This is a genomic window from Xanthomonas bonasiae (genome assembly GCF_017163705.1).
Classification (GTDB): domain Bacteria; phylum Pseudomonadota; class Gammaproteobacteria; order Xanthomonadales; family Xanthomonadaceae; genus Xanthomonas_A; species Xanthomonas_A bonasiae.
Window position 1 is genome coordinate 1 of sequence record NZ_JAFIWB010000005.1, and the last position, 56,283, is coordinate 56,283.

At 69.8% G+C, this 56,283-nt stretch carries 52 protein-coding genes (1 of these 52 only partly in view); 36 read left to right on the forward strand and 16 right to left on the reverse strand.

Features of this window, described 5'->3' with window-relative positions; all coding sequences use genetic code 11:
- Positions 1 to 313: 313 nt before the first annotated feature.
- Both JR064_RS06925 and JR064_RS06930 read right to left on the reverse strand, forming a co-directional pair.
- On the reverse strand, positions 314 to 1,429 hold the full coding sequence (locus JR064_RS06925; RefSeq protein ID WP_338123874.1) for a ribonuclease H-like domain-containing protein: 1,116 nt from the start codon (positions 1,427 to 1,429) through the stop codon (positions 314 to 316).
- 326 nt (positions 1,430 to 1,755) lie between these two features.
- The gene (locus JR064_RS06930) at positions 1,756 to 4,254 is read right to left on the reverse strand and encodes a DEAD/DEAH box helicase (RefSeq protein ID WP_206229235.1); all 2,499 of its coding nucleotides are present in this window, start codon (positions 4,252 to 4,254) and stop codon (positions 1,756 to 1,758) included.
- Positions 4,255 to 4,424: 170 nt separating this feature from the next.
- Between JR064_RS06930 and JR064_RS06935 the strand changes: the two genes are divergently transcribed.
- From JR064_RS06935 to JR064_RS06950, 4 genes are all read left to right on the forward strand, one after another.
- Complete coding sequence (locus JR064_RS06935; protein WP_191826639.1) at positions 4,425 to 4,706, forward strand: type II toxin-antitoxin system RelE/ParE family toxin; 282 nt, start codon at positions 4,425 to 4,427, stop codon at positions 4,704 to 4,706.
- A gap of 14 nt (positions 4,707 to 4,720) precedes the next feature.
- Positions 4,721 to 5,011, forward strand: a complete 291-nt coding sequence (locus JR064_RS06940) for a HigA family addiction module antitoxin (RefSeq protein ID WP_206229236.1) — start codon at positions 4,721 to 4,723, stop codon at positions 5,009 to 5,011.
- Between the two features lie 148 nt (positions 5,012 to 5,159).
- Positions 5,160 to 5,822, forward strand: coding sequence for a PAQR family membrane homeostasis protein TrhA (gene trhA / locus JR064_RS06945; protein WP_206229237.1), 663 nt, complete (start codon positions 5,160 to 5,162; stop codon positions 5,820 to 5,822).
- Between the two features lie 126 nt (positions 5,823 to 5,948).
- A complete protein-coding gene (locus JR064_RS06950; RefSeq protein WP_179571179.1) occupies positions 5,949 to 6,401 on the forward strand; it encodes a hypothetical protein in 453 nt (150 codons plus the stop codon).
- 186 nt (positions 6,402 to 6,587) lie between these two features.
- Here JR064_RS06950 and JR064_RS06955 read toward each other — a convergent pair whose 3' ends face one another.
- The 5 genes from JR064_RS06955 to JR064_RS23030 all read right to left on the reverse strand — a co-directional run bounded on the left by JR064_RS06955 (position 6,588) and on the right by JR064_RS23030 (position 9,817).
- Positions 6,588 to 7,007, reverse strand: coding sequence for a BA14K family protein (locus JR064_RS06955; RefSeq protein ID WP_206229238.1), 420 nt, complete (start codon positions 7,005 to 7,007; stop codon positions 6,588 to 6,590).
- A gap of 223 nt (positions 7,008 to 7,230) precedes the next feature.
- Positions 7,231 to 7,524: a DUF2388 domain-containing protein gene (locus JR064_RS06960; protein ID WP_206229239.1), complete on the reverse strand. Its 294-nt coding sequence runs from the start codon at positions 7,522 to 7,524 to the stop codon at positions 7,231 to 7,233.
- 226 nt (positions 7,525 to 7,750) lie between these two features.
- Positions 7,751 to 7,942: a hypothetical protein gene (locus tag JR064_RS06965; RefSeq protein ID WP_206229240.1), complete on the reverse strand. Its 192-nt coding sequence runs from the start codon at positions 7,940 to 7,942 to the stop codon at positions 7,751 to 7,753.
- A 323-nt stretch (positions 7,943 to 8,265) separates the two neighbouring features.
- Complete coding sequence (locus tag JR064_RS06970; RefSeq protein ID WP_206229241.1) at positions 8,266 to 9,177, reverse strand: hypothetical protein; 912 nt, start codon at positions 9,175 to 9,177, stop codon at positions 8,266 to 8,268.
- Positions 9,178 to 9,319: 142 nt separating this feature from the next.
- Positions 9,320 to 9,817 carry a lysozyme inhibitor LprI family protein gene (locus tag JR064_RS23030; RefSeq protein WP_241092904.1) on the reverse strand — a complete coding sequence of 166 codons (498 nt, stop codon included), beginning with the start codon at positions 9,815 to 9,817 and terminating at the stop codon, positions 9,320 to 9,322.
- A gap of 87 nt (positions 9,818 to 9,904) precedes the next feature.
- On the opposite strand from JR064_RS23030, the gene JR064_RS06980 reads away from it, so the two are divergent.
- The gene (locus JR064_RS06980; protein ID WP_206229242.1) at positions 9,905 to 10,777 is read left to right on the forward strand and encodes a hypothetical protein; all 873 of its coding nucleotides are present in this window, start codon (positions 9,905 to 9,907) and stop codon (positions 10,775 to 10,777) included.
- Between the two features lie 118 nt (positions 10,778 to 10,895).
- On the opposite strand, the gene JR064_RS06985 is transcribed toward JR064_RS06980, so the two are convergent.
- Positions 10,896 to 12,650, reverse strand: coding sequence for a peptidoglycan-binding domain-containing protein (locus JR064_RS06985; protein WP_206229243.1), 1,755 nt, complete (start codon positions 12,648 to 12,650; stop codon positions 10,896 to 10,898).
- A 31-nt stretch (positions 12,651 to 12,681) separates the two neighbouring features.
- Entirely contained in the window at positions 12,682 to 13,122 is a 441-nt protein-coding gene (locus JR064_RS06990) for a lysozyme inhibitor LprI family protein (RefSeq protein ID WP_338123875.1), read from the reverse strand.
- A 143-nt stretch (positions 13,123 to 13,265) separates the two neighbouring features.
- Here JR064_RS06990 and JR064_RS06995 point away from each other — a divergent pair, with 143 nt between their 5' ends.
- The 3 genes from JR064_RS06995 to JR064_RS07005 all read left to right on the forward strand — a co-directional run bounded on the left by JR064_RS06995 (position 13,266) and on the right by JR064_RS07005 (position 16,649).
- A complete protein-coding gene (locus JR064_RS06995; RefSeq protein ID WP_206229244.1) occupies positions 13,266 to 14,168 on the forward strand; it encodes a DUF4424 family protein in 903 nt (300 codons plus the stop codon).
- A 166-nt stretch (positions 14,169 to 14,334) separates the two neighbouring features.
- Positions 14,335 to 15,741, forward strand: coding sequence for an MFS transporter (locus JR064_RS07000; protein ID WP_206229245.1), 1,407 nt, complete (start codon positions 14,335 to 14,337; stop codon positions 15,739 to 15,741).
- Between the two features lie 92 nt (positions 15,742 to 15,833).
- On the forward strand, positions 15,834 to 16,649 hold the full coding sequence (locus JR064_RS07005; RefSeq protein ID WP_225210126.1) for an EcsC family protein: 816 nt from the start codon (positions 15,834 to 15,836) through the stop codon (positions 16,647 to 16,649).
- 88 nt (positions 16,650 to 16,737) lie between these two features.
- On the opposite strand, the gene JR064_RS07010 is transcribed toward JR064_RS07005, so the two are convergent.
- The gene (locus tag JR064_RS07010) at positions 16,738 to 17,631 is read right to left on the reverse strand and encodes a LysR family transcriptional regulator (protein WP_191826631.1); all 894 of its coding nucleotides are present in this window, start codon (positions 17,629 to 17,631) and stop codon (positions 16,738 to 16,740) included.
- Positions 17,632 to 17,741: 110 nt separating this feature from the next.
- On the opposite strand from JR064_RS07010, the gene JR064_RS07015 reads away from it, so the two are divergent.
- The 8 genes from JR064_RS07015 (at position 17,742) to JR064_RS07050 (ending at position 25,617) form a co-directional block, all read left to right on the forward strand.
- Positions 17,742 to 18,572: an SDR family oxidoreductase gene (locus JR064_RS07015; protein ID WP_206229246.1), complete on the forward strand. Its 831-nt coding sequence runs from the start codon at positions 17,742 to 17,744 to the stop codon at positions 18,570 to 18,572.
- 161 nt (positions 18,573 to 18,733) lie between these two features.
- Positions 18,734 to 19,831: an alpha/beta hydrolase gene (locus JR064_RS07020; protein ID WP_206229369.1), complete on the forward strand. Its 1,098-nt coding sequence runs from the start codon at positions 18,734 to 18,736 to the stop codon at positions 19,829 to 19,831.
- A 244-nt stretch (positions 19,832 to 20,075) separates the two neighbouring features.
- Positions 20,076 to 20,945 (forward strand): NYN domain-containing protein, encoded by an 870-nt coding sequence (locus JR064_RS07025; RefSeq protein WP_206229247.1) that lies wholly within the window; start codon positions 20,076 to 20,078, stop codon positions 20,943 to 20,945.
- A 59-nt stretch (positions 20,946 to 21,004) separates the two neighbouring features.
- Positions 21,005 to 21,607, forward strand: coding sequence for a DUF938 domain-containing protein (locus JR064_RS07030; RefSeq protein ID WP_206229248.1), 603 nt, complete (start codon positions 21,005 to 21,007; stop codon positions 21,605 to 21,607).
- Between the two features lie 156 nt (positions 21,608 to 21,763).
- Positions 21,764 to 22,780, forward strand: a complete 1,017-nt coding sequence (locus JR064_RS07035; RefSeq protein WP_206229249.1) for a glycosyltransferase family 2 protein — start codon at positions 21,764 to 21,766, stop codon at positions 22,778 to 22,780.
- A 10-nt stretch (positions 22,781 to 22,790) separates the two neighbouring features.
- Positions 22,791 to 23,528, forward strand: a complete 738-nt coding sequence (locus JR064_RS07040) for a hypothetical protein (RefSeq protein ID WP_206229250.1) — start codon at positions 22,791 to 22,793, stop codon at positions 23,526 to 23,528.
- On the forward strand, positions 23,519 to 24,706 hold the full coding sequence (locus tag JR064_RS07045; protein WP_338123876.1) for a hypothetical protein: 1,188 nt from the start codon (positions 23,519 to 23,521) through the stop codon (positions 24,704 to 24,706). Before JR064_RS07040 ends, JR064_RS07045 begins: the two co-directional genes overlap by 10 nt.
- Positions 24,703 to 25,617: a fatty acid desaturase family protein gene (locus JR064_RS07050; protein WP_206229251.1), complete on the forward strand. Its 915-nt coding sequence runs from the start codon at positions 24,703 to 24,705 to the stop codon at positions 25,615 to 25,617. The genes JR064_RS07045 and JR064_RS07050 overlap by 4 nt, the downstream gene beginning before the upstream one ends.
- Positions 25,618 to 25,674: 57 nt before the next feature.
- Here the strand turns inward: JR064_RS07050 and JR064_RS07055 are convergent, their stop codons facing one another.
- Complete coding sequence (locus JR064_RS07055) at positions 25,675 to 26,019, reverse strand: hypothetical protein (protein WP_206229252.1); 345 nt, start codon at positions 26,017 to 26,019, stop codon at positions 25,675 to 25,677.
- Positions 26,020 to 26,398: 379 nt separating this feature from the next.
- On the opposite strand from JR064_RS07055, the gene JR064_RS07060 reads away from it, so the two are divergent.
- Entirely contained in the window at positions 26,399 to 27,178 is a 780-nt protein-coding gene (locus JR064_RS07060; protein ID WP_179571158.1) for a hypothetical protein, read from the forward strand.
- A 446-nt stretch (positions 27,179 to 27,624) separates the two neighbouring features.
- Here JR064_RS07060 and JR064_RS07065 read toward each other — a convergent pair whose 3' ends face one another.
- Positions 27,625 to 31,332, reverse strand: a complete 3,708-nt coding sequence (locus tag JR064_RS07065) for an indolepyruvate ferredoxin oxidoreductase family protein (protein ID WP_206229253.1) — start codon at positions 31,330 to 31,332, stop codon at positions 27,625 to 27,627.
- 190 nt (positions 31,333 to 31,522) lie between these two features.
- Between JR064_RS07065 and JR064_RS07070 the strand changes: the two genes are divergently transcribed.
- Together JR064_RS07070 and JR064_RS07075 are read left to right on the forward strand one after the other, a co-directional pair.
- Positions 31,523 to 32,131, forward strand: coding sequence for a tetratricopeptide repeat protein (locus JR064_RS07070; protein ID WP_179571221.1), 609 nt, complete (start codon positions 31,523 to 31,525; stop codon positions 32,129 to 32,131).
- 484 nt (positions 32,132 to 32,615) lie between these two features.
- Complete coding sequence (locus tag JR064_RS07075; protein ID WP_191826621.1) at positions 32,616 to 33,530, forward strand: AEC family transporter; 915 nt, start codon at positions 32,616 to 32,618, stop codon at positions 33,528 to 33,530.
- Positions 33,531 to 33,651: 121 nt separating this feature from the next.
- Here JR064_RS07075 and JR064_RS07080 read toward each other — a convergent pair whose 3' ends face one another.
- Positions 33,652 to 35,145, reverse strand: coding sequence for an AAA family ATPase (locus JR064_RS07080; protein WP_206229254.1), 1,494 nt, complete (start codon positions 35,143 to 35,145; stop codon positions 33,652 to 33,654).
- Positions 35,146 to 35,268: 123 nt separating this feature from the next.
- Here JR064_RS07080 and JR064_RS07085 point away from each other — a divergent pair, with 123 nt between their 5' ends.
- From JR064_RS07085 to JR064_RS07125, 9 genes are all read left to right on the forward strand, one after another.
- Positions 35,269 to 35,901 carry a ParA family protein gene (locus tag JR064_RS07085; protein WP_206229255.1) on the forward strand — a complete coding sequence of 211 codons (633 nt, stop codon included), beginning with the start codon at positions 35,269 to 35,271 and terminating at the stop codon, positions 35,899 to 35,901.
- A 15-nt stretch (positions 35,902 to 35,916) separates the two neighbouring features.
- Positions 35,917 to 36,393, forward strand: a complete 477-nt coding sequence (locus JR064_RS07090) for a SixA phosphatase family protein (RefSeq protein WP_179571220.1) — start codon at positions 35,917 to 35,919, stop codon at positions 36,391 to 36,393.
- A gap of 50 nt (positions 36,394 to 36,443) precedes the next feature.
- Positions 36,444 to 36,998, forward strand: a complete 555-nt coding sequence (locus JR064_RS07095) for a YceI family protein (RefSeq protein ID WP_241092918.1) — start codon at positions 36,444 to 36,446, stop codon at positions 36,996 to 36,998.
- Positions 36,995 to 38,977 (forward strand): phospholipase D-like domain-containing protein, encoded by a 1,983-nt coding sequence (locus JR064_RS07100; RefSeq protein WP_206229256.1) that lies wholly within the window; start codon positions 36,995 to 36,997, stop codon positions 38,975 to 38,977. The genes JR064_RS07095 and JR064_RS07100 overlap by 4 nt, the downstream gene beginning before the upstream one ends.
- A 107-nt stretch (positions 38,978 to 39,084) precedes the next feature.
- Positions 39,085 to 39,504: a hotdog fold thioesterase gene (locus JR064_RS07105; RefSeq protein WP_179571152.1), complete on the forward strand. Its 420-nt coding sequence runs from the start codon at positions 39,085 to 39,087 to the stop codon at positions 39,502 to 39,504.
- 76 nt (positions 39,505 to 39,580) lie between these two features.
- Positions 39,581 to 40,375, forward strand: coding sequence for a lysophospholipid acyltransferase family protein (locus JR064_RS07110; protein WP_206229257.1), 795 nt, complete (start codon positions 39,581 to 39,583; stop codon positions 40,373 to 40,375).
- Positions 40,376 to 40,446: 71 nt separating this feature from the next.
- Entirely contained in the window at positions 40,447 to 41,439 is a 993-nt protein-coding gene (locus JR064_RS07115) for a YheT family hydrolase (RefSeq protein ID WP_206229370.1), read from the forward strand.
- 244 nt (positions 41,440 to 41,683) lie between these two features.
- Positions 41,684 to 43,756, forward strand: coding sequence for a tetratricopeptide repeat protein (locus JR064_RS07120; protein WP_179571150.1), 2,073 nt, complete (start codon positions 41,684 to 41,686; stop codon positions 43,754 to 43,756).
- A 22-nt stretch (positions 43,757 to 43,778) separates the two neighbouring features.
- Positions 43,779 to 44,390, forward strand: a complete 612-nt coding sequence (locus JR064_RS07125) for a YbhB/YbcL family Raf kinase inhibitor-like protein (protein WP_179571149.1) — start codon at positions 43,779 to 43,781, stop codon at positions 44,388 to 44,390.
- A gap of 484 nt (positions 44,391 to 44,874) precedes the next feature.
- On the opposite strand, the gene JR064_RS07130 is transcribed toward JR064_RS07125, so the two are convergent.
- Positions 44,875 to 45,666: an undecaprenyl-diphosphate phosphatase gene (locus tag JR064_RS07130; protein WP_179571148.1), complete on the reverse strand. Its 792-nt coding sequence runs from the start codon at positions 45,664 to 45,666 to the stop codon at positions 44,875 to 44,877.
- 221 nt (positions 45,667 to 45,887) lie between these two features.
- Here JR064_RS07130 and glnA point away from each other — a divergent pair, with 221 nt between their 5' ends.
- The 7 genes from glnA (at position 45,888) to JR064_RS07165 (ending at position 53,789) form a co-directional block, all read left to right on the forward strand.
- Entirely contained in the window at positions 45,888 to 47,297 is a 1,410-nt protein-coding gene (gene glnA, locus JR064_RS07135; protein ID WP_003480122.1) for a type I glutamate--ammonia ligase, read from the forward strand.
- Positions 47,298 to 47,624: 327 nt separating this feature from the next.
- Entirely contained in the window at positions 47,625 to 47,963 is a 339-nt protein-coding gene (locus JR064_RS07140) for a P-II family nitrogen regulator (protein ID WP_039009092.1), read from the forward strand.
- Positions 47,964 to 47,982: 19 nt separating this feature from the next.
- Positions 47,983 to 49,422, forward strand: coding sequence for an ammonium transporter (gene amt / locus JR064_RS07145; protein WP_179571147.1), 1,440 nt, complete (start codon positions 47,983 to 47,985; stop codon positions 49,420 to 49,422).
- 340 nt (positions 49,423 to 49,762) lie between these two features.
- Positions 49,763 to 50,800: a two-component system sensor histidine kinase NtrB gene (locus tag JR064_RS07150; protein WP_179571146.1), complete on the forward strand. Its 1,038-nt coding sequence runs from the start codon at positions 49,763 to 49,765 to the stop codon at positions 50,798 to 50,800.
- A gap of 10 nt (positions 50,801 to 50,810) precedes the next feature.
- Entirely contained in the window at positions 50,811 to 52,235 is a 1,425-nt protein-coding gene (gene ntrC, locus JR064_RS07155) for a nitrogen regulation protein NR(I) (protein ID WP_206229258.1), read from the forward strand.
- Between the two features lie 267 nt (positions 52,236 to 52,502).
- Positions 52,503 to 53,084 carry a superoxide dismutase family protein gene (locus JR064_RS07160; RefSeq protein ID WP_179571144.1) on the forward strand — a complete coding sequence of 194 codons (582 nt, stop codon included), beginning with the start codon at positions 52,503 to 52,505 and terminating at the stop codon, positions 53,082 to 53,084.
- Positions 53,085 to 53,153: 69 nt separating this feature from the next.
- A complete protein-coding gene (locus JR064_RS07165; protein ID WP_206229259.1) occupies positions 53,154 to 53,789 on the forward strand; it encodes a superoxide dismutase family protein in 636 nt (211 codons plus the stop codon).
- 105 nt (positions 53,790 to 53,894) lie between these two features.
- Here JR064_RS07165 and JR064_RS07170 read toward each other — a convergent pair whose 3' ends face one another.
- Together JR064_RS07170 and JR064_RS07175 are read right to left on the reverse strand one after the other, a co-directional pair.
- A complete protein-coding gene (locus JR064_RS07170; protein ID WP_191826615.1) occupies positions 53,895 to 54,917 on the reverse strand; it encodes an energy transducer TonB in 1,023 nt (340 codons plus the stop codon).
- Positions 54,918 to 55,022: 105 nt separating this feature from the next.
- Positions 55,023 to 55,910, reverse strand: a complete 888-nt coding sequence (locus JR064_RS07175) for a hypothetical protein (RefSeq protein WP_206229260.1) — start codon at positions 55,908 to 55,910, stop codon at positions 55,023 to 55,025.
- Positions 55,911 to 56,012: 102 nt separating this feature from the next.
- On the opposite strand from JR064_RS07175, the gene JR064_RS07180 reads away from it, so the two are divergent.
- Positions 56,013 to 56,283, forward strand: the 5' end (the start) of a protein-coding gene (locus JR064_RS07180) for an acetyl-CoA C-acetyltransferase (protein ID WP_179571141.1). Its footprint extends 1,010 nt past the window's final position; 271 of the gene's 1,281 nt are visible here — the first part of the coding sequence; its start codon is at positions 56,013 to 56,015; the stop codon falls past the right edge of the window.

Genomic DNA, 56,283 nt, shown 5'->3' on the forward strand with positions numbered 1-56,283 from the left:
AGGGGCTAAAGCGCTGCAGCTGTTTCCTTCTCCCATCGGGAGAAGGTGCCCCGCAGGGGCGGATGAGGGTACGGGCGTAGCCTCGTGCATCCAATCGAGCACCTCGCCTGGGGCCGTACCCTCACCCCAACCCCTCTCCCGGGGGGAGAGGGGCTAAAGCGCTGCAGCTGTTTCTTCTCCCATCGGGAGAAGGTGCCCCGCAGGGGCGGATGAGGGTACGGGCACAGCCTCGTGCATCCAATCGAGCGCCGCGCCTGGCGCCGCACCCTCGCCCCAACCCCTCTCCCGGGGAGAGAGGGGCTCAAGCGCGGTGCTACGGCGCTTCCACGAACGGCACGACCTCGCGCTCTTCGGCTTCGGCGTCGACCAGGCGCTGCAGCAGCAGCGCCAGCGTCACCACGTCCTGGTGGTTGTGCGCGGCGACGCGGCGCAGGTTGCGCGCGCTGCCGCCGCGCAGGTAGCTCAGCCATGCCGCCGGCGCTTCGGAGCCGGGCAGGTCGTCCTCGCGCACGATGCGCAGCAACTGGCGTTCGATCGTGGCCAGCTTGCAGTTCTCCCAGGTGCCGCGGTAACGGCGGCGGGTGGGATGCAGCAGGTCCACGTGGTCCAGCGCCGACAGCGGGTCGGCGCAGCGCGCCAACCGGTAGCGGGTCTTCAGCAGCGGCGCGTCGTAGCAGCGGCCGTTGTAGCTGGACAGCACCGTGGTCGGTGCCAGCCAGGCGCGGAACGCTTCGAGCATGGCCTTTTCCGCGCCCATCGTGGCCATCATCAGCTGGCGGATGCGCAGGCCGGGACCTTCGACGGGATGCAGGTACCAGTCGGCCGCGCCGATCATGAAGGCGCGGGTGCCGGTGCCGCCGGCCAGGCCGGTGGTCTCGGTGTCGAAGAACAGCAGGTCCGACGGCTGCACCGCGTCCTCGCGGCGGGCGAAGGCAAGCGACAGCGCGGCGGCGGGGATCGGCTGCGGCAGGAACGCTTCGATCAGGTGCAGGCCGGGTGCGATCTCCACGCCGGGCAGGTGGCGGTCGGCCGCCTGCGGCTTGCGCGGCGCCGCGGCCGGCGCCACCGCGCGCTCGCGCATGCCGAGCAGGCGCCGCAGCGAGGCGACGTCGGCACCGCGCCGGTCGAATGGTTCGATCGCGATCGGCGGCGCCACGGCGACGGCGGTATCCCCACCGCGCGCGGGCATCGGCGTGCGCGGCGCAGGCGGAGGGGGCGCCGCATCGGTGTCGCGCGGTGGCTTGCGCAGCAACGCGGCCCGGCCTGCGGGCGATGCCGCCCGTGCCGGCGCGGTCGCCGACGCGGGAGCGCCTGCAGCCACCGCATTGCCTGCCTGTCGCGCGCCCGATGCCGGTGCACGCGGCGTATCCACGTTTGGATCGCCGGCCTGTTTGCGCAGCGCGCGCAGGCGCTCGAGGCTGATGCTCATGCGCGCTGCTCCGGCAACGCGCCGGGATCGGTGCGGATCGCGGTCGATTCGTTGCCCAGCAACGCGCTTCCCGGCGGCAAGTGCAATGCGCGCAGGCGTTCTGGCTTGATGCTCATGCGCTCCGTTCCGGCAACGCGTCGGGATCGATGTGGATCGCGGTCGATCTGTTGCCCAGCAAGCGCAGCGCGTACAGGTGCTTGAGGTCGTTACTCATGCACTCCACTCCGGCAACGCGTCGGAATCTGTGTCGATCGTGGTCGATGCGACGTCCAGCATCGCATGCTGCAGAAACGCGCACGTCATGCGCAGGCACGCGTGACCGATCCTCATGCGCTCCACTCCGGCAGCGCATCCAGCTCGCTGTCGATCGCGGTGGTTTCCTCGTCCAGTGCCGCGCCACCTTCCAGCAACAGGCGCAGCACCTGCTGCGCCAGCGCCTTCGGCGTGGTCGCGCTGTCCTCCTGCGCGGCCAGCACCGGGCCGACGCAGGCCGGGCAGCCGGCCACGCAGTCGCAGCGCTGCACCAGTTCGCGCGCGCGCTGCACCAGCTCGGCCTGGCGCTGCCACAGCGGTTCGCTCAGGCCCACGCCGCCGGGGAAGTTGTCGTACAGGTACACGGTGGGCACGAATTGCTGCAGTTCCACGCCGACCGGTTCGCCGTTGTCGCCGCCGCGCAGCTGGCCGCGGCCCTTGGCATCGGCCATCGCGAACCAGGCGCCGTCGCCGTCGCCCACCGCTTTCTGCAGGTCGCGCGCATCGGCCATCACCGCCACCGTCGCCACCACGTGCAGCGCGTAGGCCGCGCCGAGGAAGCCGTCCAGCGCGTCCTGCTTGGCCGCGAACGCCTTCAGCAGCGTGGCCTGCGGCAACTGCCACCACACCGCGGTGGTATGCAGCTCCTGGTCGGGCAGGGTGACCGGGCCGTAGCCGATGTTCTCGTGGGTGTAGTAGCGGATCTTCTTGTAGCCGGCCACGCGCCGCACCACGTGCACCTCGCCGTGGTGGCTGTCGCCGCGCCCGGCCGCGCCGCCGTCGAAGCGGTCCAGCACCTTGAGCTTGGTGAAGTCGATGCTGTCGGTGTAGTAGTCCACGTGGGTACGGGTGACGTAGGCCTTGCGCCCCTCCCAGTCCAGCTTCTCCACCTGGTACGGCGTGCTCTGCACCATGTGGATCGCGCCTTCGTACAGGGTGAGCGCGGCGGCGGAATAATCCACCTCGGCGATGATCTGCTGCTTGCCGTCGGTCTTGTCCACCACCACGAAATTGCCGTCGGCCACCGAGCGCAGGCTCACCGCGTTGGCCGGATAGCTGTCGGCGATCCACTCCCAGCGGTCGCCCTCCTGATGCACGACCTCGCTTTCGGCCAGCGCTTCCAGGAACACCGCCGGATCGACCGGGCCGAACGCCTCGCCGGCGACGAAGGTCAGCTCGAACGCGGCGCAGCGGATGTGGTCGAACAGGATCAGCGGCTGGTCCGGGGCGATGCGCGCGTGTTCGGGCGAGGCATCGGCGAAGAAGTCCGGATGCCGCACCACGTACTGGTCCAGCGGCTGCGAACTGGCCACCAGCACGCCCAGCGACGGCTGCTGGCGGCGCCCGGCGCGGCCGAAGCGCTGCCAGGTCGCGGCCACGCTGCCGGGGTAGCCGTTGAGCACCACCACGTCCAGCGAGCCGATGTCCACGCCCAGCTCCAGCGCCGAGGTGGAGACGATGCCGTCGATGCTGCCGGCGCGCATCGCGCGTTCGGCCTCGCGGCGCTCGGTCGGCAGGTAGCCGCCGCGGTAGGCGCGGATGCGCGGCGGCTTGCGCGGGTCGTGGTCGAAGATGTCCTTCAGGTACTTGGTCAGCACTTCCACCATCAGCCGGGTCTGCGCGAACACCAGCGTTTTGAGCCCGGACTTGATCGCGATGCGCGCGATGCGGTTGCTCTGCGAGCGCGCCGACGCGCGCAGCCCCAGGTCGGCGTTGACCACCGGCGGGTTCCACAGCAACACGTGCTTGTCGCCGGACGGCGCGCCGGACTCGGTGATCGCATGCACGCGCTGCTCGATCAGCGCTTCGGCGTGCGCGCGCGGATTGCCGATGGTGGCCGAGCACAGGATGAATTGCGGATTCACCCCGTAGAACGCGCAGATGCGCTTGAGCCGGCGCAGCACGTTGGTGACATGGCTGCCGAACACGCCACGGTAGGTATGGATCTCGTCGATCACCACGTAGCGCAGGTTCTCGAAGAACTGCGCCCACTTGGTGTGATGCGGCAGGATCGCCTGGTGCAGCATGTCCGGGTTGCTGACCACGATGTCGCCGTGCAGGCGGATCGCCTGGCGCGCATCGCCCGGGGTGTCGCCGTCGAAGGTGAAGGCCTTCACTCCCAGCTCGCCGGCGCGGTTGAGTTCCAGCAGCTCGGCCACCTGGTCCTGCGCCAGCGCCTTGGTCGGGAACAGGTACAGCGCCTTGGCCTGCGCGGTCATCGCCGCGGCCACCACCGGCAGCGTGTAGCACAGCGACTTGCCCGAGGCGGTGGGCGTGACGATGGCCACGTGCTCGCCGCGCTGCGCCGCGTCCCAGGCCTCGGCCTGATGGCTGTACAACTGCTCGATGCCCCGCGCCTTCAGCGCCGCGACCAGCGCCGCCGGCACGTCGTCCGGGATCGGCGCATAGCGGCCCGCGCGGCCGGGGATCATGAAGCTGCCGGTGATGCGGTCGTGGTAGCGCCGCTCCAGCCGCTCGGTCAGCAGCGCGCCATCGCGCGAAGGCTCGCCGCCGGTGGTGGACAGGGCGCGCTCGGCGTCCTCGGTGCGGCGGGCTAGGGCGTGGGCGGGCATGGGGACGGCTCTCAAAGCGGGACAGGGAAGCGGAAACGCGTCTCAGGGTATGAGACAGCGGCCGACCGGGCGAGGGCAGCTGGCTGAGCGGATTCAGTCAGCGCGGTGGAACATGCCCGTGACCCCTATAACGGATTGCGTTATATAGCGGATGGCATTATGGTTGCTGCGTGATCCGGAACTTCGTCGACAAGGAAGCCGATAAGATCTGGCAGGGCACGCCTTCCCGGCGATTGCCGGCCGATATCCAGGCCGTGGCTCGGCGCAAGCTGCGTATGCTCAACAGCGCGGCCACGCTGGACGACTTGCGTGTTCCGCCGGCTAATCGCCTGGAAGCGTTGAAGGGGAACCGCAAGGGCCAATACAGCATCCGGATCAACGATCAATGGCGCGTGTGCTTCCAATGGAAGGACGGCGATGCGCTGGACGTGGAAATCGTCGACTACCACTGACCCATCGAGCCGTCATGAAGACCCTGCCCAACATCCACCCCGGCGAAGTCCTGCTGGAGGAATTCCTGATCCCGCTGGGCATCAGCCAGAACGCACTGGCGCGTGCCGCCGGCGTGCCGCCGCGCCGCATCAACGAAATCGTGCTCGGCAAGCGCAGCGTCAGCGCCGATAGCGCGATCCGGCTGGCCGCCGCGCTCGGCACCAGCGAGCGCTTCTGGCTCGACCTGCAGGCCGACTACGACCTGGAACAGGCGCGGCGCGCGCTGGGCGCGCAGGCCCGGAAGATCGAGCGCATCGCGGTGTAGACCGCGCAGGTGCGTCGCCGCCGTCGCGATGCCGGCCGGCGACGGCGCGCGCGGGCCGACAACGCTGACCTGATCGTCGCGGCCAGCGCGTATCCTGTGCTCCCCCCTCGCGCAGCGGCGCCGTCCCCCGACGCGTCGAAGACTCGCCTTGTCCGTGCCCGCTCTCGCTCCTGCCGCACATTACAAAACCGCCGGTGCCCGCCGCGCCGACCTGATCGTGCACGCCGCCGGCCTGCTGCTGTCCATCGTCGGCGGCGCCATGCTGATCTGGCGCCCCCACGCCAACCACGCGCTGCTCCTGGCCACCTGCGTTTACGCGCTGGGAATGCTGGTGATGTTCGCCTGCTCGGCGGCCTACAACTTCGCCCCGCCACAGCGCCAGCCGATCCTGCGCAAGCTCGACCACGCCGGCATCTTCGTGATGATCGCCGGCTCCTACACGCCGCTGTTCGTATTGGCGCTGTCCGGCGCCTGGGTGTGGTCGATGACCCTGGCGGTGTGGGGTGTGGCGCTGTTCGGCGTGTTCGCCAAACTGTTCCTGCCCGGCATCAGCAAGGCCTTCTGGGTGGCGATCTACCTGCTGCTGGGCTGGGCCGGCATCGCCGCGATCAAGCCGCTGATGGCCAGCCTGGACAGCGCCGTGCTGTGGTTCATCGCCGCCGGCGGCATGTTCTATACCGTGGGCGTGGGCTTCTACGTGCGCAAGTCGATGGTCTACAACCGCGCCATCTGGCACGCGCACGTGCTGGGCGGCGCGCTGTCGCACTGGTGCGCCATCTGGTTGTGCCTGCAGCCGTTGCAGACGGCCTGAGGGCCTGGCAGAAGCGAGCGTTGCCAGAGCGGCGTGCGCTGGTCATGCCGCCGCGGTGGTGACGTTCAGCCGCCGACCGTAAGCTCGGCACCTGCCATGGCGATGCATGGAAAAGGACCGATCCCGATGTGCAATGCCGCGCGTTTCGTCGTTGCCGCCGCGCTGCTTGGCGCGGCCGCGCAGGCGCATGCCCAGCAGGCCGAGCCCGCGCCCGCCGCGCCCAGCCCGCCGCAACAGGACATCCAGACCCTCGACGAAGTGCGCGCGTTGCCGCCGGACGTGGAGCAGCCGCTGGACCTGTACCGCTTCAAGAACCCGGTCAGCGCCCAACCCAACCGCTTCGACAAGGATTGGCGGCCACCACCCTCGGTGGAACAGGTCAGCCAGGGCGGCGGCTACATCGCGCTCGGCGTCTATTACGTTGCCGGCAAGGTCGCCAAGGGCCTGCACACCCTCACCGGCGCACCGGACCAGATCCAGGCGGCGGTCGCCCGCCCGCCGCCGTTGAGCGATGCGCAGATCCGCCGCGCCGCGGAACTGTGCGACGCGCAGAACGCGGACTGCGCTGGGCAGCAGTGAGCGTGTCCGGGCTGATGCAGCCACTGGTCCGAGCCGCTCGCCGGGCGAGGCCGCTGATCCCGTAGAAGATTGCGCTGCTGCACTTCTGTATTCGTCCAGGCTCGCGCGCTTCGCGCTCACCCGGCATCGAGAAGCCTGCTCCGCCTTCTGCGCGGCTTGCGCAGAACGCGGGCAGGCGCTTGCCGCCTACAGCGAGCAGCGCAGGCGGCGGCCGCGGTGGACGAAGGTGTCGGTGCGCGCGTCGTAGCTGCGGTAGCGCTGTTGGCAGGCGCGCACGTGGCGATACCAATCGTCGTGCCGCGCGCGGTGCGCGGGCGGGTTGCCCGGACGCGGGCCCCACTTGGGATCCCAGCGGCCATAGCGCTTGTCGTCCGGGCGGTCGTCCCTGCGGTGGTCGTCGCGGTGGTCGCCGGGCCGATCGTCGCGGCGGTTGTCGTGCCGGGCTTCGTCGTGGCGGGCGGGAGCGAGTTGGCCAGGCCGCGGCGGGTCGTCGTGACGCCGGTCGTCGTCGTGACGGTCCTGGGGCGGAACCTGGTCCGCGCCTGCAACGGCGGGAAGGCCGGCGGCCAGGGCGCAAGCGATCACAACTCCAAGCATCTTGTTCATTCGATTCTCCATGGGCGGGCAACGCACTGCGTGCGATCCGGCGCTGACGCTACGCGCACCGGTACGGTGACGCCGTGATGCCGGCCCTCCGCACAGGCGGCCGGCCGCCTCGAGACCTTGGGCGATCAGCGAATGCAGCGTGGCTGGCGGGTAGCCATGGCCGAATGGCGGCCGGGATGCCGGAAGGGGTCGCCGCCGGGTGACGGCGGTCGCCGGCCAGCTGTCAGCGCGCGAGGATGGCCTGGGCCAGTTGCATGTCGCTGGCCTGGCGCGCGCCCGGGTCGCGTTCGCGCAGCGAGCGCAGCGCCGATTCCAGTTGCGCGCCGCGGATGCGGCCGTCGCTGGCGACGAAGCTCGCGGCATCGTCGCGCGCCTGCAGCACCACTTTGTCGTCGCCGGAACTACTGCTTCCGGCCGAGGACGCGCCGGCGGAGGTGCCGGCGAAGCTGGAGGCCTGGGCCAGCATCGGCAGGGAAAGGCTCACCAGCAACGCGCCGGCCAAGGTGATCTTGTTCATGGATATCGCTCCAGGGTGGGTGCAGCGTCTTCCCGGCGCTCGGCGCCGGACGTTCCGCCATCGCCGCAGCAGATTGCCGCAGCGATCGCATCATCGCGTCGAATGGCGCTGCGCGCTGCAGCGATCCGATGCGCACCGCACTGCCGGCACTGGCCCGCGCTGCCGATGCGGTGGCAGCGTCGCTCGCGTGTGCGGACGATGCGCCGCGCTACCGGCGCATGCGCGTTCAATCGCGCCGGCCGCAGCGGCCCGAGCCACTGCGCGACAGCAGCGCAGCGATCGTGTGCAGGCGCCGGCTCATCCAGCCGGCTGCCGGGCGCGCACGCGCCGACGGGATCTCCGGGAGGTCGAACAGCGCCTGCTCACCCGGACGCAATGCGGGCGAGGAAGCGGAAGGTGTGGGATGGTGCGGCTTCATGGGGAGGCCTGGCGGGGGTGGCAGAGCATTGGGGGACGAACGGCACGACACGATGCGGCATTGTTGCTACGCGACAGCGACGGGTTGGCGCTGCCGTCGCTGTCTGTCCGGAACGCCATTTCGGAACGTGTTGTATAAAAACCAAACTGTACGGTTCTATTATTGAGCGGCCGTCCATTGCTGTCAACACGAAACCCAGCAAGCAGTTCAGCTCGCAGCGACCATTCGATGCCCTCGTGTCTTCCCGCTATGCCGAAGCGGCCGGGCTTGTTGGATCGCCTTGCTGCCTTCGTCGCGGATGACGTTTCCCCGTATTGCCGACCTCAGCCGCAGGCCCAGTCGAACCGCATGTCCTTGAAGTCCAGTTGCGCATTGCCGCCGCCGAAGTTGTAGCCGCCGAAGTCCTCCTCGAACCCGATGTAGTACGGGCTGAATTCCGGCACGTTCTGCACCGGGCGCATGGTGCCGCCGAGGTGGTTGGCGGCGTGGCCGGCAGCCCAGTCGTGTTCGCGGTAGTTCTCCGTCGCGATCTCGCCGTCCAGCCAGTAGTGGAACGGCTGGTAGTCGCCATCGCCGGGCGTATCGCCGAAGTATTCCCGCGGCGGCTTGCCGGCGTTGGGATCGTTGGCGCGCGCGCTCAGCTTGAACGGGCGATGGACGGTGTGCGGGTCGCGCGCTTCCGGCAGCGGTATCTCCCGCCGCTCCCACGCAGCGAAGCCGGCCGCCGCCCCGGCGCCGAACCACTGCGGCACGGCCAACACGTGCTGCAGCGGACTGTCCACCAGCGGCGGCGGTGGGCAAGGTGGGCCATCGACTTCGTCCTGGCTCAGCAGGATCACCGCGTAGGCGCAGCCCAGGATGTCGCGCATCCGCGACAGCCGCGGATGCGCCTGCCGCGCGCGTTCCCAGAAGGGCAGCAGCGCCGCGTCGTCCGGCGGCAGCGGGCTTGGCGCATCGACCACGTCTTCCATGCCATCCGGCCCGCCGATCGGCCCGCCGTCGTTGTGATCCAGCGAAGTGGCGAAGAACGACAGCGCCACCACGTCGGCACCATGCACGCGATAGTCCGCCGGTAGCCGCAGGGTGAAGCCGTGCAGCATCGGATAGCCGCTGTGCGGATCCAGCGGCCACTGCGCCAGGCGAATCCCGGGCGGCAGCCCGAAGCACCAGCCATCGCTGTCGTGCGCCGGTGGGCCGCTTTGCCAGTCGCCCAGGGTGATGTCGTAGGCCTGCATGGGGTGCTCCCGAGGGGTTGTCGGAATTGCGCGCAGCAGCTCGCGTGCACTCACCATGCCGGGATGCGCCGCGCCGTGTACTGGCCACAGAGTCCATGCTGCAGCGCCCACCGGATCGGGCGCTGCGCGTGTGTTCTCTGCCTCAGGGATTTGTACGCGTGTACTTCTCCAGCTCGTCGGCGCGCGAGCTGACCCGCTCCAGCGCGGCTTCCGCGCTCTGCAAGGCCGCCGCCTGTCCGTGGCCACCGAGTGCCTTGTCCAGATCCCTCGCCTGCGCGTCGGACTGCAGCCAGGTGTATTGCGCATCCATCAGCGTGGCCCGGTCGCGACCACCCAGCCGATAGCGCAGGGTGTCGTAAGCCTTGGTCATGCGCTGTTCCTGCAGCCTGCGTTCGCGCTCGATGCAGCGCTGTTGATCGTAGACGCCGCTGGCCTGCTTGCGGCAGTCCAGGTAGGCCGCGGACAAGCCCTTGGATGCCCCTGCGTTCTCCGACTGCTGCTGTTCTTGCATCTGTTGCTGCTGCAGTTGCATCTGTTGCTGTTCCTGGTCCTGCTGCGCGCTCGCTTCGGCGCTGGCGGCCGCAGTGGCCAGCAACACTACCCACAACAGCCAGCTGCGCTTGTTTTCCCTGGTACCCATGCGTCCTTCCCCTTGTCTCGTATCCATGTGCGGAGACAGCTTTACAAGCCCGCGGTTAATGTTTTGCTAAGGATACGGCGCGCAGCCATGGACTTGGAGATGAGGCGCACGGATCGCCGATGTAGCGCGGCTATACTTCGAGCGCTTTTTCGTCTCGCGACGCTCGATCTGCCCAGGACCATGGATCGGTTCGCGCGCTCTCACTGGACGCGTCCCTGGAGTGCCATGACTTCCAAGCTCTTGCCATTCGTGCTGGCCACCGCGCTGCTGGCCGCTTGCCAGCCCGAACAAGGCTCCGTGGCGGCATCTGCGGCGGCCGCGCCTGCCGCCGCCATCGCCGACCCGATGCCCGCAACGCCGGCAAGCGCAGCGGTGGCGCCTGCGTCGGGCGATGCCACGCCTGCCCCGGCATCCTCGCTGCGCGCGGCGCTGACGGTCCTTGCCGCCGCGCAGCCGCCTTCCTGGGCGCAGGTGAAGGCGGTTCCCGGTCTGGGCGAACTGGCGCCGGCAGACGGGGTACGAATCTACCCGGTGGCTGTCCGCGGCAAGACCACCCTGGCGGGATTCGGCGAAGCGCCGCTGCCGGACGGCAAGGTGGGAGCGGATGCCGGAACACGCATGGGCAACGCCGGCGAGGCCAGCGTGACCTTCGCCGGCGATGCGGCGACGGCGTTGCTGTTGGTAGTGCGCAAGTTCTATCCGGGCACGGACTACGCCAAGGTCTTGCGTGCGCAATTGCGCGCCGGCGACCGGGTGGTGCGCCGCGATGGCGTCTGCGACGACAGCATCCCTTCGCCTGCGCCGGCCGCCATGGAGTATTGGGTGGCGCTGGAGGGCGCCGAGCGGCCGCTGGCGGTCACCGCTTCGACGGTGGACGGCGGCAACAACGGGCCGGGCTATACCGATTTCGAATTCAGGCGCGGCGGCGCCAATGTCGCGCTGGCGCAGTGTGCCCAGTAGCATTCATGGTTTCGCATATCTCCTGGATTGCCTGCTCGTAGGCGCGCTGCAAGGCGTTGCATCGTAAGAACTCCATGCAAGTCACACTGACCCGCACGGAGTCCAACGGCATATCGGTTCAGACTGCCATGGTACGTGCGCCATTCGCCTGAGTTTGTTGCTGCGAACGCTCCAGTTCACGAGCGTGTTCGGCGAACAGCGCCTCCCGTGCCCGCTCGCTGCTGTCCTGCAGCGTTTGATTTATCGCTTGCGCGGTACTTATCGGGTCGGTTGTGCGGTTCAGTGACGCCTCATCACGCACGCCGCTCACCTGCACTGCGCGAGCCATGGAGCCATCACCGTTCAACTCGACGCGGTCGACACTGGTTAGGCCGTTGTGGATTGCCTGCGCCGAGAGAGCGCCCGCCAGGCATTCGCTATGGATCCCCGGTTGGATGCCACGCGCGGCTTCGATACCGTGCACCTTTTCCAGCATTTGCTGGAAAAGGGTGTGGCGGCTGTGGTTCGGATCAGACAACAGCGGAGCATTGTGTATGGGCGCTGCTCCGGGCTGCTGCAGTTGCGATGCTTTTTGCGCCACAGCTTGCGACGTGCTGGGATCGGCGATCCCCGTTGGCGTCAATCCGTTTGCTTCCTGAAACGACTGGACTGCTTGCCGCGTGCCGTCACCGAGATAACCGTCCACACTAAAGGGTTTGCCGGTCGCATCGGTGAAACCTAGCTTGGCCAAGTTCGCTTGCAGGTCTCGTGCTTGTTGATCGATGAGGCCCAAGGTTGCCGGTCCGGCCTTGCCGTCCACCGGCGTCAGGCCATTGGACCGTTGGAACGTCTCCACGGCATGCTTGGTTGATGCGTCAAACTGTTGGTCCACCTGCAAGGCATTGCCATTGACATCGGTATATCCAAGCACGCTCAAGTTGGATTCCAGTTTGCGCACCTCTTTGCCAATCGAACCCTCCTTGAGTAGCCCGGAGGTCTGTCGAGTGGGCGACGCGTTCACCAACTCCAGCGCCTTCTGTACGTCCGGATCGCTACGTTCGGTGGAAGGATCGAAATCTTTGCCGCTGACCTTGGCATGCGCTCGATCCAGCGCTTCTCGATTGTTTGCGTAACCGTTCTCGTACTTTTCAGCCACGTTGGCTGCTTTAGGGCCATCGTAGTAGCGGTAGGTTTCGCGTATCTCGTCAGCCTTGGCGCGCAGGGCGTCGTAATCGCCGCCATCCTTCAATACCTTTTCAAGTTTTGGCAATTGGCTCGGCAACTGGTTCGCGGTCTTCGCCAACAGGCTTATCGCTTCGAAGCGGCGGTCCTCGCTTATGTTGCTGCCACTAGCATCCAGGATCGACATCGCGGTCTGCGTAGCGTTTCTGACCTGGGGATAGTCGATATTGCTATGGATCCACTGCTTGCCCTCGGCAGAGCCGGCCCATGCATTGATACTGTCGCGGGTTCCTGTATCGATAAAATTCAGAGATGTCCGCCCGTTAAGGCCGTTGCCATGACTCAGCAAATCGCTGCGCAGCGCGGACTGATCTTCAGTGAAAGGGAGGTTGTGCGCCTTTGCATAAGCGGATGCCTGCTGGATCACGGCATCGACGTACGTCTGCTCGCCGGGTTGTAAGGTTCGGTTATCTATCGAACCCAGAGGCCAGGTGCCGCGCTGACCGAAATCGACCTGGATGGCGCCGAGGCTATAGCCGCTGTTCTGCGCGACCTTTCCGACCTGGCCCCAGTTCGGTTCGGATGTGCCGACGGTGACGCCGGCAATCGCGAGATGATAAGACGCCGCGCCACCTTCGGTGCCGCGTCCTACGGAAAAGTACACTGCGCCCGAGACCGTATCGAGGTTTCGGGTGTCGATGTTGTCAGCCATAAGATATCCTTTTCTTATATGGAACGTCGATTCAATTGATCAGGCGAAGATACTTCTCGAGCTGATCGGCACGGACGCAGAGCCGGAACAATGCAGCTTCGCCTCCGTCCAGGTTTTCCGCTTGGGTATTGCCATAAATAGCCGCTTCGAGGTTGCCATCCTTGGTCCTGGATTGCAGCCAAGCGCGTTGGGCATCGACCAATTTGGCCTTGCCATCGGCATTGAGAGCCGCCATCAGTTGCTTGTACACCTTGTTCAGGCGCTTGTCCTGCACGCTTTGTTCCTGCGAAATGCAGGCCGCTTGCTCGACTGCGCCCCGTGCTTGCTGTTGGCAAGCGAGGTAGGCGGCGGACAGGCCCTTAGGAGAAGCGGGGCCACTGTGCGTTTGATCTGTAGCGCTGGCCCATGCGGAGAAACCGATGGACAACATCGCCAGCGTCAGCAGACGGCTCTTGATTCCCTTGCTTGCCACGTGTCGCTCCTTGTGATTTGGCCTGACCTACCCAGACAGCGAGCTTCGCAAAGCCTCGGTTAATATATCGTTGACGGATGCAGGTCTGGCCATTTGGTTGCCTGGCTGGTGTGTGTGTCTCCTCTCCCCAACAACGCCCGCTCATGTTTCCCAACACCTTGCTGGTCCGCACCCTGTTCGCCCTGGCGCCGCTGTTCGCGGGCACCGCCCATGCCAACGACACCAGCTTCGGCGATGCCAATGGCACCATCCAGCTGATCCAGCAGCCGGATATCCGCATGAGCAAGGAGGCCTTGTTCATCAGCGAGGACCTGGTGCGGGTGGACTACGTGTTCACCAACACCAGTACGCGCGATCTGGTGGTGCCGATCGCATTCCCGATGCCGCCGATGTACTTCGGCATGGCCGACCACAGCGAACTGACCGAGTTCAAGCTGTGGGTGGACGGCAAGCCGGTCCGCACCGAGCGCAAGCTGGTGGCGCAGCTGGAGAATGGTGCCGACGTCTCGCGGCAGTGGGCCGCCAGCGGCTGGAGCAGCGACGACCTGGCCAGCTACGTCGAATCCGGCGAGACGCCGAAGGGCCGCAAGCCGCTGCCCAAGGGCTGGTTCGACCCGGATGGGCAGCCGCTTTTCACGCTCAGCGAGTATTTCACCTGGCAGCAGCCTTTTGCCGCGGGCAAGGCGGTGTCGATCCGCCACAGCTATGTGCCGAGCCTGGCGACCGGCGTGCCGCAGCCGGCCAGCGAGCTGATCCGCGACTATGCCAAGGACACCTGCATGGACGCCGGCGCGCAGCAGAGCGCACGCCGCCGCGAGGGCGAGCACGGCCTGCGGTGGAGCAACCTGCGCTACATCCTGCTGACCGGCAACAACTGGAAGGGGCCGATCCAGGACTTCCACCTGACCTTGAAGAAGCGCGCGCCGACCGACCTGGTCAGTCTGTGCTTCGATGGTGAGCTGAAGCGGACCGATCCGCTGACCTTCGAATTCGTGCAGAAGGATTTCGTGCCGAAGCAGGATCTGAACGTGCTGTTCCTGCGGTAGTCGGCTGGCGCTACGCGCGGGCCGAAGCCGACGTCCCGCTGAACGCGAGCCGGACTGCGCCGGCCATCATGGCCGCTTGCGGTAGCGGAGACGCAGGGCAATCGGGCAGCATGCGCCAGCGCCGACGGTCGAGGCTGTCGGCGACCCTTTTCGCCGGTGCATGCCCATGCTCGATCCTGCCGCCGCTCGTTCCGATTCCGTCGCGCTGGTGGCGGCGCGCATCGATCGCCTGCCGGCGACGGCCACGCTGTGGCGTCTGGTCGCGTTGCTGGCGCTGGGCGGCTTCTTCGAACTGTACGACCTGTTCCAGACCGCCTACATCAGCCCGGGCCTGCTGCGCGACGGCATCTTCGCCACCGGTGCGGCGGGCGCGTTCGGCATCGCCGACCAGGCCGCGTTCGCTTCGGCCACGTTCCTGGGCCTGTTCCTCGGCGCCAGCCTGCTCAGTCCGTTCGCCGATCGCTTCGGGCGCCGTCCGGTGTTCGCCTTCGCGCTGCTCTGGTACACCGCCGCGACCGTGGCGATGGGCCTGCAGAGCACGGCGCTGGGCGTGATCGGGTGGCGTTTCGTGGTCGGCATCGGCCTGGGCATCGAGCTGGTCACCATCGATACCTATCTGTCCGAGCTGATGCCCAGGCACATGCGCGGAGCGGCCTTCGCGTTCGCGTTCTTCGTGCAGTTCCTGGCGGTGCCGGCGGTGGCGGTGAGCGCGTGGGCGCTGGTGCCGCATGCGCCGCTCGGGGTCAGCGGCTGGCGCTGGGTGGTACTGCTCAGCGGCACGTTCGCGGTGGCGATCTGGTGGCTGCGCCGGCGCCTGCCGGAATCGGCGCGCTGGTTGGCGGCACAGGGCCGGCACGCCGAGGCCGACGCGGTGCTGCGCGATCTGGAAGCGCGCTGTAGTGCCGACCTGGGGCGCGCGCTGGACCCGCCGCAGCCCGAACCGCAGGGCGCCTCCACCGCGACGCAGGGGCGTTTCGCCGCGCTGTGGAAAGCGCCCTACCGGCGCCGCGTGGTGATGCTGGTGGCGTTCCATGTGTTCCAGGCGATCGGCTTCTTCGGCTTCGGCAACTGGTTGCCGGCGCTGTTGTCGGCGCAAGGCGCGGACAGCGTGCATGGGCTGGGCTATGCGTTCGCGATCTCGCTGGCCTATCCGCTGGCGCCGCTGCTGTTGCTGCGCGTCGCCCAGCGCTGGGAGAACAAGCGGCAGGTGGTGTGGTCGGCGCTCGGGGCGGTGCTGTTCGGCACGCTGTTCGCCTGGCAGACCCAGCCGCTGGCGATCATCGCCTGCGGCGCGGCGATCACGTTCTGCAATGCCTGGATGAGCTTCGCCTACCACGGCTACCAGGCCGAGCTGTTCCCGACCGCATTGCGCGCACGTGCGGTGGGCTTCTGCTATTCCTTCAGCCGCCTGTCCACCGCCGGCAGCAGCCTGCTGATCGGGCTGTTGCTGGAGCGCGCCGGCAATCGTGGCGTGCTGGCCTTCATCGTCGCCAGCCTGCTGGCGGTGGCCGGGATCATCGGCATCTTCGGCCCGCGCACCCGCAACCGCACGCTGGAGCAGATCGCGGGCTAGGGCGCCTTGTTCCCGGTTTCGTCATCTGCCCTCGACAGCATCGCGGCGGTGGCCGGTGCATGCTGTGCGCTCCCACGCCACGACTCTTGGCCATGACCTCCAATCTCCCCGTTCCCGCCATGGATGCCGCCGATCACCGCGATCTGGCCCAGGCGCACGCGCTGCTCGAACATCCCGGCCTGGCGGCGAAGATCGCCAATACGGTCGGCGCGCCGATCGAGGATCTGCTCAGCAAGCGTCTGCCGAAGGCGCTGTCCTCGCGGATCGACGCCATCAGCCATCGCGCGCTGCGCATCGCTTTGCGCTCGGCGCTGCTGACCCTGCGTGCCCAGGCGCCGGGCGCGGCGCGGCCGCGCCTGCATGGGGTGGCGGTGGCCGCGACCGGTGCCGCCGGCGGTTTCTTCGGCCTGCCGGGGTTGCTGGTCGAACTGCCGCTGACCACCACGCTGATGCTGCGTTCGATCGCCGACATCGCCCGCGCCGAGGGCGAGCGGCTGGACGATCCGGCCACCACCCTGGCCTGTCTCGAAGTGCTGGCGCACGGCGGGCGCAGCGCGCGCGACGACGGCAGCGAGTCGGGTTATTTCGCGGTGCGTACCGCGATGGCGCAGCAGCTCAGCGCCGCCGCGCAGTACATCGCCGCGCACGGCATCGGCAGCAAGGGCGCGCCGGCGCTGGTGTCGCTGATGTCGCGGATCGCAGCGAAGTTCTCGATCACGGTCAGCGAGAAGCTGGCGGCGCAGGCGGTGCCGCTGGTCGGCGCGGCCAGCGGTGCGCTGCTCAACACGGTGTTCATGGCGCATTTCCAGGCGATGGCGCGCGGTCACTTCATCGTGCGCCGGCTGGAGCGGCGCTACGGCGAGGCCGCGGTGCGACAGGCCTACGAGGCGTTGCCGGCGGCGACGTGATGGCCTTGCGGCGTCGCATGCGCGTCGGCACATGCGACGTTCCGGTGGCGATGCGCGCGCCGCCGGGAGCGGACACGGACGCCGTGTTCTAGCCCACTTCCCGCATCACTTCGATGAACGCCTGCAGCCCCGCCGGCACATGGCGGTGGCCCGGGTAGTACAGGAACAGCCCCGGCAGCGGCGGGCACCAATCGTCGAGCACGCGCACCAGCGCGCCGCTGTCCAGCTGCGCCTGCACCGCCACTTCCGACAGGTAGGCGATGCCCATGCCGGCGATCGCGGCATCGGCCATCAGCCCCAGATGATCGAGCGTGAGCGGGCCGCCGACCTCCATCGCCATTTCCTGGCCGTGGCGCGCGAATTCCCAGCGATACGGCTTGCCGCTGGGCAGGCGGAAGCCGATGCAGGTGTGCTGCGCGAGTTCGTCGGGCGTGCGCGGCGGCGGGTGGCGCGCCAGGTACGCGGGCGAGGCGGCGGCGATGAAGCGCTGCGGGCCGCCGAACGGCACCGCGATCATGTCCTGCGGCAGCGCTTCGCCCAGGCGCATGCCGGCGTCGAAGCCGGCGGCGACGATGTCGACCAGCCGGCCTTCGCTGACCAGGTCCAGCGCCATCGCCGGGTAGCGCTGCAGGAAGCTCGGCACCACGCGCTGCAGCAGCAGGCGCACCGCGGTCTCGTTGGCGTTGATGCGCAGCGTGCCGCTGGGGCCACGCCCCAGGCTGCCGACATCGTCCAGGGTCTGGTCCAGTTCGCGCAGCAGCGGCTGCAGCCGCGCGACCAGCCGCGCACCGGCTTCGGTCGGCGCGACGCTGCGCGTGGTCCGGTGCAGCAGGCGCACGCCCAGCCGCGTCTCCAGGGTGCGCATCATGTGGCTGAGCGTGGACGGCGACAGCCCGAGTTCGTCGGCGGCCTTGCGGAAGCTGCGATGCGCGACGATCGCGGCGAAGGCGCTGAGATCGGTCAGGGCGGGCCGCTGACTCATGGGTGATTTTCACTGGCGCATGCGGGATTGGACGGATAGTAACAGCGATGCGCGAGGCCTAGTCTGATCCTGACCGCCACGCTTCCGTGGCCTTTGCGAGAGGGCAACCCATGAACCGCACGCACTTCATTACCGGGACCTCGTCCGGTTTCGGCCGCCTGCTGACCGAACACCTGCTGGCGCGCGGCGATCGCGTCGCCGCCACATTGCGCCGTCCCGAGGTGTTGGACGATCTCAAGGCCGAGTACGGCGAGCGCCTGTGGGTGGCGGCGCTGGACGTGACCGACGCCGCAGCGGTGCGCGCCGTGGTCGGCCGCGCCTTTGCCGACCTCGGACGCATCGACGTGGTGGTCAGCAATGCCGGCTACGCGGTGTTCGGCGCCGCCGAGGAAGCCAGCGACGCGCAGCTGCGGCGGCAACTGGACACCAATCTGATCGGCTCGATCCAGCTGATCCGCGCGGTGCTGCCGCATCTGCGCGCGCAGGGCGGCGGACGCATCGTGCAGGTGTCCTCGGAAGGCGGGCAGATCGCCTATCCGGGTTTCAGCCTGTACCACGCCAGCAAGTGGGGCATCGAAGGCTTCGTCGAGGCGGTGGCGCAGGAAGTGGCACCGTTCGGCATCGCCTTCACCCTGGTCGAGCCCGGCCCGGCGGCGACCGATTTCGGCCGCGGCCTGGACCGCACCGAGCCCAGCCCGATCTATGCGGACACGCCGGTGCAGGCGCTGCGCCGCGCGCTGGAGGATGGCGGCTTCGTGCTCGGCGACGCGCGCAAGATGGTGCGCGAAATGCTCGTCTCGCTGGACGTGTCCCCGCCACCGCGGCGCCTGCTGCTCGGTGCGCAGGCGTATGCGCAGGTGCGCGCGGCGCTGCAGCAGCGGCTGGTCGAACTGGACGCGCAGCGGGCGATCGCGCTGTCCACCGAGAGGGATGCGGCATGACGCGCGGCTCGCGCTGACCTGGCGCCGGCGTCGCGATGCCGGACAGGCTGGCGGCAGCGCGTGCGGCGGGATCGTGCAAAGCCGCGCGCGTGCGGCGCCGGTATCCTTCGCGTTCGATCGCCGCCTGGGAGGGCATGCACGTGACGGGATACCTGCGAATGATGACGCCGGCAGCGCTCGCGCTGCTGGCGAGCCTGGCGGCTCCGGTCGCGATCGCCGCCGATGCGCCGGCGCACGACGGCGTCCGCCACATGCCGGCGTTCGACCTGCCGCTGTCGCCGTTCCTGAGCGCGCAGGCGCAGGCCGCGGCGCGCGACGGCATGGCCCATGGCGATCCGTTGGCGAAGATGGACAACGCCACGCTGGCGCGCGAGCTGCCGCGCATCCGCGCCGAAACCGAGGCTTGGGCCAAAGGCGTGGTGGAACCGCTGCGCGAGCGCTACGGGGTGAAGATCAGCACCGCGACCTGGAACGGCGTGCCGGTGACGCTGGTGCAGCCCCGCGATGCTTCGCCGGCGCAGCGCCAGCGGCTGTTGATCGAACTGCACGGCGGTTCGTTCGTGATGGGCAGCGCCGCCTCGTTCGGCATGATGGAGGCGATTCCGGTGGCGGCGATGACCGGCGTGACCGTGGTCAGCGTCGACTACCGGATGGGGCCGGAACACAGGTTTCCCGCCGCCAGCGAGGATGTGGCCACGGTGTACCGCGAAGCGCTCGAGCACTATGCGCCGCAGCATATCGGCCTATTCGGGTGCTCGGCCGGCGGCGTGTTGACCGGCGAGTCGCTGGCCTGGTTCGCCAAGGAAAAGCTGCCGATGCCGGCGGCAGCGGGCATGTTCTGCGCCGGTGGCGATGCGCGTTACCGCGGCGATTCGCGCTACGTGGTGGCGGCGGTGAACGACGCGCCGCTGCCCGATGCGCAGGGCGTGCTGCCGATCATGGAAGACCTGTACTACGGCGCCGCGGTGGATTTCCACGATCCGCTGGTGTCGCCGGTGTTTTCCGATGCGGTGCTGGCGCAGTTTCCGCCGTTGCTGTTCATCACCGGCACGCGTGCGGCCGAACTGAGCAATGTCGCCTACACCCATTCGCGGCTGGTCGATCTGGGCCGCGACGCGGATCTGCACGTGTGGGACGGCATGGGCCATGCGTTCCATCTGAACGACGCGCTGCCCGAAAGCCAGCAGGCCCTGCGGGTGATCGCGCGCTTCTTCCGCAAGCATCTGGAGTTGCCGGAAGCGCCTGCCGCTACGCGCTGAGGCGGTGCGCGTGCGGCAGCGGGCGCGGCGGCGCCGAGCGAAAGTGCGGCTGCAGCGTGGTCCGATGCGGCGCGCATGATGCGATGACCTGGATGGCGTGCGCTCGCCGGCGAAGCGACCGCCGTCATTCGCCAAGACTGGCCGCCGCTGCGCCGGAGTGGCACAGTGGCACACGGCGCCGAGCGCGCCAGCGTCACCGCGCTGCGCTCCCGCCGACGCTTCCGTTTCCACGCAGGTCCCCGCCATGAAAACCCGTTCCAGATCCGAGACCGACGACGACCAGCCGCGCCTGGCGGTGCTGATCGATGCCGACAACGCGCAGCCATCGGTGATCGAAGGCCTGCTGGCCGAAGTGGCCAAGTACGGCGTGGCCAGCGTCAAGCGCATCTACGGCGACTTCACCAGCACGCGCATGACCCAGTGGAAGCAGGCGCTGCTGAAGCATTCGATCAGCCCGGTGCAGCAGTTCGCCTACACGAGCGGCAAGAACGCCACCGACAGCTCGCTGATCATCGACGCGATGGACCTGCTGTACACCGGCCGCTTCGACGGCTTCTGCCTGGTCTCCAGCGACAGCGATTTCACCCGCCTGGCGCAGCGCCTGCGCGAGGAGGGGCCGACCGTGTACGGCTTCGGCGAGCGCAAGACGCCGGACGCGTTCGTGCAGGCCTGCGACAAGTTCATCTACACCGAAGTGCTGCGCAGCGAGGCGGCCAGCGCCGAACCGTCCAAGCCGGCTGCCGCCGCTGCCAAGCCGGCCACCAAGGGACGCAAGACGCCACAGGTTGCGCAGGCTGCGCAGACGACCAAGCCCGAGACAACGGCTGCAGTGGCCGCGACCGCGGCGGCGCCCGCTGCGCCCGCCGATGCGAAGCTGTCCGCACCGCTGAAACTGCTGCGCCAGGCGATCGAGGAAGCCTCCGACGACCAGGGCTGGGCCGGACTCGGCAGCGTCGGCAGCTACCTCAACAAGGTGCGCCCGGATTTCGATCCGCGCCTGTACGGGCACAAGAAGCTCAGCGACCTGCTGCGCCGGCTGTCGGCGCAGTTCGAGCTCGAGGAGCGCGGCAACGAAGGCGGCAGCAAGCGCATCTTCGTGCGTTCGCGCAGTTGACCGCGATACGCCTCCGCCAAGCCGTGGCGCATGCTGCGGCCGCCACCAAGCGATGAGCGATGAACGATAGACCCTACGCACCGTCCTGCGACCGCAATCGCGCGCCGATCCTGCAGGTGCTGCAGCGGCATTTCGCCGAGCGCCGCCATGTGCTGGAGATCGGCAGCGGCACCGGCCAGCATGCGGTGCATTTCGCCGCCGCCTTGCCGCAATTGACCTGGCAATGCAGCGAGCGTGCCGAGCACCTGCCCGGCATCGCGCAATGGCTGGACGCGGCGGCATTGCCGAACACGCCGCCGGCCTTGGCCCTGGACGTGCAGCACGGGCCATGGCCGGCCGCCGGCTACGATGCGGTGTTCACCGCCAATACGTTGCACATCATGGGCTGGCCCGCGGTGCAGGCGTTCTTCGCCGGTGTCGGCGCGCTGTTGGCCGACTGCGCTGACGGCACGCTGGCGGTGTACGGGCCGTTCAACTACGGCGGCACCTTCAGCAGCGACAGCAACCGCGAGTTCGACGCCTGGCTGAAGGCGCGCGATGCCGCGAGCGGGATCCGCGACTTCGAGGCGGTCGCTGCGCTGGCGCAGGCGCAGGGCCTGGTGCTGCAGGAGGACGCGGCGATGCCGGCGAACAATCGCTGCCTGGTGTGGCGGCGCGGCTGAGTCCTGCAGCGCCGCGGCGACTGCGCAGCGGGCACGGCGGTTCCCCGGTATAGTCGCGCTGCGATTTCAGGGACGCTGCCGTCCCTTCCCGTTCGCGTGCGCAGGCCATGTCGTCGTGCGCGGCGCGGGCCATGGACGCCTACCGGGACTTGTTCGATGTCGATGCTCATTGCCGCGCGCAGCGCCCTGGTCCTGGAGACCAACAACCTGCGTGGCGGGGACGCGGCGGCGGTGCGCGCCGAGGCGAGCCTGCAGCGGGTCATGCGTGCGCTGGCCGCGCAGAGCGTGCCGCTGGACGCGCTGGCGCAGCTGATCGTGACCCACGATGGCTTGAGCGAAGCGGCCTGCGCGGCGCTGGTCGCGATCGCCGGGCGCCCGATCGGGTTCGTGCGCATCGACGCGGCGACCGGCTATTACGACGCCAAGAACGCCGGCTTCGCCGCCACCGATCCGCATCGCTGCGACTATGTGGTGTTCGCCGACGCCGACTGTCTGCCGGATCGCGAATGGCTGGCCGCACTGCTGCAGCCGTTCGCGCAGCAGCCCGCGCCGGCGGCGGTGGCCGGCCGCACCAGCTACCGTGCCGATGTGCTCGGCACCGCGCTGACCACGCTGGACTTCATGTACTTCCCCAGTCCGCTGCAGGCGCAGGCGACGCGGAATTTCTATGCCAACAACGTCGCGTTCCGGCGCGCGGTGTTCGCCCAGCACGGCTACCAGCCGCTGGACGGCGTCTATCGCGCGCACTGCCAGGTGCTGGGGCTGCGCCTGCAGGCGGCCGGGGTGGCGGTGCACTACGCGGCACAGGCGCATACCGTGCACCGGCTGCCGGATACCCGCCGCGAGGCGCTGCAGCTGCGCTGGTGGCGCGGCCAGGACACGCTGGGACTGACCCCGCATCTGGTGCGCGCCTACCTGCCCGACGCGCTGCAGTGGCTCGGCCGCAGCGGGCCGCTCGGGCCGTTGTGCGTGCTCGCCTCGCGCCTGTGGTTCAGCGCGCGCGCGTTGAACCGGCAAGACCTGCCGCCGCTGCGCGGCCTGCGCTGGTGCGCGGCGCTGCTGCTGATCGCCGGCTTCTCCGCGGTGGACATGGCCGGCGCGCTGGCGCGCGGACTGGGCTGGCGCCGTGGCGGCCAGGCCGATGCGCAGGCGCTGTCCTATCACCGCGCGTGAGCGGCAACCGGTGACGGCACTGCCCGCGGGCGAGGGCGCCACGCTCGCCACGCTGCGCGACCTGGAGCCGCCGCCGCTGCGCGGCTGGCTGCGCTGGCAGGCGTGGCTGGTCGATCGGATCAAGCGCGCGGCGCTGCGCCAGTTGCATGCCAGCGTCGCCGGCGAACGCCTGCTGCTGCGCATGTACCTGATCGGCGAGGAAGCCACCGAGTTGGCGTTGCAGCGCGAAGTGCCGGTGCAGCGGCCGGCCTGGCTGGTGCCGCTGATGGACCGGCACCTGCAGGAGGAGCAGTGGCATGCGCAGGCGTTCGCCGCCGCGCTGGCCGCGCGCGGCGACCTGCAGCCCACGCGCCGGCCCGACCGCCTGAGCCGGCGCAAGATCGCGCAGTGGCATCGCCTGGCCGAGCGCCATGCTGGCGCCTTCGCGCAGGGGCTGCTGGTGCCCGCGTTCGCGATCGGGCTGTGCGCCGAGCAGATGGCGTCGCGGGTGCTGCGGCGGCATTGCGCGACCTTGCCCGCCGACCATGCGCTGCAGCCGTTGCTGAGTCGGGTGCTGGGCGACGAACAACGGCATGTGCGGCAGTGCCGGCAGATCCTGCAGCGGCTGGTGAGCGCGCAGGAACAGCCGGCGTTGAGCGCGCTGCTGGCCGAGGTGCGGCGCATCGACCGTGCCTTCGGCGTCAGCGGCGCGCTGGGCATGTACCTGGCCGGCGTGGTCTTGCGCGTGCGCGGCGCAGTGTGGCGCTGAACCCGCCGCGCCTGCTGTACCTGGCCACCGCCGATGCGCGCGGTCATCTGATGCGTGCGCAATTGCTGACCCATGCGCTGCGCGCGCAGGGGGCGCACGTCGATGTGCTGACCACCTCCGCGGCGGGCGTGCAGTTCCTGCGCCGCTTCGGCATCGACGCCACGTTGCTGTCGCCGCGCTACGCCGTGCAGTTCGATGCGCGGCAGAACATGCGCGCGGCCGCGACCGACGCCAATGTCGCCGCCTACCTGCTGCATCCGGCGCGGATGCTGCGCGACATCCTGCGGCTGCGGCGTCGCCTGCATGGCGTCGACCTGATTCTCAACGATTCGTTCCATCCGGCCCTGCTGGTGATGGGGATGCTGCCGGGCTGGCGGCGCAAGATCGTGCATGTCTATGGCGCCAGCCTGCGCGCGGCGTTGCAGGGGAATTTCGACGGCCGCCTGCCGCGGCCGGTGGCGGCCTTGTTCGCGCGGCTGATCGGCTGGCAGATCGATGCGGCGGCGGCGCAACTGGAGCACGATTTCGCGCAGCCGCGGCTGCAGGCATGCGGCCGCCGTTTCCGCCTGCCTACGCCGGTCGCGCTGGCCGCGCCCGCCGCGCCAGGCGCGCCGCCGCAGGTGCCGACCGCGGCGGTGTACCTGAATCCGCACTTCCGCGATCCGGCCTTGGCCCAGGCGCTGGAGCAGGGATTGCAGCGCGCAGGCCTGCACAGCCACCGGGTCGGCGAAGGTTATGCCGATCGCGCCGGCTGGGTAGCCGAGGATCCGCAGTGGATCGCCTGCGCCGCCGCCAGCACGCTGCTGGTCTCGGCGCCGGGCATGGCCGCGCTGTCGGTGGCGCAGGTGTATCGACGGCCGATCCTGCTGCTGCTCACAGAGCAGCCCGAGCAGCAGCGCAATGCGCGCCGCGCCGCCGCCCGCGGGCTGCCGCACCGGACGGTGGTGTGGCGCGGCGATGGCGAGGCGTTCGCGCATTCGGTGGCAGCGGCGTGCCGTGCGCTGCAGGCCGAACCGCCGCCGCCCGCGCCGGAGCCGGCCCCGCTCGATGCGCCCGCGCGGTTGCGGCTGTGGGTGCACCTGATCCTGGCGCTGGCGCGTGGGCAATGCGCGCCGAGCGCCGATGCGATCGTTGCCGCACCCGCTCCTATGCCGGTGCGGCAGGAGCAGGGCGCATGACCGCCGCCTTGCCGCCGGCATTGCGGCGGCTGAGTCCGTGGCGCAGCGCGCTGGCCTTGGCATCGGACTGGGCAATGATCGCGCTGTGCTTCGCCGCGGCGATCCGCTATCCGCATCCGCTGGTGTATCTGCTGGCGGCGCTGCTCGTGGCGCGCACCCAGTTGGCGCTGGCGGTGATGATGCACGAGGGCGCGCACGGCCTGCTGGCGCGGCGGCAGACGCACAACGACCTGCTGGCGCAACTGTGCGCGGCCGGGCCGTTGTTCCTGTCCTTGTTCGCCTATCGCCAGGGCCATCTGCAACACCACCGCGCGCCGATGGCCGACGACGATCCGGTGGCGATCGTGTTCGGCATCGCCGATTACCCGGTCTCGCGGCGTCGGCTGGCGGCGCGCTTGCTGCGCGATGTCACCGGCATCGGCTACGTGCTCGCGGTGCGCGATGCGCTGCGGCGGCGGCGCGCGCCTGCCTCCGAGTCCTGCAGGCCGGCGCCGGCCGGCCATCTGCCGTTGGTGCTGGGCTCAATCGCGGTCAGCAACGGCGTGCTGCTGGGGACGCTCGCCGCGCTTGGCCACGCAGGGCTGTACCTGGGCCTGTGGCTGCTGCCGGCGCTGACCTTCCTGCAATTGTTCGCGCGCATCCGTGCCATCGCCGAACATGCCGGCTATCCGGCGTGCGAAGACCAGCGCCGCAACGCCCGCAGCATCGTCCGCCGCAGCTGGCAGACGTTCTTCTGCGGGCCGCACGCCATCCACTATCACATCGAACACCACCAGTACGTGCGCGTGCCGTTCTATCGGCTGTCGGCGGTGCATCGCTGGATGCGCGCGCACGGGCAGTTGCCTGCCGCCAACCTGTACCGCGGCTACGGTGCGGTGCTGCGCGAGGTCAGCCGCGGCCCGGCGGCCTGATCGGTGCGCTGCGGTGCATGTGCCGCAGCGTGCCGATACGCCCGCTGCGAGCCCCGCCTACAGCGGTTCTGCCGTGCACAACGCACGCATGCTGGCCGAGCCCACGGTCTGCCGGTTGGCATCGGTGACCAGCACGTTGGCGGTGATGTAGCCGCTGGCCCTGGGGCAGTAGAAGCTGCAATAGACCTGATTGGCACAGCTCGCCGGATAGATCACGTTCAGCCCGTTGGAGTTGAACGACCAGGCGTAGGTGTAGGCGCCGGCCGGCGTCACGTCGGCATAGCAGAGGTTGCTTCCGGTACAGTCGAGGGTGACGCTTTGGGCGCGTGCCGATGGCGCGATGCCCAGCGAGGCGGCAGCGACGAACAGCAAAGCGGCGAGTATCGAAACGGCCTTGTTCATGGACATGTCCTGGCTGAAGATCCCCTGCGTCCGCGATGCTGCCAGATCGTCCGGGCGAAGACGCGATGTCCATCACCGTCCACGAAGCGCGGCGGGTCGCCACGTCGCGACGTGGCGCATTTGGGATTGATTTCTCGGCGTATCGGGAGATCGATGGCCACGCTTGCAGGGCGCCGGCCGGCAGATGGATGCACCGCAGCATGGCATTGCCGCGCCGGCGTCTGCCGAGGCGCGTTGCCGGCACGTGAGGACAAGCGCATGCAGCCTCATCGCGCGCTCACCCCGGTGGCACGGGGGATTAACCGGACGTTCGCCACTGTGCGATCACCACGGGCCGAAGCAGATGGCCGGTGATCCCAATCACTGCGGAGCGTTCCCAATGAGCAACAACGAAGCACGCGATCTCAATCGCGATCCCATCTCCGGCACGCCAGGCTCGCATCCGGTCGGCGTCGGCGTCGGCGGCACCGCGGGCGGCGTCGCCGCCGGGGCGCTGGCCGGTACCGTGTTCGGACCGCTCGGCACGCTGATCGGTGCTGCGGTCGGCGTCGTCGTCGGTGCCGCGGCGGGCAAGGGCGTGGCCGAACGCATCGACCCGACCGGCGAAACCGAGTACTGGCGCGAGGAGTACCGCAACCGCGACTACGTGAAGTCCGATTACGACTACGAGCGCGACTATGCGGCGGCCTACGGCCTCGGCCTGCAGGCGCGCGAGCAGTATCCGACCCGCAGCTGGGAAGAGACCGAAACCGAGCTGTCGCGCGACTGGGGCACGCGCCGCGGCGAGTCGCGCCTGGAGTGGGAGGATGCCCGCCTGGCGGCACGCGACTCCTGGCAACGTGCCGACACCACGTATCGCACCTACGAAGACAGCGACCGCTACTACGCCGAGCGCTTCGACAGCGTGGATTACCGCGACGCCGATGCCGGCTACGACGACTACCGCCCGGCCTATCGCTACGGCATCCAGGCGCGCAGCCGCTATCAGGACCGCGACTGGGACGACCGCCTGGAGACGGACCTGGAAAGCGGTTGGGAACGCGCCAAGGATCGCTCGCGGCTGACCTGGGCGCAGGCCAAGGCGGCGGTGCGCGAGGCCTTCCATTCGGATCGCTATCACGGCACGGGTCGCGGCACGCCGCCGGATCCGCGCGTCTGACCCGGCGCATCTCCAGGCCAAGGCGCCCATGCCTAGTGCCTGGCGATGCGTGCTTTCAGAACCATGAAAGCGTAAGCCTGATATCCAACCTATAGGAGCGGCTTCAGCCGCGACATGCGCCATCAGCTGCCCATGTCGCGGCTGAAGCCGCTCCTACAGAAATCGGCGCCTTGCACACGAGGCGTTGCTGGTTGCTCCTGGACTCGGACCAGCCCTGCCACTCGAGTACGTGTGGGAGCGACTTCAGTCGCGACGGGCCTTCGCCGATACGTCCCGTCGCGACTGAAGTCGCTCCCACATTCGTCATGTGTCGCCCTGCATGCCAGCAATCGTGCGCGCAGTGCAGGAAGCAGTCGGTCGCTGGACCCCTCCCCGCCAAGCAAGCGCTGTTCTCCAGCGGATACGGCACGGCAGATCGCAACCGCGCGATCCGCGACCGCTATCGCTCAAGCCGCCTGCACGATATGCAGCGCCTTCGGATTGCGCCAGGTCGCCAGCAGCCGCGCCTCGCGCTGCTTGGCCTCGTGCAGGTGCGCTTCCTTGACGTGGCCGTAGCCGCGGATGTGTTCCGGCACGCTGGCGATCTCCACCGCCAGCGCCAGGTTGTCCGCCGCGAGCCGTTCCAGCAGCTCGCCCACGGTGCGTTCGTAGTCGGCGATCAGCTGCCGCTCGCCGCGGCGTTCGGCGCTGTAGCCGAAGAGGTCGAACGCGCCGCCGCGCAGCACGCGCAGCTTGGCCAGCCACTTGAACGCGGTGAACATCCACGGCCCAAACTCGCGCTTGAGGGCGCGGCCTTGCGCGTCCTTCTTCGCCAGCAGCGGCGGCGCCAGGTGGAAACGCAGCGAATAGGCGCCGTCGAACTGCTGCTGCAACTGGCGCTGGAAATCGCCGCTGGTGTACAGCCGGGCCACTTCGTATTCGTCCTTGTAGGCCATCAGCTTGAACGCGTAGCGCGCCACCGCCTCGGTCAAGGCGGTGGAACCGGCGGCGACGCGCTGCTCGGCCTCGCGCACGCGTTCCACCAGCGCGGCGTAGCGCGCGGCGTAGGCGGCGTCCTGGTAGTCGACCAGGAACGCGCGGCGGCGCGCGACCAGTTCGTGCAGCGAGCGCGACAGGCGGCTGTCGTCCAGCGGCGCATGGCCGCTGTCGCCGGCATCGCCGGCGGCGGGCAGGTCGCGTGCCTGGCGCGCGTTGTGCGGATTGCGCGGCGCGGCGCTGGCGCCGCCCTCGTGGCCTTCCCACTCGCCGGGCGGCAGCTGCTGCAGCCGCTGCGCGGCGGGTTCGGCGCCGGCCGCGACGCTGCCGGGCATGCCCGCGGCCTGCTGCACCGCGGGCAGGTCCAGCGCCGCCAGGCGGCCCCAGGCGAAGGCCTGCTGGTTCATCGCCACCGCGGCGCCGTTGAGTTCGATCGCCCGCATCAGCGCGTCGTGCGACAGCGGCACCAGCCCCTGCTGCCAGGCGTAGCCGAGCATGAACAGGTTGCTGGCGATGGCGTCGCCGAGCAGCGCGGTGGCCAGTTGCGTGGCGTCGAGCAGCAAGGGCTCGCGCCCGCCCAGGGCCAGACGCACGCCGGCGACGATGTCGGCGGCGGGGAACTGCATGTCCGGGTGCGTGGTGAAGGTGCCGGGCATCGCCTCGTAGGTGTTGAGCACCACCTGCGAGCGGTCGCCGCGCACCTTGGACAGCGCCCAGTAGTCGTTGACCACCACCATGTCGCAGCCCAGCACCAGATCGGCCTCGCCGGCGGCGATGCGCACCGCGTGCAGGTCCTCGGGCTGGCGCGCCAGGCGGATATGGGTGGTGACCGCGCCGCCCTTCTGCGCCAGCCCGGTCTGGTCGAGCACGCTGGCGCCCTTGCCTTCCAGGTGTCCGGCCATGCCCAGCAGCGCGCCGATGGTGACCACGCCGGTGCCGCCGACGCCGGTGATCAGGATGTTCCAGGGCTGCGCCAGGTCGCTGCGGAACACCGGCGGCGGCAGGTCCTGCAGCAGCGTGGCCGCGTCGGCCTTGCGGCCCTTGCGCATCGCTCCGCCATGCACGGTGACGAAGCTGGGGCAGAAGCCGGAGACGCAGGAGTAGTTCTTGTTGCAGCCGGACTGGTCGATCTGCCGCTTGCGCCCGAACTCGGTCTCCTTCGGCAGCACCGACACGCAGAAGCTCTTCTCGCCGCAGTCGCCGCAGCCTTCGCAGACCAGCGAGTTGACCAGCACCCGCTTGGCCGGATCGGGCAGCTTGCCGCGCTTGCGCCGGCGCCGCTTCTCGGTGGCGCAGGTCTGGTCGTAGATCAGGATGCTGGTGCCCTTGACCTCGCGCAGGCGCTTCTGCACCGCGTCCAGCTCGCTGCGGTCGTGGAACTCGACGTCGCTGGGGAACTGCTCGCGGCGCCGCGTCCACTTGCCGATGTCGTCGCTGACCAGGGCGATGCTGTGCACGCCTTCGGCACGCATCTGCCGGGCGATGTCGGGCACGCTCAACGTGCCGTCCACCGGCTGCCCGCCGGTCATCGCCACCGCGTCGTTGTAGAGGATCTTGTAGGTGATGTTGACGCCGGCGGCGATCGACTGCCGGATCGCCAGCGAGCCGCTGTGGAAATAGGTGCCGTCGCCCAGGTTCTGGAACACGTGCGGGGTGTCGGTGAACGGCGCCTGCCCGGCCCAGGTCACGCCTTCGCCGCCCATGTGGGTGAAGGTGTCGGTGGAGCGGTCCATCCACGTCACCATGTAGTGGCAGCCGATCCCGCCGAGCGCGCGCGAGCCCTCCGGCACCACGGTGGAGGTGTTGTGCGGGCAGCCGGAGCAGTAGTGCGGCACGCGCGGGAAATTGGCGCGCGGCAGGGCCATTTCCGCTTCCTTGGCCTCCATCCAGCGCAGCCGCTGCTCGATCGACTCGGTATTGAAGAACCGCTGGATGCGCTTGCCGATCACCGCGGCGATGGTCGCCGGGGTCAGTTCGCCGGTGGACGGCAGGATCCATTCGCCGGCTTCGTCGTACTTGCCGACGATGCTCGGGCGCGGACCGGCGCTGGCCGGCCAGTTGTAGAACTGTTCCTTCATCTGCCGCTCGATGAAGGCCTTCTTCTCCTCCACCACCACGATGTCGTCCAGGCCCTGCGCGAACGCGGCGATGCCGATCGGCTCCAGCGGCCAGGTCATGCCGACCTTGTACACGCGGATGCCGATGTCGCGGCAGGCGCGTTCGTCCAGGCCCAGGTATTCCAGCGCCTGCAGCACGTCCAGGTAGCTCTTGCCGGTGGTGACGATGCCCAGCCGCGCATGCGGCGAATCCATCACCGTGCGGTCCACGCCGTTGGCGCGGGCGAAAGCCTGCGCGGCGCGCACTGCGTAACGGTGCAGGCGCATCTCCTGGTCCAGCGGCGGATCCGGCCAGCGGATGTTGAGCCCGCCCGGCGGCAATGCGAAATCCTCCGGCAGCACGATCTGCCGCGCGAACGGATCCACCTCCACCGAGGCCGAGGATTCCACCGTCTCGGCGATGGTCTTGAAGCCGATCCAGCGCCCGGTGTAGCGGCTCATCGCCCAGCCGAGCAGGCCCAGGTCGAGGATGTCCTGCACCCCGGCCGGGTTGAGCACCGGCATCATCGCGCTGACGAATTCCTCCTCCGAGCCGTGCGGCAGGGTCGAACTGCGGCAGGCGTGGTCGTCGGCGGCCAGCGCCAGCACGCCGCCGTGGCGCGAGGTGCCGGCGGCGTTGCCGTGCTTGAACACGTCGCCGCAGCGGTCCACGCCCGGGCCCTTGCCGTACCACATCGCGTACACGCCATCCACGCGCGCGCCGGGGAACAGGTTGGTCTGCTGCGTGCCCCACACCATGGTCGCGCCCAGGTCCTCGTTGAGGCCGGGCTGGAACTTCACGTTGGCCGCGTCCAGGTGCTTACGTGCGCGCCACAGTTCCAGGTCGAAGCCGCCCAGCGGGCTGCCGCGGTAGCCGCTGACGAAGCCGCCGGTGTTGAGTCCGGCGGCGCGGTCGCGCAACTGCTGCATCAGCGGCAGGCGCACCAGCGCCTGCACGCCGGACAGATAGATGCGGCCGTCGGTGCGGGTGTACTTGTGCTCCAGGGTGTAGCCGCTATCCACGCTGTCGGCGGCTGGTGTGGCGAGGGAGGACGGCGGACGCGGATCGGCGATGCGGTTCATGGCTTGCCTGGAGATGGAAGGCTGGCGCGCGCCCGGCGCAGGCCAGGCACGATCCCCCGATTGTATCAGCGGCATTTTGTGCGCCCGCCCCTCGCCCCCGGCGGCGGACGCGGTTAGGATGCGGATGGGGGAGGGGACCACCTCCAAGGGGTTGTCAGCAGTGAATGCACATAAATACGCACTGGCCGCGATGCTGGCCTGGGTGGGCATGGCCGCGGTCGATGCGCACGCGCAGGCCTTGCCGGCGCCGAAGGAGTTCTATTTCGACCAGGACCGCAGCACCACGCGGCCGGTGACGGCGATCGCCGGCAGCGGCGAGGCGCTGGTCGATCGCCTCGCCAGCACCGTGCAACGCGATCCGAACGCGGTCGAGGCGCGCGCGCAGCTGGCGGCGATCGCGATGGCCGGCGGGCGCCGCGAACTGGGCGAAGAGCTGTACCAGACGGCGCTGCGCGCGCTGAGCGCCGGCGCGCAGCGCCGCCAGATCGAGTGGAACTACGGCTGGGACCTGTTGCGTGGCGGCGACCCGGCGCGCGCGCTGGCGCAGTGGAGCGGCCTGGTCAACGGCCGTCCGGCGGCGCCGGACTGGGTGCCGCCGACGCTGGCGCTGGTGCTGTGGCGGCTGGACCGCAAGGACGAGGCGGTGAAGTGGTACGCCGCCGCCGTGCGCACCTGGCCGGACCAGTGGGGCGCTGGCGCCGACTTCGCCAAGCTGCTGCCGGCCTGGCGCGACGACGAACGCGCCACCCTGGCCGACGTGCAGGCCGCCTGGCAGGCCAAGCCGCCTGCCTGGCCTTGAGTTGCGCTTGCCTTCGAGCTGTGGCCTGAGTCGCCGCCGCCGCAGCTAGCGATGGCGCGGTTGGGCTGCTGCGGGAGGGTCTTCGGCTCCGACGCTGTGCGCGGTCGTCGGGTGCATCGCTTCGTTCGTCGCGGCTGAAGCCGCTCCTACAGGGGCTTGCGCGAAGCCGGCCGGGTGCGCTGTGGGAGGGGCTTCAGCCCCGACGCGGGACCGCTGCATGGGCCAGCGCCGCCACGCCGCGCTCCACCGCACGGGCATATCCGAAACCGAAGGTGCATCGCTTCGTTCGTCGCGGCTGAAGCCGCTCCTACAGGGGCTTGCGCGAAGCCGGCACGGTGCACTGTGGGAGGGGCTTCAGCCCCGACGCGGGAATGCTGCATGCGCCCGCGCCGCCACGCCGCGCGCAGCGGTGCATGCGATCGACCGGCGCTGCCCGCAGCGCATGCGATGATGCCGGCGTACCCGCCAGATTCCCGTTGTACCGATGGCTTTCGACGCGTTCGCCCTGATCCTGGCCATGTTGGCGCTCGGCAAGCTGTTCGCGCGCCTGCGCGTGTTGCCGGCCAACACCACCGAAGTGCTCAACGGCGTGGTGCTGTACCTGTGCCTGCCGGCCTCGGTGCTGATCTACGTGCCGCGCCTGCAGTTGAACCTGTCCCTGCTCGGGCTGATGGTCACCCCGTGGCTGTTGGCCGGCGTCACCGTGCTGGCGGTGCTGGCGCTGCGCCGGCCGCTGCGCCTGCGCCGCGAGGAACACGCGGCGCTGCTGTTGTGCGTGGGCCTGAGCAATTCCAGCTTCATCGGCTATCCGATGGTGCGCGCGCTGCTCGGCGAGACGGCGCTGCCGTATGCGGTGGTCTACGACCAGTTCGGCACCTTCGTGCTGCTGTCCAGCTTCGGCCTGTACGTGCTGGCCCGCTACGGCGGCGAGACCCCGCCGTCGCTGCGGCAGACGCTGCTGCGCATGGCGCGCTTCCCGCCGCTGTGGGCGCTGGCGTTCGCGCTGACCCTGATGCCGGCGCAGCCGCCGGCGTGGATCGCCTCGGGCCTGCAACACCTGGCCGATGCGATGCTGCCGCTGGTGATGCTGGCGGTGGGTTTCTCGATCCAGTTGCGGTTGCCGCGCGAGGAACTCAAGCCGCTCGCCGCCGGCCTGCTGCTGAAGCTGCTGCTGTTGCCGGCGCTGGCCTGGCCGCTGTCGTGGGCGCTGGGCCTGCGCGGACAGGCGCTGCAGGCCAACGTGCTCGAGTCGGCGATGCCGACGATGATCACCGCCGCGGCGCTGGCGATCTCGCACCGGCTGGCGCCGCGGCTGGCGGCGGCGTTGGTCGGTTACGGCATCCTGTTGTCGCTGGCCACGCTGCCGGCGTGGGCGTGGCTGCTCGGGGCGCTGGGCTGACGCTTCCGTTTCGCGCGATCGCGCGTGTGGCCCCGTAGGCGGCGCTAAGACGGCACTACCGGCAAAACCCCCGATCGAGGGTGAAGCACCTCCCGCAGCGAAACGGAACCCAGCCGGACACTCAATCCGCCGGCACCGTGCGCTCGCGCGCCCACTCGCGCAGCGCCTGCACCTGCTCGGCCATCACCACCGACAGCGGCCGCGTGCCGCGGAGTTCCTGCATCAGCAGCTCGGTGTCCAGCGGCCGGCTCTCGGCATGCGCCGCATACAGGCCGGAGACGATGGCCTGCTCGATCTCGGCGCCGGAAAAGCCGTTCGCCGCGGCGGCCAGCGCCGGCAGCGCGAAGTCGTCCTCGCGCAGTTTGCGCCGCGCCAGGTGCAGGCGCAGCAATTCCACCCGCGTGTCGGCATCGGGCAGGTCGACGAAGAAGATCTCGTCGAAGCGGCCCTTGCGCAGCAGTTCCGCCGGCAGTTCGTGCACCTGGTTGGCGGTGGCGACGATGAACACGCCGCCGGCACCGGCTGTGCCGCCGCGCTCGGCCATCCAGGTCAGCAGGTAGCCGAGCACGCGCCGCGACACGCCGCCGTCCTCGCCGCCGCTGGCCAGGCCCTTCTCGATCTCGTCGATCCACAGCACGCACGGCGCCAGCTGTTCGGCCGCGGCCAGCGCCCCGCGCAGGTTCTTCTCGGTCTCGCCGTGGTACTTGTCGTACAGCGAGCCGAAGTCCAGGCGCAGCAGCGGCACGCCGAAGCCGGCGGCGGTGGCCTTGGCCAGCATCGACTTGCCGCAGCCCTGCACGCCCAGCAGCAGCACGCCCTTGGGCGGGTCCAGCCCGGGCGGGGCGGTGCCGGCGAACACCGCGCGGCGCTGCTCGATCCAGCGCTTGAGCCGGCGCGCGCCGGCCACGTCGGCGAAGCGGGTGGCGTCGTATTCGTAGTGCAGGTGGCCGCTGCGGTTGAGCAGCTCGAACTTGAGCCTGGCCAGCTGCGGCAGGTCGGCGGCGTTGAGCGCGCCGTCGGCGTAGATCAGCTGGCGGGCGATGCGGCGCGCGTCGATCAGGCTCAGCCCCTGCAGGTTGCGCACGACCTGCTTGACCGCCTCGCCGTCCACCTCGACCCGGCGCCCGCCGAACTCGCGCGCGTAGCCGGCGGCCTCTTCCTGCACCATCTTCAGCAGCGCGTTGGCGTCCGGCAGGCGCGGGTTGAAGCGCGTGGCCAGCGCTTCCAGCTCGGCCGGCAGCTCGATCTTGGCGCCGATCAGCACCAGCACGTGCGGCTGGCAATGGCGGCGCTCGACGATGTCGCGCAGCAGGCGCTGGTGGCTGGCGTAGCCCAGGTACGGCACCACGTCCAGCAACAGGTAGATGCCGCGCTGGTCGGCCTGCTTGATTGCCTGCAGCACCGCGCTGGCGTCGGGCGGGCCGCTCGGCTCGTCCTCGCGGTCCAGGTCGATGCGGCGCAGGCCCTCGGTGATCGACCAGCGGTGCAGCGCGCGCCAGACCTGCATCAGCGCCTGCCGGAACAGCGCCACGATGCGCGCCTCCTCCTGGGTCTCGATGACGATCAGGGGGGTGTTGGCGCGGATCAGCGCGGTCAGGTCCTGCAGCTCGCTCATGGGCGATCCGTTGCCGTGGGGCCGCCACGATAGCAACGCGCCGCCCCGCCCGCTACGCGTTGACTACCGGCCAACATGGGGCCGGTGTACGCTGCGGCCTCTTCTTCCGGAAGCGAGGCGCGCATGAAGACGATCCTGGTGGCCGGCTCCAAGGGCGGCGTGGGCAAGACCACGATTGCCACGCACCTGGCCGCGTACTACGCGCTGGCCGGCAAGCGTACGGTGCTGGCCGATGCCGATCCGCAGGGCTCCTCGACCCGCTGGGCCGAGCGCCGCGCCGGCCTGGACAGCGCGGTGCTGCCGATCGACGCCAGCCGCAAACGCAACTGGCGCGGGGCGCTGCCGGACGACACCCAGCGGGTGATCATCGACGGTGCCGCCGGCGCCATGGCCGAGGACCTGGCCCAGTTCCTGGACGAGGCCGACGCGGTGGTGGTGCCGGTGATGCCCTCGGCGCTGGACATCGAGGCCACCGTCGGCTTCCTCAACACCCTGGCCAAGGTGCCGCGGGTGCACCAGCGCAAGCTGCCGGTGGGGCTGGTGATCAACCGCAGCAAGCCGTGGACCCACGCCGCGCAACAGGCGTTGGAGATGCTCGGCGGCTGGCCGTATCCGGTGCTGGCGCAGCTGCGCGACAGCCAGGCCTACGTGGTGCTGGTCGGCCTCGGCCGCAGCCTGTTCGACTACCGTTCCGCTCAGGTGCGCGATCACCAGCAGGACTGGGAACCCTTGCTCAAGTGGCTCAAGAAGGCCTGACCGATGACCATCGTCCTGCGTGAAGTGATCCTGCTGCGTCATGCCCATGCCGAACCGGCCGACACCGGCCAGGCCGATTTCGACCGGCCGCTGTCGCCGCACGGGCTGGCCGAGGCCGAGGCCGCCGGGCGCTGGCTGCTGGAGCAGCGGCTGGTGCCCGACCGCGTGCTGTGCTCGCCCGCGCGCCGCGCGCGCGAGACCCTGGAAGCGGTGCTGGAACTGACCGGCTATGCCGAGCAGCGCCTGGAGCCGCGGATCTACGAGGCCACCTCCGGCACCCTGGCCGCGCTGATGGACGAGCATCGCGACGTCGAGCGCCTGCTGCTGGTCGGCCACAACCCGGGCCTGGAGCAGCTGGCCGCGCTGATGCACAGCGGCCAGTCCGGCGACTACCGCGGCATGCCCACCGCCAGCGTGGTGGTGCTGACGGTGCCGCAGGACGCGGCGATCGAGCCGGGTGTCGCCCGACTGACTGCGTTCTGGTGGCCCTGAACGCACCGCGCCGGCGCCTGCGCCCGGCGCTGTGCACCGCGCTGCTGTCGCTGTGCCTGTTGCCGGGCTGGGGCAGCGCGCAGGCGCCGCCGCTGTCGCCGGGGGAGCATGCCTTCGACCCGGCCCAATCGCGCTTCGGTTTCGAGATCCGCACCCGCTTCGGGCAGCGCATCGAAGGCTTCTTCCCGCGCTTCGAAGGCACCGTGGAGATGCTGCCCGACGGCCGCCACCAGGTGCGCCTGCGCCTGTTCACCGCCTACGTGCAGATCCCCGGCAAACCGCGCTATACCGGCTGGATGCGCGGCGAGGATTTCTTCGACGCGGAACGCTTTCCGACCGTGTCCTTCGATTCGCAACCGTTCTCTCCGCAACTGCTGACCAGCGGCGGCGCGCTGGTCGGCACGCTGAGCATCCGCGGGGTCGGCCATACCGAGACCCTGACCATGATGCCGTCGGCATGCAGCCGCCCAGGCTATGATTGCGATGTGATCAGCCGCGGTACGGTTCTGCGTGGACGTTATGGAATGGACAAGTGGGATCTGGCCTTGAGCGATCGGGTCACTTTCGTGCTGCGCGCACGGCTGACCGGAGCGGACGCCCGGTGACAGCGTGGTTGAGGGTCCTGGTGCTGGCGGCGATGCTGCTCGGCAGCGGCTGCGCGAGCCTGTCGCAGGCCCAGCACGGCCGCGCGGTGGCGATCGCCGAGGCGGCGCGCGATGGCCGCGTCGACTGCACGCAAAGCGACCACTGCGCGCTGGCCTCGCCGCTGCGCGCGCTGGCCGGCAAGGCCTTCGCCGCATCCGGCGACGCCGCCCCGCGCCACTACGCCACCATCCTGGACCATGGCGAGGAAGCGCTGGTGGCGCGGGTCAACCTGATCCGCAGCGCCAGCCGCAGCATCGACCTGCAGACCTACATCTTCGACAAGGACGACAGCGCGCGGCTGGTGATGGACGAGCTGCTGGCCGCGGCGCGGCGCGGCGTGCAGGTGCGGGTGCTGATCGACCAGCTGTCGGCGATCTCCGACCTGCAGATCCTCGGCGCGCTGGCCGGCGCGCACCAGAATTTCTCGCTGCGCATCTACAACCCCACCTTCGGCCTGGCCAAGCCCAACTACATGCACTACGCCGCCAGCGTGCTGTGCTGTTTCCGCCGCTTCAACCAGCGCATGCACAACAAGCTGCTGGTGGTGGACGACGCGATCGGCGTGGTCGGCGGGCGCAACTACCAGGACGACTATTACGACTGGGACAGCGAGTACAACTTCCGCGACCGCGACGTGCTGGTGGCCGGGCCGGTGGCGCGCAGCATGGCCGCCAACTTCGACGCGTACTGGGCGGCGCGACGCAGCGTGCCGGTGGCGCGGCTCAACGATGTCGGCAAGCTGCTGCTGCGCGACGGCGTGCCGCAGATGCCGCCGGCGCAGTTCCTGCGCCCGGAGCGGGTGCAGCGGGTGAGCGAGGAGGCCGCCGATCCGGCCTTCGTCGAGGACGCCTTCGTGCTGCCGGCGCTGCCGGTCAGGCACGTGGACTACGTCGCCGACCTGCCGCAGAAGCATCGCCGCGAGCACGGCCCCAAGGCGATCTCCACTGCGCCCAGGCTGGACAGGCTGATCGCCGATGCCAAGCAGGAGATCATCCTGCAGACGCCGTACCTGGTGCTGTCGGATCCGGCGCAGGAGATCTTCCGCGACCTGCGCAAGCGCGCGCAGCCGCCGAAGGTGATCGTGGCCACCAACAGCCTGGCCAGTACCGACAACCCGGTGGTGTATGCGCTGTCGTACAAGTACAAGCGCCGCAACCTGCGCGAGATGGGCTTCGATATCTACGAGTACAAGCCGTTCCCGCTGGACGCGCCGGTGGACTACGCCAACCTGCTGCCGTCGCCGCTGCAGTTCCCGGACGCCGGGGAAGCCCGCGGTCGCAATCCGCTGATCGGCGGCAGCGCCGCCGGGCGCAGCACGGTGCTCGGCAGCGGCAGCAGCGGACCCTCCGGCAGCGGCCGTCGCGCCGACGGCAGCCAGGTCGATCGGCGCGTGCTGCGCACCGAGACCCGCCCGTCGTTCCTCAGCCGCCGCGTCGCCAACCGGCCGCTGCCGGTGACCCGCGACGGCGCGCGCATGGGCCTGCACGCCAAGTCGCTGGTGGTGGACCGGCGCGTCGGCGTGATCGGCACCCACAACTTCGATCCGCGCAGCGAGACCTACAACACCGAGGGCGCGGTGATCATCGACGACCCTGCCTTCGCCCAGGCGCTGGCCGCCAGCATCGGCCGCGACATCGAGCCGGAGAATTCGTGGACGGTGGCGGCGCGGGTCAAGCCGCCGGTGCTGTCGGGCCTGAACTACAGCATGGGCAAGGCCTCCGAGGCGCTGCCAGTGCTGGATTTCTGGCCATGGCGCTACGCCACCAACTACGAATTCCAGCCCGGCCCCGACTGCCCGGCGCCGCTGACCCGGCGCGATCCGGGCTTCCACCGCTGCTACAGCGCGGTCGGCGACTTCCCCGAGGTCAACGTCGGCCCGAAGTGGCTGCTGGTGCGGATGCTGACGGCGTTCGGCTCGGGGCTGGTGCCGATTCTTTGAGTGCCGGGATTGGGGATTGGGGATTCGGGATTCGCCAAGCGGCGCCCCTCGCGCCGACAATCGCTTTTGCCAATCCCGAATCCCAAATCCCTAATCCCGGACCCAACATGACCTTCCGCGACCCTGTCGATCTCGATGCCCTCAACGCCGCCGCCCGCGACACCCTGATCGCGCACCTGGGCATCGTCTTTACCGAGGCCGGGCCGGACTGGCTGCGCGCGACGATGCCGGTCGATGCGCGCACGCTGCAGCCGTACGGACTGCTGCACGGCGGCGCCTCGGTGGTGCTGGCCGAAACCCTGGGCAGCAGCGCCGGCAACCTGTGCGTGGCGCCGGACCGGATCTGCGTGGGCCTGGAGATCAACGCCAACCACTTGCGCGCGGCCCGCGCCGGCACGGTCACCGGCACCGCGCGGCCGCTGCACGTGGGCCGCGCCACCCAGGTCTGGGAGATCCGCATCGAGGACGCGGCCGGCAAGCCGGTCTGCGTGTCGCGGCTGACCCTGGCGGTGATCGCACGCAATTAGCGTGCACTCAGCCGTAACCGTCTTCATGCTGACACAATAGGGTGCTTCCCTCCCGGCTTCCGGTACCCTGACCAGAATGAGCGAGTTCTCCTCAACCGCCACGCACCATCACGGTGGGGCGCTGCGCTGGGTCCGTTACGGCTACCGCGTTCCGCTGCTGGCGTTGCACGTGTTCGTGTCGTTGCCGTTCCTGCTGGCGTGCATGGCGCTGTCGCCCGGCCGCGCCGGCGTCGAATCGTTCGGCGACCGCGTGGTGTGCTGGTGGTCGACCTGGTTGCTGCGCATCTTCGGCCTGCGCGTGCGCCGGGTCGGCACGCCGTTGCCCAATCCGGTGCTGTTCGTGGCCAACCACGTCAGCTGGATCGACATCGTGATGCTGCACAGCCAGCGCATGATGGGCTTCGTCGCCAAGCGCGAGATCGCCGGCTGGCCGCTGGTCGGCTGGCTGGCCACGCGCGGGCAGACCATCTTCCACCAGCGCGGCAACACCGAATCGCTGGGCGGGGTGCTGCAGGCGATGCTGGAACGGCTGCGCTCGGGGCGCTCGGTCGGCGTGTTCCCGGAAGGGCGCACCCGCGGCGGCCACGATGTCGGCCCGTTCCACGCGCGCATCTTCCAGGCCGCGGTGGAGGCCGAGGTGGCGGTGCAGCCGGTAGCGGTGCGCTACGGCGCCGGCGGTTCGGCGCAGACGGTCATCGCGTTCGGCCCGCACGAGAGCTTCTTTGCCAATTTCCTGCGCCTGCTGGGCGAGCCGGGCCGGGTGGCCGAGGTGCACTTCCTGGAACCGATCCGGCTGCAGGACGTGGAAGGGCGCCGGCGCATCGCCGAGATCTCGCGCGCGCGCATCGTCGCGGCGATGGCGCAACGCTGAACCATGGAACACTGCGGTCCGGGCGATTTGACCTATTGCTCCAATCGCCCGGCGCAAGCTCGCTGCCGATGATGAATGCCGCCGACTACCTCCCCCCGCGTTGGCTGCGCAACCCGCACCTGCAATCGGTGCTGGGCTCCAGCGCGCTGCGCGTGCGCCGCGGCGAACAGCTGCTCGCCGCCAGCGGCGCGACCACCACCTCGCACATCCTCGACGGCGGCGACGGCGTACGCCTGCAGGGCTGGCTGAGCGTGCCGGCCGGCGTTGCCGAGCCGCGCGGCACCGTGTTGCTGCTGCACGGTTGGGAAGGCAGCGCCGACTCCAGCTACATGCGCCTGACCGCGGCGCAACTGCTGGCGCGCGGCTACCAGGTGTTCCGGCTCAACTTCCGCGACCACGGCGGGACCCACCACCTCAACGTGGACCTGTTCCACTCCGAGCGCCTGGACGAAGTGGTCAACGCCGCCGGCGACCTGTGGCGGCGTTTTCCGGCGCCGACCCTGCTGGCCGCCGGCTATTCGCTGGGCGGCAATTTCGCGTTGCGCCTGGCGCTGCGCGCCCCCGACGCCGGCCTGCCGCTGCAGCACGTGGCGGCGGTGTGCCCGCTGCTGGATCCGGCCACCACCATGCATCGGATCGAGCATGGCCCGCAGTTCTACGACTGGTATTTCCGCCGCAAGTGGCGCGAATCGCTGCTGCGCAAGCGCGAGCTGTTCCCCGACCGGCACGGCTACGACGACGCCACCCTGGCGCTGGACATGCGCGAGCTGATGGGTTGGCTGGCGCAGCGCCATGCCGGCTTCGCCAGCCTGGATGCCTATTTCGAAAGCTATTCGATCGCCGGCGAGCGCTTGCGCAACCTGAGCGTGCCGGCCGACATCCTGATGGCCGAGGACGACCCGGTGATCCCGCTGGACGATTTCCGCAACCTGCGCCTGCCGGACCTGGCGCGGCTGGAAATCGCGCGCTGGGGCGGGCACTGCGGCTTCATCGAGAATGCGCGCGGCGACGGGTTCGCCGAGCGCTGGGTGGCCGAACGCCTGACCGACGGCCTGCCTGCCTGAGCTAGGGTCTGTCGCCGGTTGCAGGGCGGGTCGCGCCGTGCGTGGCCCTGCCGGTGGGACCTGGCAGACCGCCAGCCGGCACCGCGTCGCTTGACCCGACCGGCGTTGCGCCACGCAGCACCGACCGACGGCCTGCCAGACCCAGCGCGGCCTGCGCGCGAATCGGTGACGCGCCCAGCGCGCTCAGGCGCAGGCCGGCCGGGCGCTCCCGTTACAATGCCGGTTTGCCCAGAGCCGGACCCTCATGCAAGAGCAAATTCTCGACGCCCTGCGCCGCCAGGCCAACGCCGACGCGCTGCGCATCGCCCAGGCCTGGGTGGCCGACGCCGCCGCCGACGCGCAGGCGCACCGCTGGCTGGCGCTGGCGCAGCAGCAGAACGGCGACACCGCCGCCGCGCTGGTCAGCATCGACCAGGCCATCGCGCTGGCGCCGGAAGACGCCGGCCTGCACCTGCTGCGCGCCGGCATGCTGCTCAGCGCCAACGACCTGGCCCAGGCCGAGGACGCACTGGCCCGCACCGCCGCGCTGGATCCCAACCAGTTCCTGGCCTACGTGATGCGCGCTCATCTGGCGCTGGGCCGCGGCGATCTGGACGAAGTGGAGCGGCTCAGCCGCACCGCCGCGCGGCTGGATCCGGAACATCCGCAACTGCTGGGCCTGGACGGCATGCTGGCGCTGCGCCGCGGCGATGCCGACCGCGCGCTGGCGCTGCTGTCGCGCGCCAGCAAGGCGCTGCCCGACGATCCGCGCTTGCTGTACGCGCTCGGTTTCGCCTACCTGGACAAGCAGCACCTGGCATTCGCCGAGACCGCGTTCCGCCGCGTCGCCACGCTGACCCGCGGCACCAGCGCGCTGATGGCGCTGGTCGCGCAGCTGGCGTACCGCCAGGGCCGCCTCGACGACGCCATCGCCGCGCTGGACGCGGTGCTGGCCGATCCGGTCAGCGACACCGCCGGCATGCGCCGGCTGGCCGGCGAATACGCCTTGCAGGCCGGGCGCCCGGCCGATGCGCTGGAGCACCTGCGGCGCGCACTGGGCGCCGCCCCGGCCGACCGCCGCACCCTGCATGCGGCGTTGATCGCCTGGCAGCGGCTGGGCGCGGTCGAGGATGCCCGCGCCACCCTGGAAGCGGCGCTGGCCACCACCACCGATGCGCACGACCTGTGGCTGGCGCGGCTGGCGCTGGAGCCGGTCGGCGGCGCCGAGGCGCGCGCGCTGATCGCGCGCTGGCAGGCGGCGATGCCGGGCCACGTGCCGGCATTGGAAGCGCAGCTGCGGGTGCACGACATGGCCGGCGAACGCGATCAGGGCGAGGCCGTGGCGCAGCGCATCGTGGCCCTGGAGCCGGGCCGCATCAGCGGCGAGGAGCGCCTGGTCGAAGCGCTGCTGGAGCGTGGCGAGCACGACGCCGCCATCGCCCACGTGCGTGGCCTGATGCAGCGCATGCCCGAGAACGAGCAGACCACGCTGCGGCCGTGGCTGGCCGCGGTGCAGGACCGCGCCGGGCACTCGGCCGAGGCGCTGGCGACCTGGCTGGCGTTCCAGCAGGAACAGCTGCCGCATCGCCTGCCGCTGCCGCCGCTGGGCCAGGCCACGACGGCGTGGCCGGCGTTGGCCGAGATCGATCCGCAACAGCCTGCGCGGCCGCTGTTCGTATGGGGCGCGCCGGGCAGCGGCGTGGAGCGGGTGATCGCGGTGATGGACGCGACCAGCCAGGTACTGCGCAGCGACCGCTTCGGCGTGCAGCCGCCCACCGACGGCTTCCAGCGCTACCGCACCGTCCCCGAGCTCGACAGCGGCGAACTCGACGGCGCGGCGCTGATCGCCGAGTGGCGCGCGCAGCTGCCGGCACGCGGCATCGACGACGGCAACATCGTCGACTGGCTGCTGTGGTGGGACAACGCGCTGCTGCGCGCGCTGCGCCCGCAGCTGCCGGAAGGGCGGCTGCTGATCGCGCTGCGCGACCCGCGCGACATGCTGCTGGACTGGCTGGCCAACGGCGCCCCGGCGCCGCTCGGCCTGGCCACCCCGGAGACCGGCGCGCGCTGGCTGGCGGCGGTGCTGACCCAGGTCGCCGACTTGCACGAGCAGGACCTGTATCCGCACCGCCTGCTGCGCCTGGACGGCATCGAGGCCGATCCGGCCGGGGTGGCCGCGGCGCTGCAACAGGCCTTCGGCATTCCGTTCCCGAGCGTGCCCACGATCGGTCCGCCGCGCCTGCCGTCCGGCCACTGGCGCGCCTACGCCGCGCCGCTGGCGGCCGCGTTCGCGCTGCTCACGCCGGTGGCCGTGCGCCTCGGCTACGCCGAAACCTGATTCCCCCCACAGGAGTTTTCGCATGCGTCTTCGCAGTGACAGCATCCAGCCCGGCCAGCCGATCGCCGCGACCTACGCGATGGGCCAGGCCGACGGCTTCGCCGCCAATCGCAATCCGCACCTGGCCTGGGACGACGTCCCGGCCGGCACCGCGGCGTTCGCGCTGCTGTGCATCGATCCGGACGTACCGACCGTGGCCGAGATGGTCGGCCGCGAGGACGTGCAGATCCCGGTCGAGCAGCCACGCACCAATTTCGTGCATTGGGCTGCCGTTGATCTTCCGGCCGACCTGCGCGAGATCGCCGAAGGCAGCGCCAGCGACGGCGTCGTGGCCAAGGGCAAGCGGCAACCGCCCGGCCTGCCTGGCGCGCGGCAGGGTTTGAACAGCTATACCGACTGGTTCGCCGGCGACGCGCAGATGGGCGGCGACTACTACGGCTACGACGGCCCGTACCCGCCGGCCAACGACCTGCGCCTGCACCGCTACTTCTTCCGCCTGTTCGCGCTGGACGTGGCCACGCTGGACCTGCCGGCGCGCTTCACCGCCGCCGACGCGCTGCGCGCGATGCAAGGCCATGTGCTGGCCGAGGCCAGCCTCCATGGCACGTACAGCCTGAATCCCAAGCTTGCCTGAAGCCCCTCTCCCGCCGGGAGAGGGGTTGGGGTGAGGGTCCGGCGCGAAGCGTCTCGTGGTGTTGGGGTACGCGAGGCTGCGCCCGCACCCTCATCCGGCCCTGCGGGCCACCTTCTCCCGAGGGGAGAAGGAACAGCCGCTAGCCCCTCTCCCCTCGGGAGAGGGGTTGGGGTGAGGGTACGGCGCGAAGCGACTCGCGGAGTTGGGTGCGCGAGGCTTCGCCCGTACCCTCATCCGGCCCTGCGGGGCACCTTCTCCCGACGGGAGAAGGGAACAGCCGCTAGCCCCTCTCCCGTCGGGAGAGGGGTTGGGGTGAGGGTCCGGCGCGAAAGCGACTCGCGGAGTTGGGTGCGCGAGGCTGCGCCCGTACCCTCATCCGGCCCTGCGGGCCACCTTCTCCCGACGGGAGAAGGGAGCAGCCGCTAGCCCCTCTCCCCTCGGGAGAGGGGTTGGGGTGAGGGTACGGCCGCCAGCCAACCAGCCCTCAGGCCGCCGGCAGCCACAGCAACAGCGCCGCACCGAGCACGATGCGGTACACCGCGAACGCAGTGAAGCGGTGCGACTTGATGTAGCCCAGCAGCCACTTCACCACGATGAAGCCGGTCACTACCGCGGCGGCGAAGGCGACGGCCACGTCGCCCCAATCCTCGCTGCCCACCGCGCCGTTCTTGTACAGCTCCAGGAACGAATAGCCGCTGGCCGCGAACATGGTCGGGATGCCGACCAGGAACGCGAAATCGGCCGCGGCCGAGCGCTTGCTCAGGCCCAGCAGCATCGCCAGGAAGATCGTCGCGGCCGAGCGCGAGGTGCCGGGAAACACGCCGGCCACCACCTGCGCCAGGCCCACCGCGATGGCCACCTTCCAGGTCACCAGCTCGCGCTCGGGCATGCGCGCGGCGAAATGCTCGGCCACCAGCATCCACACGCCGCCGATCACCAAGGCCCAGGCCACCGGCTGCACCGTTTCCGGCAGCTGCCAGCCGGCCTTGCGCACCGCCAGGCCGACCACCGCGGTGACCAGGAACGCGGTGCCCAGCTTGAGCACGTAGTCGCGGTTGGCGCGGTCGCCCAGCCCGGTGGCCAGCGTCCATAGCTTCTGCCGGAACACCAGGGTGGTGGCCAGGATCGCGCCGGCCTGGATCACGATGTTGAAGAAGTCCGAGCGGCGGCCGAGCCATTGCTCGGCGATCAGCAGGTGGCCGGTGCTGGAGACCGGCAGGAATTCGGTCAGGCCTTCGAGGATGCCCAGCAGCAGGGCGGAGAACATGTCGCTCATGGGGGAGGGTTCGGCTTGTGGGGGAGGAAAGCCGGGCAAGGATAAAACATTGCCTCGAGCACCATTTTGGTGCTCTAAATCGTCATCGAACTATTTTGGTGCATGGATTTCGCCCCGTTGGCGTGCTCCCTTCACCAAAATCAAGGACTTGTGAACCGGTCACAGTTGGCACGGCGATTGCTCTTACTGGGCAAGTCATTCACCAACCCGAGGTTTCATCGATGTCTGCGGAAAATATTGAGAAGCTGGTCAAGGACAACAAGGTCGAGTTCGTCGACCTGCGGTTCGTCGATATGCGCGGCGTGCAGCAGCACGTGACCTTCCCCGTGAGCATCATCGAGCCGGCGCTGTTCGAAGAGGGCAAGATGTTCGACGGCAGCTCGATCTCGGGTTGGAAGGGCATCAACGAGTCGGACATGGTCCTGCTGCCCGACGCCGACACCGCGTTCATCGATCCGTTCATGGCCGACCCGACCCTGGTCCTGACCTGCGACATCCTCGACCCGGCCACCATGCAGAGCTACGACCGCGACCCGCGCGGCGTGGCCAAGCGCGCCGAGGCCTACCTGAAGTCCAGCGGCATCGCCGACCAGGCGTTCTTCGGCCCGGAGCCGGAATTCTTCATCTTCGACGGCGTGCGCTTCGGCAACGAGATGGGCCACACCTTCTTCAAGATCGATTCGGAAGAAGCGGCGTGGAGCAGCGGCAGCAAGATCGAAGGCGGCAACAGCGGCTACCGTCCGGCGGTCAAGGGCGGCTACTTCCCGGTGCCGCCGACCGACTCGCTGCAGGACCTGCGCGCCGAAATGTGCAAGACCCTGGAGCAGGTCGGCATCGAGGTCGAGGTGCACCACCACGAAGTGGCCACCGCCGGCCAGTGCGAGATCGGCACCAAGTTCAACTCGCTGGTGAAGAAGGCCGACGAGCTGATGATGATGAAGTACATCATCAAGAACGTCGCCTACCGCAACGGCAAGACCGCGACCTTCATGCCCAAGCCGATCGTCGGCGACAACGGCTCGGGCATGCACGTGCACCAGTCGCTGGCCAAGGGCGGCACCAACCTGTTCTCCGGCGACGGCTACGGCGGCCTGTCGCAGATGGCGCTGTGGTACATCGGCGGCATCTTCAAGCACGCCAAGGCGATCAACGCCTTCACCAACTCCGGTACCAACAGCTACAAGCGCCTGGTCCCGGGCTTCGAGGCGCCGGTGATGCTGGCCTACTCGGCGCGCAACCGCTCGGCCTCGTGCCGCATTCCGTGGGTGTCCAACCCGAAGGCGCGCCGCATCGAGATCCGTTTCCCGGATCCGCTGCAGTCCGGCTACCTGACCTTCGCCGCGCTGATGATGGCCGGTCTGGACGGCATCAAGAACCAGATCGACCCGGGCGCGCCCAGCGACAAGGACCTGTACGACCTGCCGCCGGAAGAAGAGAAGAAGATCCCGCAGGTGTGCTCCAGCCTCGACCAGGCGCTGGAAGCGCTCGACGCCGACCGCGAGTTCCTCAAGGCCGGCGGCGTGTTCAGCGACGACTTCATCGACGGCTACATCGCGCTGAAGATGCAGGAAGTGACCAAGTTCCGCGCCGCAACGCACCCGCTGGAATACCAGCTGTACTACGCCAACTGAGTTCCACGCGCGGCGATGGCGAAGGTTACCCCTCCCTCCTTCGTCATCGCCGCCACCTACTCGGCTGGGGAGCCGTGCCGGTGGTCCGCGCCCGAATCAGTCGCAACAGCCGGTTTTCCAGGGGATGCACCACGAAAGACAGCGCTTGCGTGCCGTGGGCCACGCTCCCTCCCACGTCGCCGTTGCCGTCGCACTGCCGTGCGCCGCGCCACGGCGTGATCCGCGGGACGCACCGCGCAGCAGGACGGCGCCGTTCGCGGCGCCGATGATATGCAAACCGCCGGCCGGCGTTCGGCGGCCGGCTCCTTCCACCAACGGGGTATGCGCATGAAACTGATCACCGCCATCATCCGGCCATTCAAGCTCGACGAGGTCCGCGAGGCCTTGTCGCAGGCAGGCGTGTCCGGCATCACCGTCACCGAGGTCAAGGGCTTCGGCCGGCAGAAAGGCCACACCGAGCTATACCGCGGTGCCGAGTACGTCGTCGACTTCCTGCCCAAGATCAAGATCGAGACCGTGGTGACCGACGAGCGTCTGGAGGCCGTGGTCGAGGCGATCCAGACCGCGGCCGGGACCGGCAAGATCGGCGACGGCAAGATCTTCGTCACCGCGATCGAACAGGTCATCCGGATCCGCACCGGCGAGATCGGCGCAGATGCGCTCTAACCCCACCCTGGAGCCCCTCATGAAGACAGGTCTTTTCTCCGGGTGGAAGGCCCGGTTCTACGCGGTATGCATGCTGATGCTGGTCAGCGCGATGGCGATGGGCGTGCCGGGCACGGCCTTCGCCCAGGCCGAAGTGACCCCGGCGCCGACGCCGGACGTGGTCACCGAACAACTGACGCCGCCGGCGCCGCCGGCCGCCGCCGCCGCGCCCGAAGCCGCCGCGCCGGTGGTGGACAAGGGCGACGTCGCCTGGATGCTGACCTCCACGCTGCTGGTGCTGCTGATGGTGGTGCCGGGGCTGGCGCTGTTCTACGGCGGCATGGTGCGCTCCAAGAACGTGCTGTCGGTGCTGATCCAGGTCGGCGTGGTGTTCTCGCTGATCGCGGTCCTGTGGGTGCTGTACGGCTACAGCCTGGCCTTCGCCGATGGCGGCCCGTTCGTCGGCACGCTCAACAAGGCGCTGCTGCACGGCGTGGATACCACCACGCTGGCCGATACCTTCTCCAAGGGCTTCAAACTGCCGGAATACGTGTTCGTCGCCTTCCAGCTGACCTTCGCCGGCATCACCGGCGCGCTGATCGTCGGCGCCTTCGCCGAACGCGTGAAGTTCGCCGCGGTGCTGCTGTTCGTCGTCATCTGGTTCACCTTCGGCTACCTGCCGCTGGCGCACATGGTGTGGGCGGCGCCGGGCTTCCTGTTCACCAAGGGCGCGCTGGACTTCGCCGGCGGCACCGTGGTGCACATCAATGCCGGTATCGCCGGTCTGGTCGGTTCCTACTTCGTCGGCAAGCGCCTGGGCTTCGGCCAGACCGCGCTCAAGCCGCACAACGTGACCCTGACCTTCGTCGGCGCCTCGCTGCTGTGGGTGGGCTGGTTCGGCTTCAACGCCGGTTCGGCGCTGGAAGCCAACGCCACTGCGGCACTGGCCTTCCTCAACACGCTGCTGGCCACCGCCGCCGCGGTGCTGGCCTGGTCGCTGGTCGAGAAGCTGGTCAAGGGCAAGTCCTCGGCGCTGGGCGTGGCCTCGGGCATGGTCGCCGGCCTGGTCGGCATCACCCCGGCTGCCGGCACCGTCGGCCCGTTCGGCGCGATCGCCATCGGCGTGGCCGCCGGCGCGATCTGCGTGTGGGGCGTGACCGGGCTGAAGAAGCTGCTCAACGCCGACGACACGCTGGACGTGTTCGGCGTGCACGGCGTCGGCGGCATCGTCGGTGCGATCCTGACCGGCGTGTTCACCGACAAGGCACTGGGCGGCGCCGGCTATGCCGAAGGCGTGACCATGGGCCATCAGGTGCTGGTGCAGGCCACCGGCGTCGGCGTGACCGTGGTCTGGATCGGCGTGGTCTCGGTGGTCGGCTTCCTGGTCGCCAAGCTGGTGTTCGGCCTGCGGGTGTCGGAAGAAGCCGAGCGCGAGGGCCTGGACATCACCTCGCACGGCGAAGCCGCGTACGAGTCCTGAGCAAGACCGGCCCGCGACCTTGCGTCGCGGGCCGCTGCGGCAATCCCGCCTGCGGCCGGTATGCACCGGTCCTGGCGGTCAGTGGCCATCGCCGGCGCTCCATGGGGCGGAACGACGGCAGTTTTCTTAGCGATCTGAGGTATTCCCGCGTGGCCGCTAGCCTCGCCCGACCCCCACTCATTGGTTCCCCCGTTGCCCGCGGCGCCTCGTGCCCGCCGGCCGCGGTGGCTGCGACAGGCCGCGCCTCGGTGCCGGCCGACGTTGCCGGCAGGTTCCGGCAAATGGCCCGCCCGGCCAGGCGTTCAGCGCCTTCCGGCAGCCTTTGCACTACATTGGTGCAATGCAGATGACCTCGCCTCCGCCCCCGCTCGACGCGCTCGGCACCCCGGTGGTCTGGGCCGATGCCGACGGCCGCCTGCTCGGCGCCAATCCGGCCTTCGCGCGCTGGCTGGGCGTGAGCGTGCGGCGCCTGCTCGACCAGCCGCTGGCCTCGCTGGAAGTGCAGGGCGACGCGCTGGCGCGGTTCCTGCTCAACGACGAGCGCGACGTGCTGCGCCTGCACCGCATGGCCCTGGCCATTCCCGGCGAGACTCCGCGCTTTGCCGAGGGCTGGCTGTCGCGGATGGACAATGGCGGCTGGCTGCTGGAAGCGCACCCGGTCGACGAATTCCCCACCCCGGATCCGGCCCAGGCCTTGCCCAACGCGCTCGGCGCGGCGCTGAAGGGGCTGGCCCACGAATTGCGCAATCCGCTGGCCGGGCTCAAGGGCGCCGCGCAGTTGCTGGCGCGGCGCGCGCAGCATCGCGACGAGGACGAGCGCGAGCTGATCGACCTGATCGGCGCGGAGATCGAGCGCCTCAACAGTCTGCTCGACCAGTTGCTGTCGCCGGCGCCGGCGCGGCCGCACGCCATGCTCAACATCCACGCGGTGCTGGAGCGGGTGCTGCGCCTGGCCGAGAACGAGGGCGGCTGGTCGGTGCGCCTGCAGCGCGACTACGACCCCAGCATTCCCGAATTCCTCGGCGATGCCGACCGCCTGACCCAGGCGGTGTGGAACCTGGTCCGCAACGCGATCCAGGCCGGCGCCGCGCAGGTGACCCTGCGCACCCGCGTCGAGCATGCCCAGCGCATCCGCGACCGCGTGCATGCGCGCGGCGTGCGCCTGGAGATCGTCGACGACGGCCGTGGCGTGCCGGAGGAACTGGCCGAGCACCTGTTCCTGCCGCTGGTCAGCGGCCGTGCCGAGGGCAGCGGCCTGGGCCTGGCGCTGGCGCAGCAGGTGGCGCGCGAGCACGCCGGTTCGCTGACCTTCCGCTCCCGCCCCGGGCATACCGTTTTCACCCTGCTGCTGCCGCAGGCCGCAGCGGACCCCGAATAGGAGCATTCCGATGACCGAATCCCTGGAAGGATCGCAACGCATCTGGGTGGTCGACGACGACCGCTCGGTCCGCTTCGTGCTGTCCACCGCCCTGCGCGACGCCGGCTACAGCGTGGACGGCTTCGACAGCGCCGCCTCGGCGTTGCAGGCGCTGGCGCAGCGTCCGCTGCCGGACCTGCTGTTCACCGACGTGCGCATGCCCGGCGACGACGGCCTGGTGCTGCTGGACAAGCTCAAGGCCGCGCATCCGCAACTGCCGGTGATCGTGATGTCCGCCTACACCGACGTGGCCAGCACCGCCGGCGCGTTCCGCGGCGGCGCGCACGAATTCCTGTCCAAGCCGTTCGACCTGGACGACGCCGTGGCGCTGGCCGCGCGCGCGCTGCCGGAGGCCGGCGGCGTCGCCGAGGTCGCGCTGCCGATGTCCAGCCAGGGCAGCGCCGAACTGATCGGCGATACCCCGGCGATGCGCGCGCTGTTTCGCGCCATCGGCCGCCTGGCGCAGGCGCCGCTGTCGGTGTTGATCAACGGCGAGACCGGCACCGGCAAGGAACTGGTCGCGCACGCGCTGCACACCGAGTCGCCGCGCGCGCGCAAGCCGTTCGTCGCGCTCAACACCGCGGCGATCCCGGCCGAGCTGCTGGAAAGCGAACTGTTCGGCCACGAGGCCGGCGCCTTCACCGGCGCGCAGCGGCGCCACATCGGCCGCTTCGAACAGGCCGACGGCGGCACCCTGTTCCTGGACGAGATCGGCGACATGCCGCTGCCGCTGCAGACCCGGCTGCTGCGCGTGCTGGCCGAGAACGAATTCTTCCGCGTCGGCGGCCGCGAACTGATCCGGGTCGATGTGCGGGTGATCGCCGCGACCCACCAGGACCTGGAGGCGCTGGTCGAACAGGGCCGCTTCCGCGCCGACCTGCTGCATCGGCTGGACGTGGTGCGGCTGCAGCTGCCGCCGCTGCGCGAGCGCCGTGCCGACGTGCCGCAGCTGGCCGAGAACTTCCTGGCGATGGCCGCGCGCAAGCTCGACACCCCGCCCAAACGGCTGTCGCCGGCGGCGCTGGACGCATTGCGCGGCTACGCCTGGCCGGGCAACGTGCGCGAACTGGAGAACGTGTGCTGGCGGCTGGCCGCGCTGGCGCCGGCCGAGGTCATCGACGCGCACGACGTGGACGGCGCGCTGCTGCGCGGCAGCCGCCGCGAGCGCAGCGGCGAGGGCGGCGAATGGGATGCGCAGTTGTCGGCCTGGGCGCAGCAGCGCCTGACCGACGGCGCCGAGGGCCTGCACGCGGAAGCGCGCGACCGTTTCGACAAGGCGCTGCTGGAAGTGGCGCTGCGCTTCACCCAGGGCCGCCGTGCCGAAGCCGCTGCGCGCCTGGGCGTGGGCCGCAACACGGTCACCCGCAAGCTCGGCCCGGGCCGGCGCCGCCGCTGAGTGCGGCCGGGACCCGGGACTCGGGACCGGGGACCCGGAAAGCAACGGGCCTTGTCTGATTTCTCCGCAGACTTCGTAAGCAACCGCTGCGACGCTCTGCCGATTCCCGATTCCCGATTCCCGATTCCCGAATCCCGAATCCCGAATCCCGAATCCCGAATCCCGAACCGGCGCGCAGCGCCGGTTTAGACTTGCCCGCCGGGCGCAGCCTTCATGAGCTGTGAACGGCCACCCCTCTAGTTTTCGCTGCACAAGGAGCCAATGCCGATGCGTTACAGCTTGCATGCCATCGTGGGAAGCGCGTTGCTGATACTGGCCGGCTGCAGCAGTGCGCCGCCGGTAGCGCCACCACCGCCGCCGCCGAAAGCGCCGCCGATGCCCACCAGCGGCACCGCGCAGCAGGCGCAGGCGGTGCTCGCCCCGGCCTCCGGCAGCCTGGTCAGCGGCAAGCTGTCGCTGGTCGCCGCGCCCGGCGGCGTGCGCATCACCGGCACCCTCGGCGGTCTGCAGCCCAACCGCGCGTTCGCGTTCCACGTGCACGAGCGCGGCGATTGCAGTGCGGCCGACGCCAGCAGCGCCGGCGGCCACTTCAATCCGCTCGGCGGTCCGCATGGCCGCGCCGGCAGCGGTCCGCACCATGCCGGCGACATGGACAACCTCAGCGCCAACGCCGACGGCGTCGCCCAGGTCGATGTGCTGCTGCACGGCGTGGTGCTCGGCGGCGGCGCGGCCAACGACATCGCCGGGCGCGCGCTGGTCGCGCATGCAGATGCCGACGACTACCGCAGCCAGCCGGCCGGCAACGCCGGCGCGCGCGTGGCCTGCGGCGTGATCCGCGTGTTGCGCTAACCGATCATCCGCCCGGAGCGTGCTCCGCGGCGAACGTCCGCATTCCGCGGCCCCTCAAGGAGAACCACCATGCGTACGCTTCCCACCGTCCTGTTCCTGGCCACCACCCTCGCGCTCGGCGCCTGCAAGCGCGAAGCGCCTGCCGCAGCCGACGCCCCCGCCGCGGCGGCGACGCCGGCCGCCACCCCGGCACCGGCCGCAGAACCCGCGCCCGCCGCCACGCCCGCCCAGGCCGCCGCCAGCGCCGCGCTGAGCCCGACCCAGGGCAACCAGGTCGCCGGCGAGGTCAAGTTCGATACGGTCGATGGCGTCGTGCACGTCACCGGCACCATCACCGGGCTCAAGCCCAACAGCGAGCACGGCTTCCACATCCACGAGTTCGGCGATTGCAGCGCGCCCGACGGCAGCAGTGCCGGCGGCCACTTCAACCCGGCCAAGTCCGAGCACGGCCAGGTCAGTGCCGATCCGCACCACGGCGGCGACATGCCGAACCTGAAGGCCGACGCCGACGGCAAGGCCACGATCGACGCGCCGGTGTCCAACAACGTCAACATCGGCAAGGGCGACGGCTTCGACATCCTCAACCACGCGGTGATCGTCCACGCCGACCCGGACGACTACAAGACCCAGCCCACCGGCAACGCCGGCGGCCGCCTGGCCTGCGGCGTGATCAAGGGCAACGCGTTAGCGCCCGCGGCCCAGTAACGCGCCAGGCGGATGGCGCAGCGCCCGCTGCGCCGATGCAAATGCCTGCCACCGCGCTGCGCGGTGGCAGGCCCGATCCCTCCGACGCTGGATCGTTCAGCGCGATCAGCGGTCGCCACCGAGCAGTTTTTTGATCTGTGCGTCCAGACGTTGGCAGGTCGCCGCAGAGGCCTCGCACAGCCTGCCCGCCCGGACTCTTCGTGCCGGCGCAGTTGCGGACCCAGCGCCGCTGAAATCGGTGGACGTGGTGTAACGGACCACGGACGGCGCCAGCGGATGCGGAGGCAGGAACACGATCCAGTTCACGACCGCATAATCCTCCGATGCTTCAACCGCTTGCTTGGTGGATTGATACAGGTGCATGCCGGCGGGTGTCGCGGCGAGCGTCGTGGTCTTCAGCGAACGATCCTTCGGTAGCGCGTTCGCCGCTTCGGCCACGCTGCGGTAGGGCAGCGGCACGGCGTCCGCTTCCTGCGTATCGCGTCCCGGCGCCTGTGCGCGTGCCAAAGGGGCCCTAGCGGCAGGCGTATCCAGTTCGAATCGGACCGGCACTTCGATCCAGCCGTTTGCGGAAGCCGGTGTCGCGCAGGCGAAGCGCCATTTCCGCGCGGCCGCCAGCGCGGCCTGATCCAGGCTGGCGCTGCCGCTGCTGGCGACGAGGCGGACTTCGCTGTCGGCTCCCGTCGACTGCGGGCGCAGCGACACGTAGGCATCGCCTTGCTGCCTGGCGGCCTTGGCCGCTGCGGGATAGGTCGGTGGATTCCTGTTCTTCGAGGCGATGTCTAGCGAGCAGGCGGGCGCTGCGTAACGAATGGCCACCGGCGCGATCGGGCGCGCCTGATCCGGGCACCGGAACGTCCAGTGTTGCACGGCGCGACGGGCGGAGGCGTCCAACAATGCCTGGCCGGAGGAGGTGCGGATCCGCGTGTAGGAGGCGCGCCCATCCTTGCCTACCGTGACGTCGAGGGTGACCACGCCCGCGGACGTTGCATGCTGTGGGAACGGCGCAGGCCAGACGCGTTGCGACGCCGCATCCACCTGGCAGACCGCCGCCGGCGTGTCGGCCCAGGCGGGGATGCTCACACAGGCGCCGAGCGCGATCAGGATGCTGACGATGGATTGGCGCATTCGGGACGACCGGAGAGGGAGACGATGCGGCGTTCCCCTCCGCCACCCTGGAGAGTGGGGGAGTGCTACGTCCGCCGAGCCGATAGCGGCCGGCAACCGCGAAACCTAAGCCGCGGCCAATGCCTGGCTCGCGTCCTGCCCAGCCTCGCAATGCACGTACAGCACCGGCATGCCGTGCGCTTCCAGCACCGCGGCCAGCTGCCGCTGCCGGGCCAGGTAGTGTTCGTAGACCCGCTGCAGGCGCTCGCAGTCCTGGCGGTCGTGGGCGTAGTGCGCGCACCAGCTGGCCGGGTCGAACAAGGCCATGCGTACTTCGCCGCCGCGGTAGCGCAGCAGCGGCTCGGGCGGGCTGGCCAGCCATTCTTCCTGGTCCGGCGCCAGCAACGCGGTCTCGATCAGCGGCCACAGCGGCGCCAGGCCCTGGTTGTCGTACTGCATCGACATCATCGCGGCCAGGTCGTTGACCGTCAGATAGCGTGCGTGCTCGATCTGCGCGCCGAACGCCTGCTGCGCCAGCAGTGCGGTGTCCGGCTGCGCCATGCCCTGTGCCAGCAACACCTCTTCCAGCGCCTCGGCGACCGGTTGCAGCGTCTCGGCAGGGCCGCTGAGCAGGAACGGCACCACCCGCAGCGCGCCGCCGAGCAGGGCGGTGTCGGCCTGGAACGGCAGCGGCACGGCGCCGTCGGCATCGGCGCCGAACGCCAGCAGGCGCGGGCCGGCGTCGCGGCCGGGCGCGCGTGCGCGCAGCTCGTCCAGGCGCCGGTGCATCGGCCAGCCCGGGCGCAACACCTCGGCGGGGTCGAAATGCGCGCCGGCCAGGCTCAATTCCAGCTCGCGCACCGCCGGCACCAGTTGCGCCAGGTCGCGGCCGACCTTCTCGGCCAGCTCCGCGGCCAGGGCGTGCGGCAGCGCCGCGTGGGCCGGGGCGAGCCCGGCGGACAGTTCCAGGGCGATCACGCCGCGGGCATTCATGCTGGCAATGGCTTGGCTCATGGCTTGGCGGTTGGCCCGTCGCGGGCGCAAAGCTACACTCGCTTCATTATGCCTGCGCTAACGTGCAGGCCATGTCCCCGACCCCTCGCGCGAGGTAATCCCATGCCAGTAGCCCGTCCCGTCGCCATTCTCGGCGGCGTCCGTATTCCGTTTTGCCGGCAGAACACGGCGTATGCGGATGTCGGGAACCTCGGCATGTCGGTGCGCACGCTGGGCGCGCTGGTCGAGCGCTACGGCCTGCACGGCCAGCAGTTGGGCGAGGTGGCGATGGGGGCGGTGATCAAGCACTCCAGCGACTGGAACCTGGGCCGCGAGGCCGCGCTGTCGTCGGGGCTGTCGCCGCTGACGCCGGGCATCACCCTGCAGCGCGCCT

Bases quoted from the DNA above. Each gene is read 5' to 3' on its own strand.
- JR064_RS06925 (WP_338123874.1), bottom strand. From the start codon at position 1,429: ATGAGCATCAGCCTCGAGCGCCTGCGCGCGCTGCGCAAACAGGCCGGC.
- JR064_RS06930 (WP_206229235.1), bottom strand. From the start codon at position 4,254: ATGCCCGCCCACGCCCTAGCCCGCCGCACCGAGGACGCCGAGCGCGCC.
- JR064_RS06940 (WP_206229236.1), top strand. From the start codon at position 4,721: ATGAAGACCCTGCCCAACATCCACCCCGGCGAAGTCCTGCTGGAGGAA.
- JR064_RS06950 (WP_179571179.1), top strand. From the start codon at position 5,949: ATGTGCAATGCCGCGCGTTTCGTCGTTGCCGCCGCGCTGCTTGGCGCG.
- JR064_RS06955 (WP_206229238.1), bottom strand. From the start codon at position 7,007: ATGAACAAGATGCTTGGAGTTGTGATCGCTTGCGCCCTGGCCGCCGGC.
- JR064_RS06960 (WP_206229239.1), bottom strand. From the start codon at position 7,524: ATGAACAAGATCACCTTGGCCGGCGCGTTGCTGGTGAGCCTTTCCCTG.
- JR064_RS06965 (WP_206229240.1), bottom strand. From the start codon at position 7,942: ATGAAGCCGCACCATCCCACACCTTCCGCTTCCTCGCCCGCATTGCGT.
- JR064_RS06970 (WP_206229241.1), bottom strand. From the start codon at position 9,177: ATGCAGGCCTACGACATCACCCTGGGCGACTGGCAAAGCGGCCCACCG.
- JR064_RS23030 (WP_241092904.1), bottom strand. From the start codon at position 9,817: ATGGGTACCAGGGAAAACAAGCGCAGCTGGCTGTTGTGGGTAGTGTTG.
- JR064_RS06980 (WP_206229242.1), top strand. From the start codon at position 9,905: ATGGACTTGGAGATGAGGCGCACGGATCGCCGATGTAGCGCGGCTATA.
- JR064_RS06985 (WP_206229243.1), bottom strand. From the start codon at position 12,650: ATGGCTGACAACATCGACACCCGAAACCTCGATACGGTCTCGGGCGCA.
- JR064_RS06995 (WP_206229244.1), top strand. From the start codon at position 13,266: ATGTTTCCCAACACCTTGCTGGTCCGCACCCTGTTCGCCCTGGCGCCG.
- JR064_RS07000 (WP_206229245.1), top strand. From the start codon at position 14,335: ATGCTCGATCCTGCCGCCGCTCGTTCCGATTCCGTCGCGCTGGTGGCG.
- JR064_RS07005 (WP_225210126.1), top strand. From the start codon at position 15,834: ATGACCTCCAATCTCCCCGTTCCCGCCATGGATGCCGCCGATCACCGC.
- JR064_RS07010 (WP_191826631.1), bottom strand. From the start codon at position 17,631: ATGAGTCAGCGGCCCGCCCTGACCGATCTCAGCGCCTTCGCCGCGATC.
- JR064_RS07015 (WP_206229246.1), top strand. From the start codon at position 17,742: ATGAACCGCACGCACTTCATTACCGGGACCTCGTCCGGTTTCGGCCGC.
- JR064_RS07020 (WP_206229369.1), top strand. From the start codon at position 18,734: ATGACGCCGGCAGCGCTCGCGCTGCTGGCGAGCCTGGCGGCTCCGGTC.
- JR064_RS07025 (WP_206229247.1), top strand. From the start codon at position 20,076: ATGAAAACCCGTTCCAGATCCGAGACCGACGACGACCAGCCGCGCCTG.
- JR064_RS07030 (WP_206229248.1), top strand. From the start codon at position 21,005: ATGAACGATAGACCCTACGCACCGTCCTGCGACCGCAATCGCGCGCCG.
- JR064_RS07035 (WP_206229249.1), top strand. From the start codon at position 21,764: ATGTCGATGCTCATTGCCGCGCGCAGCGCCCTGGTCCTGGAGACCAAC.
- JR064_RS07050 (WP_206229251.1), top strand. From the start codon at position 24,703: ATGACCGCCGCCTTGCCGCCGGCATTGCGGCGGCTGAGTCCGTGGCGC.
- JR064_RS07055 (WP_206229252.1), bottom strand. From the start codon at position 26,019: ATGAACAAGGCCGTTTCGATACTCGCCGCTTTGCTGTTCGTCGCTGCC.
- JR064_RS07060 (WP_179571158.1), top strand. From the start codon at position 26,399: ATGAGCAACAACGAAGCACGCGATCTCAATCGCGATCCCATCTCCGGC.
- JR064_RS07065 (WP_206229253.1), bottom strand. From the start codon at position 31,332: ATGAACCGCATCGCCGATCCGCGTCCGCCGTCCTCCCTCGCCACACCA.
- JR064_RS07070 (WP_179571221.1), top strand. From the start codon at position 31,523: ATGCTGGCCTGGGTGGGCATGGCCGCGGTCGATGCGCACGCGCAGGCC.
- JR064_RS07075 (WP_191826621.1), top strand. From the start codon at position 32,616: ATGGCTTTCGACGCGTTCGCCCTGATCCTGGCCATGTTGGCGCTCGGC.
- JR064_RS07080 (WP_206229254.1), bottom strand. From the start codon at position 35,145: ATGAGCGAGCTGCAGGACCTGACCGCGCTGATCCGCGCCAACACCCCC.
- JR064_RS07085 (WP_206229255.1), top strand. From the start codon at position 35,269: ATGAAGACGATCCTGGTGGCCGGCTCCAAGGGCGGCGTGGGCAAGACC.
- JR064_RS07105 (WP_179571152.1), top strand. From the start codon at position 39,085: ATGACCTTCCGCGACCCTGTCGATCTCGATGCCCTCAACGCCGCCGCC.
- JR064_RS07110 (WP_206229257.1), top strand. From the start codon at position 39,581: ATGAGCGAGTTCTCCTCAACCGCCACGCACCATCACGGTGGGGCGCTG.
- JR064_RS07115 (WP_206229370.1), top strand. From the start codon at position 40,447: ATGAATGCCGCCGACTACCTCCCCCCGCGTTGGCTGCGCAACCCGCAC.
- JR064_RS07120 (WP_179571150.1), top strand. From the start codon at position 41,684: ATGCAAGAGCAAATTCTCGACGCCCTGCGCCGCCAGGCCAACGCCGAC.
- JR064_RS07125 (WP_179571149.1), top strand. From the start codon at position 43,779: ATGCGTCTTCGCAGTGACAGCATCCAGCCCGGCCAGCCGATCGCCGCG.
- JR064_RS07130 (WP_179571148.1), bottom strand. From the start codon at position 45,666: ATGAGCGACATGTTCTCCGCCCTGCTGCTGGGCATCCTCGAAGGCCTG.
- glnA (WP_003480122.1), top strand. From the start codon at position 45,888: ATGTCTGCGGAAAATATTGAGAAGCTGGTCAAGGACAACAAGGTCGAG.
- JR064_RS07140 (WP_039009092.1), top strand. From the start codon at position 47,625: ATGAAACTGATCACCGCCATCATCCGGCCATTCAAGCTCGACGAGGTC.
- amt (WP_179571147.1), top strand. From the start codon at position 47,983: ATGAAGACAGGTCTTTTCTCCGGGTGGAAGGCCCGGTTCTACGCGGTA.
- JR064_RS07150 (WP_179571146.1), top strand. From the start codon at position 49,763: ATGCAGATGACCTCGCCTCCGCCCCCGCTCGACGCGCTCGGCACCCCG.
- ntrC (WP_206229258.1), top strand. From the start codon at position 50,811: ATGACCGAATCCCTGGAAGGATCGCAACGCATCTGGGTGGTCGACGAC.
- JR064_RS07160 (WP_179571144.1), top strand. From the start codon at position 52,503: ATGCGTTACAGCTTGCATGCCATCGTGGGAAGCGCGTTGCTGATACTG.
- JR064_RS07165 (WP_206229259.1), top strand. From the start codon at position 53,154: ATGCGTACGCTTCCCACCGTCCTGTTCCTGGCCACCACCCTCGCGCTC.
- JR064_RS07170 (WP_191826615.1), bottom strand. From the start codon at position 54,917: ATGCGCCAATCCATCGTCAGCATCCTGATCGCGCTCGGCGCCTGTGTG.
- JR064_RS07175 (WP_206229260.1), bottom strand. From the start codon at position 55,910: ATGAGCCAAGCCATTGCCAGCATGAATGCCCGCGGCGTGATCGCCCTG.